The sequence below is a fragment of the Rathayibacter sp. AY1D1 genome, assembly GCF_002932635.1.
GTDB lineage: Bacteria > Actinomycetota > Actinomycetes > Actinomycetales > Microbacteriaceae > Rathayibacter.
Window position 1 is genome coordinate 111,605 of the sequence record NZ_PSVY01000004.1, and the last position, 54,380, is coordinate 165,984.

Here is a 54,380-nt window from a genome sequence, read left to right on the forward strand (position 1 = left end):
CGCGCCTCGGCCACGAGGTCGTCGCCTCGACCGGCCGGCTCGACGAGCACGGCGCTCTGCTCCAGCGCTTGGGCGCCTCCGACGTCATCGACCGCGCCGAGCTGCAGGAGGGCGGGAAGCCGCTGCAGTCCGAGCGCTGGGCGGGAGCGGTGGACTCCGCCGGCTCGCACACGCTCGCGAACGCCCTCGCGCAGACGCGGTGGGGCGGCACCGTGGCGGCGTGCGGTCTCGCGCAGGGCCCGGACCTGCCGGTGAGCGTGATGCCGTTCATCCTGCGCGGAGTGACGCTGGCCGGCATCAACTCGGTGGAGGCGCCGCGCAAGCTCCGCGAGGAGGCCTGGCGCCGCCTCGCCCACGACCTCGACCTGGAGCTGCTCGACGAGCTGACGACGACGGTGCCGCTCGGCGGGGCGGTCGACGCGGCCGAGGACGTGCTCGCCGGCCGCTCGCACGGTCGGACGCTGGTGGACGTCCGCGCCTGAGGGCACGGCGTCGGCGGAGGGCGTCCGCCCGCCTCGAGCGTGGAGGAGTGGGCGCCTCGGCCGGCGCTGCGTGGCTGCTGCTCGTGCGGCGGTGCGCTACTCCGCGGCCTCGGTGGCGCCGCTCGGCTCGGCCGACGCGTGACCGACGGAGGAGTCGGGGCGCGCGGCGCGGGGTTTCGCCGGCGTGCGGGGCTTCGGCGCGGGCTTCGCGGCCGGAGCCGGCTTCGCGGGGGCGGGCTCGGCGGACTCGGATCCGGCGGGCTTCGGCTCGGCGGGCTTCGATCCCGCGGACTTCGGCCCGGCGGGCTTCGGCTCCGCGGGCTTCGGCTCGGCGGGCTTCACCGGAGCTGCGGAGTCGATCGGCTCGGAGCCGATGACGTCCACGGGCGCGGACCCCCCGGACCCGGCCGGCGTGCTCGCGGCGGTCCGAGCACTCGTCTTCGGAGCGGCCTTCGGCGTCGCCTTCGGGCTCTTCGGAGCGGCCCCCGCTGCTGACTCCGTCGGCGCCACGACGCCGTCCGCCTCCGGAGCCGCGGCCGCCGCGCTCCCGCTGCTCGCCGCCTCCCGGACCTCGACCACCGTCGCCGGACCCGCCGCCTCCGCGGCCACGGCCGCGGCCTCCGCCGCCTTCGCCTTCTTCTTCGCGCGCTTCTCCGCGGCGGCCGCCTGGGCCCGCTCCGCCTGCTCGGCGACCTCGGGGACGATCACGAGGTCGTCGGTCTCGATCACGGGGATCGCCGCGGTCGTCGTCCCCAGCTGGAGGGCCGCGATCAGCTCGGGAGCGTGCTTGGTGCTCACGATCAGGCGGGAGTAGTCCTCGTCGACCAGGTCGATCACGACGGCCGAGGCGGTGCGCTTGATCAGCAGGAAGTCCTTGCCGCCGTGGAACTTCCACGTGCCGGCCGCGAGCGTGAGCGGCACCGCGGTGCCCGGCGCGCGGATGCCCCGGACCCAGATCCAGGGGTCCTCGGTGACCGTCGCCGAGCGGATGCTCGACCGGTCGACGACGACGTCGCTGCGGTGGAACGCGAGCAGTCGCTCGGCCGCGGTGAGGCGGAGTTCGAGGCGGTCGGGGAGCACGGTCACGACGGGCATGCCTCTAGTCTGCCCCGCCGCCCGCCGCCGGGTCAGCGCCGGATCGCACAACGATGCCCCGCCGCCCGCGTGGGTGGCAGCATGGTCGGATGCCGATGGATCCGGACGAGGCGCGCCTCCTCGACGCGCTGCTGGCCGAGCGGCAGGCCGAGACGCGCGACGAGGCGGCCCGGCTCGAGGCCTCGCTGGCCGAGCTCCTGCGCGACCGTGCCGACGGCACCGCCGATGACGAGCACGACCCGGAGGGCACGCCGCTCTCGGCCGAGTGGTCGCGGATGGCCGGAGTCCGCGACGCTCTCGCCCGCACGGCGCGCGAGCTCGACGCCGCTCGCACCCGCCTCGGCACCGGCGGCTACGGGGACTGCGCCTCGTGCGGCCGCCCGATCGGGGCCGCCCGCCTCGCCGCCCGGCCCACGGCCGAGCTCTGCATCGACTGCGCCCGTCTGGCGGAGTCGCGCATCCGCTGACGCCCCGCGAGGCGAGCCTGCGGCGCGCCCTCCGCCTGAAGGCCCCCACAGATCCCGGCGTGCGGAAACCCGGTTTCTCCTGCGAGCATTCACATCCGGTCGCGTCCCTCGAACAGGTCTGACGGACCACCCCTCCCCCCCTGCTCGAAAGGCACTCCTGCGATGACCGAGACGTCGACCGCCCGATCGACCGGCGCCCCTCCCGCCCCCGACAAGCGCGCCTGGCGCTCGCTGATCGTCCTGCTCGCGGGCATGTTCATCGCCCTGCTCGACACGACCATCGTGAACGTGGCGCTGCCCACCATCCGCACCACGCTCGACGCCTCCGAGTCGACGCTCTCCTGGATCATCTCCGGCTACGCCCTCGCGTTCGGCCTCGCCCTCATCCCCGCCGGCCGCCTCGGCGACCGCTTCGGGCACAAGTGGGTCTTCGTCAGCGGCATCGCCCTCTTCACCGTCGCCAGCTTCGCGTGCGGACTGGCCGCGGACGACACCCAGCTCGTCATCGCCCGCATCGTGCAGGGCCTGGCGGGCGGCGTCTTCGTCCCGGCGGTCAACGCCTACATCCAGCTCCTCTTCCGCGGTCCCTCGCGCGGCAAGGCCTTCGCGGTGATGGGCGCGGTCCTCGGCGTCTCGTCGGCGCTCGGCCCGATCATCGGCGGCCTGATCATCCAGGCCTTCGGCGACGAGAACGGCTGGCGCCTGGTCTTCTGGGTGAACCTGCCCATCGGCGTCGCGACCCTGATCGCCGCCGCGGTCCTCCTCCCCGCCCGTCGCGACCTCGAGGCCGGCGACCGCGCCCCGAGCGGAGGCGTCGACTGGCTCGGCCTCGTGCTCGTCTCCGGCGGCCTGGTCGCCCTGCTCGTCCCGCTCATCCAGGGCGAGGACGAGGGCTGGCCGCTGTGGACCTTCCTCTCGATCGCCGGCGGAGTCCTGCTCCTCGCCGCGTTCGGCGCATGGGAGGTCCTCCACGTCCGCCGCGGCCGCGCTCCCCTGGTGCCGCCGTCGCTGTTCCGCCACCCGGCCTTCACCGGAGGCGTGATCCTCGCGCTGGTCTACTTCGCCGCCTTCACGAGCATCTTCTTCACCATCTCGCTGCTCTGGCAGTCGGGCCTCGGCCACACCGCGCTCGAGTCGGGCCTGGTCTCGATCCCCTTCGCGATCGGCAGCATCATCAGTTCCTCGCAGAGCAACCGGATGACCGCGCGCCTGGGCCGCAACGTCCTGGTGATGGGCAGCGGACTCCTCGCCGTCGGGCTCGGCTGGGTCTGGCTGGTGCTGCTGACCGCGACCCCGGACTCGATCAGCAACTGGCAGCTCCTGCCGCCGCTGCTGATCGCGGGCCTCGGCAACGGCTTCTTCATCGCCCCGAACGTGCAGTTCATCGTCTCGACCGTCGACCCGCAGGACGCGGGCGCGGCGAGCGGCGTGATCTCGGCGATCCAGCGCATCGGCTCGGCCGTGGGCATCGCGGTCATCGGCAGCGTGCTGTTCGGGAGCCTCGTCATCACGGGTCCGGACACGGTCGCCTCGGGCTTCCTCGACGCCGCGGCTCCCGCGATGCTCCTCAGCACCCTGATGGCGGTCGCCGCCTTCGCGCTGGTGTTCGTGCTGCCGAAGTCGGTCTCGCGCCGGGGCTGAGGGCCCCTGCCCGGTCGCCGCACGCCGGCGGCCGGGCGCGCGGGACGTCCGCCGCTTCAGCGCGGCGGGCCCCCGCCTGATCCGCGGGTGGCCCCGGAGCCTACGCCCGAGCGGCCGCCGCGGCCTTCGCCGCCGCCGGCAGCGCGTCCACGATGCGCCCGATCGCCGCGTCGTCGTGCGCGGCCGAGACGAACCAGGCCTCGTACACCGACGGCGGCAGCGAGACGCCCGCGTCGAGCATCGCGTGGAAGAACGCCGGGTAGCGGAACGACTCCTGCGCCTGGACCTCGGCGTAGTCCCGCACCGGCCGGCCCAGGTCCGTGAACATGAAGCTGAAGAGGCTCCCGGCCGTCTGCACCGTGTGCGCGACGCCCTCGGCCGTCAGCGCCGCCGACACCTCGCGCTGGAGCGTCAGCGCCGTGGCGTCCAGCGAGGCGTAGACCGCGTCGTCGGCCAGCTGCAGCGTCCGGATGCCCGCGGCCACCGCGACCGGGTTCCCGGAGAGGGTGCCCGCCTGGTACACCGGCCCGAGCGGCGCCAGGTGGTCCATGACGTCCGCACGGCCGCCGAGAGCCGCGACCGGCATCCCTCCGCCGATGACCTTGCCGAAGGTGTAGAGGTCGGCCCGGTACGGAGCCTCGGCGCCGCGGTTCTCGAGCCCCCACCAGCCGCCGGCGCTCACGCGGAAGCCGGTCAGCACCTCGTCCATGATCAGCAGCGATCCGTTCGCGTGCACGAGCTCGGCGAGGGCCGCGTTGAAGCCCGGGTCCGGAGCGACCACGCCCATGTTGGCGGCCGCGGCCTCGGTGATGACCGCCGCGATGTCGGCGCCACGCTCGGCCAGGACCGCGCGCACCGCCTCGAGGTCGTTGTACGGCAGCACGATCGTCTGGGCCGCGGTCGCGGCCGTGACGCCGGCGGAGGCGGGCAGCGAGAGGGTCGCGAGACCGGAGCCGGCATCGGCGAGCAGCCCGTCGGAGTGGCCGTGGTAGTGGCCGGAGAACTTGATCAGCAGGTCGCGGCCGGTGACGCCGCGGGCGAGGCGGATCGCCGTCATCGTCGCCTCGGTGCCGGTGGAGACCAGGCGGAGCTTCTCGATCGGCGAGACTCCCCCGGCCGTGATCCGCGCCTCGACCAGCTCGGCGAGGTCGGTCTCGGCGGGAGTGGACGCGCCGAACGAGAGACCGCGGGCGGCCGCCTCCTGCACCGCCGCGACGACCTCGGGGTGCGCGTGCCCGAGGACGGCGGGGCCCCAGGAGCAGACGAGGTCGACGTACTCGCGCCCGTCCGCGTCCGTGATGTACGGGCCGGCGGCCGAGACCATGAAGCGCGGGGTCCCGCCGACCGAGCGGAACGCTCTGACGGGCGAGTTGACGCCTCCGGGGATCGCGTGCCGGGCACGCTCGTACAGGGTGTCGTTCGCCGAGGTGGTCACCCCTCCAGGGTACGCGCGCCGCCCGGCGCCCTCGCGCCGGAGGAGCGCTTTCGGACGAGATGCCGAGGCTCGCTCCCGGGAGGAGGAGGCGGTTACTTCAGCAGGTCGCGAGCGATCTCGACGGCCCAGTAGGTGAGAACCGCGTCGGCCCCCGCGCGGAGGATCCCCGTGACCGACTCCAGGATCGCCGGCTCGCGCGAGATCCAGCCGTTCGCGGCGGCGGCCTCGATCATCGCGTACTCCCCCGACACCTGGTACGCCCAGACCGGCACGTCCGAGACGGAGGCGACGTCCGAGAGCACGTCGAGATAGCTCATGGCGGGCTTCACCATCACCACGTCGGCACCCTCGGCGAGGTCGAGGGTCGCCTCGCGCAGGCCCTCGCGGCGGTTCGCCGGGTCCTGCTGGTAGGTGCGGCGATCGCCCTCGAGCGTGGACTGCACGGCCTCGCGGAACGGACCGTAGAAGCTGGAGGCGTACTTCGCCGAGTACGCGAGGATCGCGGTGTCCAGGTGCCCGGCGCCGTCGAGAGCGGCGCGGATCGCTCCGACCTGGCCGTCCATCATCCCCGAGAGCCCGAGCAGGTGGGAGCCGGCCTCGGCCTGGGCGAGCGCCATCTCCTCGTAGCGGAGGAGCGTGGCGTCGTTGTCGACGCGCCCGCGGTCGTCGAGGACACCGCAGTGGCCGTGGTCGGTGAACTCGTCCAGGCACAGGTCGGTCTGCACGACCAGCGCGTCGCCGACCTCCTCCACGACGACCCGCGTCGCGGCGTTGAGCACGCCGTCGGGGTCGGTCGCACCGGAGCCGACCGCGTCGCGCGTGGTCGGCACGCCGAACAGCATCACACCGCCGATCCCCGCCTCGGCCGCCTCCGTCACCGCTCCGCGGACGCTGTCCAGCGAGTGGTGCATCACCCCCGGCATCGACCCGATCGGCCGGGCCTCGGTGGTCCCCTCGGCCACGAAGAGGGGCAGGATCAGCTGCGCCGGGTGGATGCGCGTCTCCTGGACGAGACGGCGGAGTGCGGGGGTCGTGCGGAGGCGGCGCGGGCGGATGGCAGTCATGTCCTCCAGCGTAATCCCGCCCCGCCGAGCACCCCCCGGGAGCGCGGACGCCCCACCCCGTGGAGGTGCTCCGGACGCAGGACGTCAGCCGAGAGGCGGGTCCCCGGCCTGTGGGGCGAGGCCCGCCCCTCCCGGCCGACGTCGCGCCGGAGAGGCGGCTCAGCGGGGAGCGCGCTCCGTGGCGACGGCGGCGACCGCGTCGATGAGGGAGGAGGCCGAGCGCTCGTCGGCGACGACGTCGACGCGCAGGCCGAAGGCGCGGGCGTCCTTCGCGGTCTGCGGCCCGATCGCGGCGACGAGGATCGACTCGGGCACCGGGCCGAGCTGCTTCTGGACCTGCTCCGCCACGCTGCCCGAGGTGACGAGGATCGCGTGCACGGCTCCGCCGGCGACATCCGCCACGACGCGCTCCTCCACCGGGACGCCGACCGTGCGGTAGGCGACCACGGAGCGCACGTCGTGCCCGATGCGGGTGAGGCCCTCGGTGAGCAGCGGCTTGGCGATCTCGGACCGCAGCGTCAGCACGCGCAGGGGGTGTCGACCGCCGGTCGCCTCCTCCCACTCGGCCAGGAGGCCGCGGGCGGAGTTGTCCTCGGAGGGGACGAGGTCGACGGAGTACCCGGCGGCGACGAGCGCGGCCGCCGTGGTCTCGCCGACCGCCGCCACCTTGGTGCTCGCGGGCACGGTGGTGCGCAGGAGGGAGAGGACGTCGACCGTGGTGGCGCTCGTGACGGTCATCCAGTCGAAGGCGCCGGCCTCGAGGTCGGCGAGGGCCTGCTCGAGCGCCGGGAAGTCGTCGGTCGGCGCGAAGTTGATCATCGGAGCGACGACGGGCGAGGCTCCCTTGGCACGGAGAGCGGCGGCGACACCGTCCCCCCACGGGCCTCCGCGGGGGACGAGGATGCGCCACCCCTGCAACGGCTTCTCCCACTGGGAGTAGGCGGCGGGGACGATCACGAAGGGGCTCCCAGGGGTGCGAGTTCGGCGGCACCCGCACCGAGAAGCGCGTCAGCGAGCAGAGAGCCGCAACGGAACGCGGCTTCGACGACGGGCAGTTCGCGACCACCATACTGCGGATCCGCCCGGTGTCGACCACCGCCGACCGAACCGTTATCGACCGGCTCCGCGACCTCCCGTGCGAGGGACGCCGTGCCGTCGACGGCGAAGACCACGCCGTGCAGGACCACGCGGTCCTCCTCGACGACCGCGGAGGCTCCGATCGGAGCGGCGCACCCGGCCTCGAGGGAGGCGAGGAGCGACCGCTCGGCCGTGATCGCCGCGCGGGTCGGCACGTGCTCGACCGCCGCGAGAGCGGCACGCAGCTCCTCCGACGGCTCCTCGTCGCGCACCTCGATGGCCAGCGCTCCCTGACCGGGGGCGTGCGGGGAGACGTCGAAGCCGAGCACCTCGGTGATCGCGTCGACCCGGCCGAGGCGGCGCAGGCCGGACAGGGCGAGCACGATCGCATCCAGCGGCGAGTCGCTGCCGGGCAGCACCCTCCGGAGCCGGGTGTCGATGTTGCCGCGGATGTCCACGATCTCGAGGTCCGGACGGGCGGCCAGCAGCGCCGCGCGCCGGCGGGGCGAGCCCGTGCCCACGCGGGCTCCGACCGGCAGGGTCGCCAGGGTGAGCCCGTCGCGGGCGCAGAGCGCGTCGCGCGGGTCCTCCCGCTCGGGGACCGCTCCGAGCAGCAGGCCCTCCACCGGAGCGGTGGGCAGGTCCTTCAGCGAGTGCACGATCGCATCGCAGCGCCCGGCGAGCAGCGCGTCGCGCAGGGCGCTGACGAACACGCCGGTGCCGCCGAGGGAGGCGAGCGAGCCGCGCATGCGGTCGCCGTCCGACTCGATGCGCACCAGCTCCACGGGGACCCCCGCGGCGGCCGACATCAGATCGGCCGTCATCCGGGTCTGCGCCACCGCGAGCGCGCTCGCGCGGGTGCCGACTCTGATGCTCACGACAGACGACTCCTCATCACGGTGCGACTCCCGCCAGGGCGGGCTTGAACCCCGCTCGCACGTTCTCGCAGCAGCCGGGGCGGCAGACGTCGTACCAGGGGCCGAGCGCCGTCATCGAGGGCCGGTCCTCGGTCGGCACGCCGTTGACGCGCTCGAGGACCAGGTCGATCAGGCCGGAGACGTAGACCGGGTCCGTGCCGGGGGTCGCGACGCGGAGCGCGACGAGTCCGTGCTCCTCCGAGGTCTCGAGGGCCTCGTTGTCGAGGTCCCACATGACCTCCATGTGGTCGGACACGAAGCCGAGCGGGACGATCAGCAGCGCGCGGCGGCCGCGGGCCGGCAGCTCCGCGATGGCGTCGTTGATGTCCGGCTCGAGCCAGGGCTGGGTGGGCGGGCCGGAGCGCGACTGGTAGACCAGCTGCCAGGGCACGTCCTCGTCCGTGGCGGCGGCCATGACGACCTCGGCGACGGCGAGGTGCTGCGCCTCGTAGGCACCGCCCGGTCCGAACTCGTGCACGTCGACGACGGTGCCGTCGTCGTGGCGCTCGTGGGGTCCGCTGCGCTCGGCGTCGGCCATGGGGATCGAGTGCGTCGAGAACAGCACCTCCACCTCGGACGTGACATCGAGGTCGGGCATCCGCTCGCGCAGCTCGTCGAGCCCGTCGTGGACGGCCTTGATGAACGGCATCACGAAGCCGGGGTGGTCGAAGAACTGGCGCACCTTGTCGATCCGCAGCTCGCCCTCGAGGCCGGTCGCGTCGAGCGCCGCCGCGTAGTCCTCGCGGTACTGCCTGCAGGACGAGAAGGAGGAGTACGCGCTGGTGGCGATGGCGAGCAGGTTGGTGAACCCGCGCTCCTTCGCCTCGGCGACGGCCTCGCTCATGTAGGGCGCCCAGTTGCGGTTGCCCCAGAGCACGGGGAGGTCGATGCCGCGGTTCGCGAGCTCGGCCTCGAGCGCCTTCTTCAGCGCACGGTTCTGCGCGTTGATCGGGCTGACGCCGCCGAAGTGGCGGTAGTGGTGGGCGACCTCCTCGAGACGCTCCTCCGGGATGCCGCGGCCGCGGGTGACGTTGCGGAGGAACGGGATGACGTCGTCCTGACCCTCGGGCCCGCCGAAGCCGGCGAGGAGGATCGCGTCGTACGCCACGGGGACCTCGACGTGCTCGGGGCCGGACGCCGCCGCGGGGGTGGCCCCGCGGACGAGGATCGGCTCGCTGGTCGTGTCGCTCATCGGAGCACCTCGGCGATCTGGTCGGCGTCGATGCGCCGTCCTGTGTAGAAGGGGACTTCCTCGCGCACGTGGCGGCGGGCCTCGGTGGCGCGCAGGTCGCGCATGAGGTCGACGAGGTTGACGAGCTCCTCGTCCTCGAGGGCGAGGATCCACTCGTAGTCGCCGAGTGAGAACGAGGCGACCGTGTTGGTCAGGACGGAGCGGAACCGCGAGCCCTGGCGCCCGTGCTGGGCGAGCATCGCGCGGCGCTCCTCCTCGGGGAGGATGTACCACTCGTAGGAGCGGACGAAGGGGTAGACCGTGAGCCAGCGGGCCGGCGCCTTCCCGCGCATGTAGGCGGGGAGGTGGTTCGAGCTGAACTCGGCGTCGCGGTGCACGCCCATCGCGTTCCACGTCGGCAGGAGGCCGACCAGCAGCTCCGTGCGCCGCAGCTCGCGGTAGGCCCGCTGCAGCTCCTCGGGCGCCGGGCCCGTGAGCCACAGCATGATGTCGGCGTCGGCGCGCAGGGCCGAGACGTCGTAGGTGCCGCGGACGGTCACGCCCTCGCCCTCGAGCTGGGCGACGAGGTGCTCGTACTGCTTCACCGCGGGATCCACGGCGTCGCTGGAGAGGGTGAACGGACGTGCGGGATCCCTGCGGAGAACCGCCCAGAGCGTGTATCCCAGGGCCTGATCGGAGTGATCCTGATCGGCGGGGGGCTGCGGCGCCGGAGCGGCGGCGCTCGTGTCGGGGGCGGACTGAACGGGACCCGCCGTGCCGGCGGTCTGATCGGTCATTGATCCATCATCCCTCCGCTCGTGCCGATGCACAAAAGCGGCGGGGGCTCTGGCGCCGGAGGGCCCGGGACGCTAGCACCCCGGGCCCTCCGGCGCTCAGTCCTCGATGATCTGCTTCGCGACGCCCCAGACGACGAGGCCCACGGCGGCGGCGGCGCCGACCGCTCCGGCGATCAGCGCGGAGGGGTTCTGGCGGCGCACCACCTGGAGCTTGCGCTCGATCGTCCGCTGGGCCGTGCGCACCTTGCGCGGCACGTTGACCTTGTACTCGATCGCGTCGAGCGTCGCGGCCAGCTCGGAGCGAGCGCGCTCGATGTCGGCCTTCAGCTGGCCGGGCTTCAGCTCCGCCGGGTCGACGAAGCGGGGCGTGGTGCTGCTGACGGATCGCTCAGTTGTCATAGCTGCCCACTCCCTTGAACGCCTGGACGTCCTTCTTGATGCTGTCGATCGAGTCCTGCGGCACCGGCGGCACGGCCTTCTTGATGGTGCGCACGCCGACGAGGGCGAGGATCACGGCCACCAGGAGGAAGAAGACCGTCACGATCAGCGCCGACAGCCAGGCCGGAAGCCAGGAGGCGATGCCGATGATCGCGAAGGCGACCAGCGTCGCCCACGCGGTCAGGAGGAGGAAGGCCGCGACCGCGAACAGGCCGACGGCCAGACCCGCGCTCTTCGCCTTGCCCGCCAGCTCGTTCTTCAGCGAGGCGACCTCGGCCTTGACGAGCTCGATCACGAGGCCGGGCAGGTCGCTGACCAGCTCTCCCAGTGATCGGGCGTTCTTGGGATTGCGTTCGTTCACCACGGGAGCTCCTCGAGGGTGGGACGTGCCGGCCGGCGCGCGCCTGGCACGGCCGGGGGGATGAGCACTAGGCCCTGCTGGTGGAGGTGGACGTCGTCGACCCGCCGGAGCCGGCCGACGCCGCGGCCTCATCGACCTTCGAGGCCGCCTTGCGGGCGGCGGCCGACGCCTCCGCGTCGCTCGCTCCCTGGGCCTTCCTGCCGCCGGACACGGCCTTGACGACCACCGAGCGCACGACCTCGTACGCCTTGTCCGAGACGCTGCTCAGCTGGGTCTTCGCAGCACCGCCGACGGCGCCCGCGACGTCCTGCACCGGCTGGGTCCGCCAGAAGCGGCCTGCCGCCGAGGCGATCTGCTCGTACCGCTTGCGGCCGGCGCGTGCTCCCAGCACGTACCCGGCTGCGGCTCCTGCCACGAAAAGAATCTTGCCCTTCACGCCTACTCCTCGTCCTGGGTCGCTCTCGCGATCGTCCACGCGGTCGGTGACCACTCGTGCCGGGGCACGCCGCGCGCTCGCGCGGATGCCTGGGCCTAAGAGTAGCCGTCGGCGTCGCGGGCGTCGCTCGGCAGCCCGACTCCTTGACGCACCAGTCGGCGCCGGATAAGGGCGGCCGTCTCGGCGGCGTGCGGGAGCACCGAGGCGAGGCCCGTGCCCGCGATCCAGGTGCCGGTCACGGCGACTCCCTCGATTGGGAGGAGCGCCTCGCGGAACGCCTCCAGGTGCGCACGGCGGCCCAGCGCCGCGGCGGGCCGGACGTTGGCCCAGCTCACCCGGGCGGAGTCGACGAGCGACGCCGGATCGAGGGCGAGTCCGAGCAGCGTCGAGGCGTCGAGCAGGGCGATCGCGGCCGCCTCGGCATCGGTGCGCCCCTCGAGCGGCGGGCGCTCGCCCGGGCGCCCGTAGGAGAGGCGCAGCACGTGGCGCCCGGGAGGGAGGGAGGCGGCCAGCCAGTCCCACTTCGCGGTCGCGTGCGTGATCGCCTTGGCCGTGACGTCGGTGGCGGTGGGCGCCACGAGCACACCGGAGCCGCGGGGGGCTGCGTCCAGGCGGGCGTCGTCGAGGACGAGGGTCACCAGCTCGACGGAGTCGTGGGGCGCCTCCTCGGCGCGCTCCGCGACGGCGGGGGCGAGGCCGGCGAGCAGCGCCCGGGCGTCGCGCTCCGGCGTCGAGACGATCACCGCTCGGGCGCTCAGAGTGCCGTCGGCGAGGGTCAGGACGAAGTCCCCGTCGGAGCCCTCGAGCCGCTGCACGGAGGCTCCGGTGCGGATCTCGCCGGAGAGGTAGTCGATCCGCTGGACCAGCGCGGCGACCAGGCGGTGCATCCCGCCCTCGAGCCCGCGGACCGCGACTCCGGCCGGGAGGTTCGCGCGGAGGGCGGCCACTGCCCGGGCGAGGGAGCCCGCGCGGGTGAGCGCGCCGTTCAGTCCGGGTGCGGCGAGGTCGACGTCGATGTCGTCCGGCCGGCTCGAGTACACGCCCGAGACGACCGGCGCGACCAGGTCCTCGAGCACGCGCTCGCCCATCCGGGTGCGCACCAGCTCGGCGAGGGAGTGGGCGCGGCCGATGCGCAGCACGGGCATCAGGGTGTCGAGCCAGGCGCGCCAGGCACCGCGGCGGCCGATCGCCCGCACGACGTCGGGGGCGAGCGGCGTGCCGGGGATGCCGAGGATGCCGGCCCGGGGCGACGGCACGGAGCGGCCGTTCGAGAGGTGCAGCCACGAGCCGTGCGTCCGCGGCTCGACGATCGACTCGGCGAGCGGGACGCCGTCGAGGGTCAGCGCGGCGAGCGCCCGCTCGACGTGGCCGCCGCGGGTGGCGAAGCTCTCGGCGCCCGCATCGAGCGCGGCTCCGGCCAGCGCGAGCGGGGAGACCGAGCCCCCGACCCGCTCCCCCGCCTCGAGCACCACGACGCGCAGGCCGATGCGCAGGCACTCCGCGGCGGCGGCGAGCCCCGCCACTCCGCCGCCGACGATCGCGACGTCGTACGACGCCGCGTCGCGGGGGCGCTCCTCGCTCACGGCCGCCAGGCGTGCACGAACGCGACGAGGCGCGTGAGCACGTCGGGGTCGGTCTCGGGCGGCACGCCGTGGCCGAGGTTGAGCACATGCGCGGGGGCGCTCAGGCCTCGGCGGAGCACGTCGTCGACGTGGGCCTCGAGGACCTCCCACGGCGCGGTCAGCAGGGCCGGGTCGACGTTGCCCTGCACCGGCACGAAGCCGCCGAGGCGGTGGTTGGCCTCGTCGAGCGGGATCCGGTAGTCGACGCCCACCACGTCGGCGCCGATGCCGTGCATCGCTCCGAGCAGCTCGCCGGTGCCGACGCCGAAGTGCACGATCGGGACGTTGCGGCGCGTCTCCCCGTGGTCGAACGCGAGGTCGCGCACGTGGACGAGGGCGCGCGCGGAGGCGGGAGCGACGTGGGTCGTGTAGTCCGAGAGCGAGAGCGCCCCGGCCCAGGAGTCGAAGAGCTGCGCGGCGCTGGCCCCGGCGAGCACCTGCGCGCGGAGGAAGCGGCCGGTGACCTCGGCGGTCCACTCCATCAGCTGGGCCCAGGCGGCGGGGTCGGCGTGCATCATCGTCCGCGCGCGCAGGTGGTCCTTGGACGGGCCGCCCTCCACCAGGTAGGCGGCCAGGGTGAAGGGAGCGCCGGCGAAGCCGATGAGCGGGGTGTCGCCGAGGCCCGCGACGGTGCGGCGCACGCCCTCGCGGATGGGCTCGAGCGTCTCGTCGAGCACGGACGGGTCGATCGAGGCGAGCTCGGCGACGTCGGCGGCCGTGCGCACCGGCTTCTCGAGCACCGGACCGCGCCCGGGGACGATGTCGACGCCGACGCCCGCGAGCCGCAGCGGGATCACGATGTCGCTGAAGAAGATGGCCGCGTCCACTCCGTGGCGCCGCACCGGCTGCAGGGTGATCTCGCTCGCCAGCGCCGGGTCGAGGCAGGCGTCGAGCATCTTCGTGTCGGTGCGCAGGGCCCGGTACTCCGGGAGGCTGCGGCCGGCCTGGCGCATGAACCAGACGGGCGTCCTCTCGCCCCGCTCGGAGCGGTAGGCGCGCAGGAGCAGCGAGTCGGCCGTGCGGCCGGCGGAGAGGGGGTGCAGCGGATCGAGCAGGCCGTCGGTGGGGGAGGTCACCGCGGCATTATTCCAGGCGCATCCGTGCATTCCTCCCCAGTCCGGGACCCCGCCCCGCAGAGCGCGGGTAGACTGACGTGGTGCTTCTGTGTCTGACGGCGTCGCACAAGAACGCCAGCTTCGATCTCCTCGAGAAGCTCTCCGTCGACTCCTCCGCCGTGACCGCGGCCCTCTCCGAGGGGATCGACTTCGTCTCCGGGGCCGTCGTCGTCGCGACCTGCAACCGCTTCGAGGCCTACCTCGACATCGAGGAGCCGCTGACCGCCGCGCAGGCCGTCGCCGTCGAGGCCGCCACCGCCGCTGTCAGCGCCGCGACCGGCGTCGAGCAGGACGAGCTGCGCGGGAGCGTCGACGTCGTCTCGGGCGACCGGGTGGCCGAGCACCTCTTCGCCGTCTCCAGCGGGCTCGAGTCCGTCGTGGTCGGCGAGGGCGAGATCGCGGGCCAGGTCCGCCGGTCCCTCGAGGAGGCGCGCCGCCTCGGCACCACCTCCTCCGAGCTCGAGCGGCTGTTCCAGCGCGCCTCGCAGACCTCGCGCGGCATCAAGAACCGCACCGGCCTCGGCAGCGCCGGCCGCTCGATCGTGCGCCTCGCGCTCGACCTGGCCGCGAGCCGCGTCACCGACTGGCGGGCCGCCCGCGTCCTCCTCGTCGGTACCGGCAGCTACGCGCGGGCGACCGTCGCGGCCCTGCGCGACCGCGGAGTGGTCGACATCGCCGTGCACTCCCCCTCCGGCCGCGCCGAGGGCTTCGCCGCCCGCCGCTCGCTCCGGCCCATCGCCGCCTCCGATCTCGCGCTCGAGGCGGTCTCGGCCGACATCGTCATCACCTGCACCACGACCCAGGAGCCGGTGCTCGACGCCGCCCTGCTCGCCGCCGGGCGCCTCCAGGGCTTCTCCCGCGAGCGCCAGCTCGTGATCGACCTGGGCCTGCCGCGCAACGTCGCCTCCGACGTCACCTCGGTCGCCGGCGTCGAGCTCCTCGACCTCGAGACGATCAGCCTGCACGCACCTCTCGACGTGCTCGACGCGTCGCAGCAGGCGCGCGCGCTCGTCGACAAGGCGGCCCGGAAGTTCTCGGACGTCGCCGACGAGAAGAGCCTCACTCCGGCCGTCGTCGCCCTGCGCGCCCACGTGTTCGACGCGCTCGACGCCGAGATCGAGCGGGCCCGCTCGCGCGGCGACGAGGACGGCCGCACCGAGCAGGCGCTCCGCCACCTCGCCGGCGTCCTGCTGCACACTCCGAGCGTCCGCGCCCGCGACTACGCGCGCGCCGGAGCCCAGGGGGCCTACCTCACCGGGCTCGAGGCGCTCTTCGGCATCGAGGTCCCGGCCGAGCCCGCCGCCGCCGCCCGCCCCGACGCGGACGCCGCCACCGCGTGAGCCTCCGGCTCCCCTTCGACGCGGAGCCGCTGCGCTCCGCGCCGCTGCTCACCGAGCGCCTGCTCCTGCGTCCCCTCGGACCGGAGGACGCCGAGGACCACGCGCGCTACCAGGGCGACGCCGACGCCGTCCGGTTCCTCCGCTGGCCGGTGCGCACCCCCGAGGAGTCGCGGGCGCACCTGCAGCGCCGCCTCCCCTCGACACGGCTCGCCGCTGACGGCGACGTGGCCGTGCTGGCGATCGTCCCCCGGGAGGGCGTCCTCGCCGGGCGGATGATCGGCGACCTCACGCTCATCGCGACGTCCGTCGAGCAGGAGGCGGTCGAGATCGGCTGGGTGCTGCATCCGGAGGCGCAGGGGCGCGGCTACGCGACCGAGGCCGCCCGGGCGCTGCTCGACCTCGCGTTCGACACCCTCGGCGCCCACCGCGTGATCGCGCAGCTCGACGCTCGGAACACCGCCTCCGCCCGCCTCTGCGAGCGCCTCGGGATGCGCCTCGAGGCGCACCACCGGGAGGACGAGTTCTGCAAGGGCGAGTGGACCTCGACCCTCGTCTTCGCCCTGCTCGCCCGCGAGCGCTGACCGCAGGGCCGGCTGGTCCGCGCCCTCCGGGACGCCGCCGGCCCGTCCGGTCGGCGGCGTCCCGGGAGGAGCGTCAGGCCCCGCGGAGCCCGGTGAAGAGGTACGACTCGAGCTGCTCGAGCGGGATGCGCTCCTGCTTCATCGTGTCGCGATCGCGGACGGTCACTGCGTCGTCCTCGAGCGAGTCGAAGTCGACGGTCACGCAGTACGGGGTGCCGATCTCGTCCTGGCGGCGGTAGCGGCGGCCGATCGCTCCGGAGTCGTCGAAGTCGACGTTCCAGAGCTGGCGCAGCTGGTCGGCGACGCGGCGCGCGAGCGGCGAGAGGGCCTCGTTGCGCGAAAGCGGCAGCACAGCCACCTTCACCGGCGCCAGGCGCGGGTCGAGGTGCAGCACGGTCCGCGTCTCGACCTTGCCCTTGGCGTTCGGCGGCAGCTCCTGCTCCTCGTAGGCGTCGACGAGGAACGCCATGAGCGCGCGGGTGAGACCGAACGACGGCTCGATCACGAACGGCACGTAGCGCTCGTTCTTGTTCTGGTCGAAGAACGAGAGGTCCTTGCCCGAGTGCTCGATGTGCGTCTTGAGGTCGTAGTCGGTGCGGTTCGCGACTCCCATCAGCTCGCCCCACTCGCCCGAGGCGAAGCTGAAGCGGTACTCGATGTCGACGGTGCGCTTGGAGTAGTGGGAGAGCTTGTCCTTCGGGTGCTCGTACTGCCGGATGTTCTCGGGGTTCATCCCGAGCCCGACGAACCAGTCCCAGGCGAGCTGCATCCAGGTCTCCTGCCACTCCTCGTCCGTGCCGGGCTCGACGAAGAACTCGAGCTCCATCTGCTCGAACTCGCGGGTGCGGAAGATGAAGTTGCCGGGGGTGATCTCGTTGCGAAACGCCTTGCCGATCTGGCCGATGCCGAAGGGCGGCTTGCGACGGGCGCTCTGCAGCACGTTCGCGAAGTTGGTGAAGATGCCCTGGGCGGTCTCGGGACGCAGGTAGTGCAGACCCGACTCGTCGTCGACGACGCCGAGGTAGGTCTTCATCAGGCCCGAGAACTGCTTGATCTCGGTCCACTGGCCGACCTTGTCGGGGTGCTCCGGGTCGGGGATGTCGGCGAGGCCGTTCACGGGCGGGTGGCCGTTGACCTCCTCGTACTTCTCGAAGAGGTGGTCGGCGCGGTAGCGCTTGTGGGTGATCAGCGACTCGGTCAGCGGGTCCGAGAAGACGCCGACGTGTCCCGAGGCGTGCCAGATCGCCGTGGGCAGGATGACCGCGGAGTCCAGGCCGACGACGTCGCCCCGGCCCTGCACGAAGGTCTTCCACCACTGGCGCTTGATGTTCTCCTTGAACTCCACGCCGAGCGGCCCGTAGTCCCACGCGGAGCGGGTGCCCCCGTAGATCTCACCCGAGGGGAAGACGAATCCCCTGTGCTGCGCGAGGGTGATGACTTTGTCGAGGGTGGTGGGTTCTGCCACGGGTTGCTCCTCAGCTGTTCGGGCGCACGGGGCCCCGGCGCGCGCCGGCTGCGCGCGTCCTTCTGGTGTGCCCCCATGGTAGCCGCGGGGGCGCCGCGACGGTCCGCCCGCGGCGGGCATGATGAGCGGATGAGCACCCTCCCGCCGATCGTCGTGTCCGCCGTCGCCGTCCTCCGCGACCGGCGCGTCCTGATGGTCACGGCGCGGGGCCGCGACGTCCTCTACCTCCCCGGCGGCAAGGTCGACGAGGGCGAGAGCGGGATCGAGGCGGCGGCCCGCGAGGCCCGCGAGGAGCTCGGCGCCGTCGCGCTCGGCCTCGAGCCCCTGTTCACCGTCCGCACCCAGGCGCACGGCGAGCCGGAGGGGCGGGAGGTCCACATGAGCGTCTTCGCCGCCGAGCTCGACCGGGAGGCGCGCCCGAGCGGCGAGATCGACTCGCTGCACTGGGTCGACGGCTCCGATGCGGGCCGCTGCCCGCCCGCCGGGGTCGAGACCCTCCGGCTGCTGCGCGGTCTCGATCTCGTCGACTGACCCTCCGGCGCCGGGCCGACCGCGGGGCGGCTAGCCTCGTGGCGTGGAGACGAGACGGCGTGCACGGGACCGGTCGAGCGCGGAGGAGCCGGACCGGCTCGAGCCGGTGCGACTGGAGGCGGCCGTGCCGATCCTGCGGATCTTCTCGGTCGCCAAGGCGGGCGAGTTCTACGTCGACTACCTCGGCTTCGAGGTGGACTGGGAGCACCGCGCCGCGCTCGACGCCCCCCTCTACCTGCAGGTGTCGCGCTCGGGGCTCCGCCTGCACCTCAGCGAGCACCACCGCGACGGCAGTCCCGGCGCCGCGGTGCACGTCGCCCTCCGCGGTGTCCGCGAGCTGCACGCCGAGCTCGACGCGAAGGCGTACCCCTACCTCAACCCGCGGATCACCCGCACGCCGTTCGGCTTCGCGCTCGACGTGATCGATCCGTTCGGCAACCAGCTGCGCTTCGCGGAGCCGGCCCCGGTGCCGCGCCTGCCCTGATCGGTGCGCGTGCGGGTGCTTGTACAACCTGAGCGCCGACTGATCAACCGTTCACCGGCCGTCCATGCACTTCGGAGTCCCATCCTTTAGCGTGGATCCGATGGCTTCACGGGGGACGATCGAGCGGCCGGACACGGCCCGGGCAACGGGACGGCAGCGCCGACCGCGGCTCCGCTTCATGGAGGCCGCACCGCTGGCGACGGGCCTGCTGGGCTCGATCGCGATCCTCCTCGGCTCGCTCGGCGTGGGCTACCTGCCCGCCGGCTCGCCCATCCGCGACTGGCCTCTCGTCGCCTCGATCCGCGCCACGGGCTGGCTCACCGAGTCCAGCGGCGCCCTCGTCGTGGGCGGCGGGATGCTGCTGCTGATCGCGTGGCTCCGCCTGCGCACGGTCGCTCTCGCGGCGGGCCCCGGCTCCGTCCGCACCATCGTGGTGGCGGCCCTCGCCTGGACCGCTCCGCTCCTCGTGACGGTGCCGCTGTTCAGCCACGACATGTTCTCCTACGTGGCGCAGGGTCGCCTGATGACCCAGGGCATCGACCCCTACACCCACGGCGTCGCGACGCTCCCGGGCTGGTTCGACCTCGGCGTCGACCCGCTCTGGGCCGACACGCCCACGCCCTACGGGCCCCTCTACCTCCTGATCGAGCGCACCGCCGTGCAGTTCGCGGGCTACGGCGCACCGGAGCTCTCGATCGCGATGCTCCGCGCCGTGTCGGTCGCGGGCGTGGCCGTCATGGCCGTCTACGCGCTCCGCCTGGCGCGCCTGCGCGGCCTCTCGGTCCCGCTCACCGCCTGGACGATCGTCGCCAACCCGCTGACCCTCGTGCTCTTCGTCGTCGCCGGCCACAACGATTCCGTGATGCTGGCGCTCATCCTCGCGTCGCTCTACTACGCCCAGACCGACCGGCGCATCGCCGCCGTCGTGCTGATGGCCGGAGCGATCGCGATCAAGCCGATCGCCGTGATCGCGCTCCCCGTGCTCGCGCTCCTGTGGCTGCGCCACGACGCGACGTGGCGTGAGCGCACCCGCGGCTGGCTCTGGACGGGCGCCGGAGCGCTCGGCCTCGTGGTCGCCGTCGGGCTGCTCGCGGGCGTCGGGGTCGGCTGGGTCGCGGCGATGGTCGTGCCCGGCTTGATCCTGCACTGGTACGCGCCGATGTCGTTCGTCACGGTCTCGGTCTCCCGCGCCGTCGAGTTCACCGGTCACGACCCCGCCGCGGCGATCGCCGTGGTCAAGATCCTCGCGCTCGGGCTCGCCGGCCTGATTGCTGCGCGCCTCATGCTGTCGCGGCGCTCCATCGATCCGCTCGCCCGCCTGTCCGGCGCGCTGCTCGCGTTCGTGACGGCGTCGACCGCCATCCACCCCTGGTACGCCCTCTGGATCCTGCCGATCGCCGCGCTCGCGCGCCCGTGGAGCCGCTCCCACGTGCACCTGGCGGTCTACGCGTCGATCTTCCTCATGTGCGTCACGCTCGCCGAGCCGATCGACGGCGGAGGCGGCACGATGGACCAGATCCCGGCGCGGGTCGCGACGATCGCCGCGATCGCCGTGGTCGGGATGTACGTCCTCCTCGGCTACACGGACGAGGAGCGGGTCGAGGGTCTGCCCCTGGTGCGCGCGCTGCCGTTCGGCTCCGTGATCCTCGCCCGCCTCAGCGGCGGCCGCCTGGTCGACGCCCGGATGGCCGCCACTCGCCTGCGCGACTAGCCGGGGCCGCGGCTCAGGAGTCGGACTCGTCGCTCCGACGGCGCGTGCGGCGGTCGAGCGCGGCCTGCGCCGTCTCGGCGGCCGAGTCCGGGGAGCCGACCGGCCCGGTGGGTCCGGCGAGGGTGCTCGAGAGCGACGACAGCCAGCCGGAGTCGTCGCGGCCGGCGTTCAGCGCGTCCGAGAAGAGGGGGAGGTCTTTGCGGGCGGCGTGGATCGCGTAGGACTCGCGGGAGAACCCGTTGTCGGGGACGACGGGCGTCCTGCGGGACGCGCGCGTGGCGTCCGGGGCCTGCTCCTGTCGCGAGGCGTCCGACGCCTGCTCCTGGGGGGCCTGCTCCTGGGCGGCCTGCTCCCGGCGGGCGTCGCGCTCGTCGCGCGGGGTGCTGCTGTCGTGGTCCACGGCGGTCCTCCTGCTCTCCGCCCCGAGCGGAGGGACGGGCGCCGCGATGACGGGGCGGCGCCCGGTCAGGCTACCCCTCGTTCAGGGCGTGGCGTCGTCGGTGGCCCCTGATCGTGGCGCGGGGCGCCAGACGACCAGCTCGGTCCGGCGCTGCGCGCGCGTGCCGTGGCGCAGAGTGACCACGTCCCCCTCGAGTCCGGCGGCGAACACGCGGCGGCCCGGCCGGTTCAGGAGCTCATCGGCGAGGGCCGCCTCCAGCTCGCGCACCCGCTGCGAGAGCGACTGCACCTGGTTCTCGAGCTGCAGGATGCGCGCGATGCCCTCGAGCGAGACGCCCTCGGAGGAGAGCCGGGCGACCTCGCGCAGCTGCACCACGTCGCGCATCGAGTAGCGGCGCGACTTGCCCGCGGTGCGGGTCGGGCTCACGAGCCCGAGCCGGTCGTACTGCCGGAGCGTCTGCGGGTGCATCCCCGCCAGCTCGGCGGCGACGGCGATTGCGAAGACGGGCGTGTTCTCGTCCATGTCTCCTCCTCCGACCGGTCGCGCCGATCCGGTGCTAGTAGCGGGCCTTCTCCAGGATGTCCTCGCGCGGGTCCTCGTCCGGCTCGGCGGCGGCGTAGGCCTCGAGGGCCTCACGGGCGGCGGCGGACAGGTGGCTCGGGACGGCGACCTGCAGGACGGCGAGCAGGTCGCCCGTGCCCTTGGGGGTCGTGACGCCGCGGCCCTTGACGCGCAGGACGCGGCCGCTCGGGGTGCCTGCGGCGACCCGGAGCTTGACGGGCTCGCCGCCGAGGGTCGGCACCTCGATCGTCGCGCCGAAGACGGCCTCGACGAAGGTCACGGGGACCGTCACGCGCAGGTTCAGCCCGTCGCGCTCGAACACCGGATGCTTGCGGACCGAGACGGTGAGCACCAGGTCGCCGGGATCGCCGCCGTCCGGGCTGGGGCGGCCCTTGCCGCGGACGCGGATCTTCTGGTCGTCGGCCACGCCGGCCGGGATGCGCACCGAGAGGGTGCGCCCGTCGCCGGTCTGCAGCTGGACGGTGTCGCCCCGGGTCGCGGTGCGGAAGTCGATGGTGGTGCTGGCGGTGACGTCGGCGCCCTTCTGCGGGCCGCCGAAGCCGCGGTAGCCGCCACTGGGCTGGCCGAAGCGGCTGCCTCCGCCGCCGAACATGCCGCCGAGGATGTCCTCGAAGCCGGGCGGCGGGCCCTGCTGGGTGCTGTAGGAGGTGCGCCCGCCCTGGCCGAACATGCCGCCGAAGACGTCGTCGAACCCTCCGGGCTGGCCTCCCGCGGTGAAGCGCGCTCCGCCGCCCATGGCGCGGATCTGGTCGTACTCCTTGCGCTGCTCGGCGTCCGAGAGCACGGTGTACGCCTCGCTGATCTCCTTGAAGCGCGCCTCGGCCTTCGCGTCCCCCGGGTTGGAGTCGGGGTGGAACTGGCGGGCGAGCTTGCGGTAGGTCTTCTTCAGGTCCGCGGCGGAGACGTCCTTGGACACGCCGAGGACCTTGTAGAAGTCCTTGTCGAACCAATCCTGGCTGGCCATGTGCCTCTTCCTGTGTCGAATGCGGCGAGGGACCCCGCCCCGGTCCGGCAGCGTGCTGCCGAGCGGGGCGGGGTCCTCCGCGGTGGTGGTGCCGGTGGCGGGGTCAGTCGGCGGGGACTGCCACGACCACCTTGGCGGCCCGCAACAGCGAGCCTCCGAGGTAGTAGCCCGCCTCGACGACGTCCGCGACCGTGGAGGTCTCGGCGCCGGGGGTGGGCTGCTGGAAGATCGCCTCGTGGATGTTCGGGTCGAACAGGTCGCCCACGGCGCCGGTCTTCACCAGGCCGAGCTTCTCCACTCCGCCGCGCAGCTTCTGCGCGATGGCCGTGAAGGGCCCGCCCTCGGCGAGGTCGCCGTGCTTCTCGGCGCGGTCGAGGTCGTCGAGCACGGGGAGGATGACCTTCACCGCGTCGCCGATCGCCCGCTCCTTGTCGACCTGGCGGTTCGCCTCGGTGCGCTTGCGGTAGTTCGCGTACTCGGCGGTCACCCGCTGGAGGTCGGCGAGGTGCTCGGCTGCGAGCGTCTCGGCGCTGGACTGTCCCGAGAGGAACGAGAGGTCGGCGTCCGAGAGGCTGGTCTCGACGTCGGGCCCCTCGGCCTCGATGAGGCCCTCCTGGTCCTGGGCGTCCTGCGCCGCCTCCGCTCCCGCCTCGCCGCCGGTGACCGGCTGCTCCTCGGGGAGGTCCTGGGGCTCGTTCTCGGCTGCCATGGCTACTTCGTGTCCTTCGGCTCGTCCTCGTCGATGACCTCGGCGTCGACGATGTCCTCGTCGTCCTTCTTGTCACCGTCGGCCGGAGCGTCCGCGGGGGCGCTCTGCGCGGCCTGGTCCTGGGAGTAGATCGCCTGGCCGATCTTTGTCTGCGAGGCGTTGAGGGCGTCGAACGCGGTCTTGACGGCCGCGTCGTCGTCGCCGGCGAGCGCGGTCTTCAGCGCGTCGACGTCTCCCTGCACCTCGGACTTGACGTCCTCGGGCAGCTTGTCCTCGTTGTCCTTGATCAGCTTGTCGATCGAGTACGCCAGGGTCTCGGCGTTGTTGCGGATCTCGGCGGCCTCGCGGCGGGCCTTGTCCTCGGCGGCGTGCTCCTCGGCCTCGCGGACCATGCGGTCGATGTCGTCCTTGGGCAGCGACGAGCCGCCCGTGATCGTCATCGACTGCTCCTTGCCGGTGCCCTTGTCCTTCGCGGACACGTGGACGATGCCGTTGGCGTCGATGTCGAAGGTGACCTCGACCTGCGGGATGCCGCGCGGGGCCGGCGCGATGCCGGTCAGCTCGAACGTGCCCAGGTTCTTGTTGTCGCGGGTGAACTCGCGCTCGCCCTGGAAGACCTGGATCGCGACGGACGGCTGGTTGTCGTCGGCCGTGGTGAAGGTCTCGGACCTCTTGGTCGGGATCGCGGTGTTGCGCTCGATGAGCTTGGTCATGATCCCGCCCTTGGTCTCGATGCCCAGCGAGAGCGGGGTCACGTCGATCAGGAGGACGTCCTTGCGCTCGCCCTTGAGGACGCCGGCCTGCAGCGCGGCGCCGACGGCGACGACCTCGTCCGGGTTGACGCCCTTGTTGGGCTCCTTGCCGCCGGTGAGCTTCTTGACGAGCTCGGCCACGGCCGGCATGCGGGTCGAGCCGCCGACGAGGACCACGTGAGCGATGTCCTCGACCTTGACGCCCGCCTCGGCGATGACGTCGGTGAAGGGCTTGCGGGTGCGCTCGATCAGGTCGCTGGTGAGCTCCTCGAACTTGGCGCGGGTGAGCGTCTCGTCGAGGTTCGCCGGGCCGTTCTCGGTGAGCGAGAGGTAGGGCAGCTGGATGCTGGTCGAGGTGCTCGAGGAGAGCTCCTTCTTCGCCTGCTCCGCGGCCTCCTTGAGGCGCTGGCGAGCGATCTTGTCCTTCGAGACGTCGACGCCGGTCGAGTCCTTGAAGCGCTTGACCAGGTGGTCGACGACGCGCTGGTCCCAGTCGTCGCCGCCGAGGCGGTTGTCGCCCGAGGTCGCGCGGACCTGGATGGTCGAGAAGTCGTCGTCCTTGCCCACCTCGAGGAGGGAGACGTCGAATGTTCCGCCGCCGAGGTCGAAGACGAGGATGAGCTCGTCCTCCTTGCCCTTGTCGAGGCCGTAGGCCAGCGCGGCCGCGGTGGGCTCGTTGATGATGCGCAGGACGTTGAGGCCGGCGATCTCGCCGGCGTCCTTGGTCGCCTGGCGCTCGGCGTCGTTGAAGTAGGCCGGGACGGTGATGACCGCGTCGGTCACCTTGTCGCCCAGGTACTGCTCCGCGTCGCGCTTGAGCTTGCCCAGGATGCGGGCCGAGATCTCCTGCGGGGTGTACTTCTTGTCCTCGACGCCGAAGGTCCAGTCGGTGCCCATGTGGCGCTTGACCGACGCGATGGTGCGGTCGACGTTGGTGACGGCCTGGCGCTTCGCGGTCTCGCCGACGAGCACCTCCCCGTCCTTGGTGAACGCCACGACGGACGGCGTGGTGCGGAAGCCCTCGGCGTTGGCGATGACGGTGGGCTCGCCTCCCTCGAGGACGGCCACGACAGAGTTGGTGGTTCCCAGGTCGATGCCTACGGCACGGGACATATGCGTTGTTCTCCTTCGCGATCGGCGTCGCGCGGGCGGCTGCCGGTCAGTTGACGGGTGGTGCGGAATCCTCTGCGGGAGTTGAGCCCCGCACGCTCAAGTTTACGCATCCGTCGTCTCGCGTCAAGTCCGGAGGCGAGAAGTTGAGTCGCATCGGCTCAACTCTCAGACTCGCGGGTCCCGCCGCTTCCGGCCGTTCACCTCCTCCCCCTACGGTGGGCCCATGACGACGCGCACCGGCCGCTGGCCCGTCCTCGCCTGGGGCCTGTGGGACTGGGGCGGATCGGCCTTCAACGCGGTGGTGACCACCTTCGTCTTCACCGTCTACCTGACCACCGACGGGCTCTTCGGCACCTCGAGCGGAGTCTCGGCCGCGCTCGGCTGGTCCCTCGCCGCCGCCGGCGTGGTCGTCGCCGTGATCGCGCCGATCACCGGCCGCCGGGCCGACCTCGGCGGGCGCCGCCGGCTCTGGCTGGGGATCCACTCCGCCGTCGTCGTCCTCTGCATCCTGCTGATGTTCCTCGTGCGCCCCGACCCGGCCCTCCTCTGGCTGGGACTCGGACTGCTCGCGGTCGGCACGGTCTTCTTCGAGTTCGCGAGCGTCAACTACAACGCGATGCTCCTCCAGGTCTCGACCCGGGCGACCATCGGCCGCGTCTCCGGCTTCGGCTGGGGCATGGGCTACGTGGGCGGGATCGTCCTGCTGCTGATCGTGTACTTCGGCTTCATCTCGCCCGAGGTCGGGCTCTTCGGAGTGACGGGTGACGACGGCCTCGACGTGCGCGTCTCGATCCTGGTCGCCGGCGTGTGGCTCGCCGTCTTCGCCCTGCCTGTGCTGGTCGCGGTGCCGGAGACGCCGGCGCGCGCGAGCCGGGCGGAGCGCGTCGGGGTGATCACCTCCTACCGCGCGCTCTTCGCGCAGGTCGCCGGCCTCTGGCGCGAGAGCCGCAGCACCGTGGCCTTCCTCATCGCCAGCGCGGTGTTCCGCGACGGGCTCACCGGGGTCTTCACCTTCGGCGGCGTGCTGGCGCAGGGCACCTTCGGCTTCGACGCCGGCGAGGTGATCCTGTTCGCCATCGCGGCGAACGTCGTGGCCGGAGTGGCGACCATCTCGGTCGGCGCGCTCGACGACCGCATCGGCCCCAAGGCCGTGATCGTCGCCTCGCTCATCGGCCTGGTCGTCTGCGGCACCGCCGTCTTCGTCCTGCACGACGGGGGGAGCACGGTGTTCTGGATCTTCGGCCTGCTGCTGTGCCTGTTCGTCGGCCCGGCGCAGTCGGCGAGCCGCAGCTACCTGGCCCGCCTCATTCCGGAGGGACGGGAGGGCGAGATCTTCGGCCTCTACGCGACCACCGGGCGGGCGGCCTCGTTCCTCGCGCCCGCCGCCTTCGCAGCCGCCGTCTCGATCGCCGCGGCCGTCTCGGGCAGCGGCGAGGCGAACGTGCAGTACTGGGGCATCCTCGGGCTCGTCCTCGTCCTCGCCGTCGGGCTGGTGCTGCTCCTGCCGGTGCGCCGCCCGCCGGCCACCGCCCCCGTCGTGCCGGAGCCGCGGCTCGCTCCGCCCGCCCGCCGGGACTGACGAGGCCCGGACCGCGGAGTCGCTGGCGACGCCCCTCCCCGCGCGCCGCCGGCCGCGGATCAGACCGTGGCGATCCAGAACACGATCAGCAGGAGCGTGACGAGGAAGCCGGTCAGGAAGTTCAGCGCGAGGAAGCGCTTCCAGCCCGCATTCGCCCGCTCCGCCTCGGCGTCCTCGAGCGACCGGTACGGCCAGATGCTCACCGCGTACGGCACCGCGAGGATCGCCGCGAGGGTCCCCGGCCAGGGCAGCAGGAGCAGGAGCAGGCCGCTCGCGACGTAGGCGGCGATGGCGAAGCGCGTGGTCGCCTTCGCTCCGATCACGGTCGCGATCGAGCCGATGCCGCCCGCGCGGTCGGCCAGGATGTCCTGCACCGCGCCGAAGGCGTGGCTCGCGATCCCCCAGAGGAAGAACGCCACGAGCAGCGCCACCAGAGGTCCGGTGACCACGGTGCCCGCGAGGGCGATCCCGTAGACGGCCGGGCTGACGAAGTGGGTCGCCGAGGTCAGCGAGTCGACGAACGGGCGCTCCTTGAAGCGGAGCCCCGGCGCACTGTAGGCGATCACGGCGAAGACGCTGATCGCGAGGACCAGCCACGAGACCGGTGACCCGAGCAGCACGAGCGCCACCAGGAACGGCACGTTCGTGGCCACCGCCGCGATCAGCGTCGCTCGGTGCTCGCTCCGGTCGAGCACGGCGCCCTCGACGCCGCCCTTGCGGGGGTTCCGCAGGTCGGACTCGTAGTCGAAGACGTCGTTGATCCCGTACATCGCGAGGTTGTAGGGGATGAGGAAGTAGATCGTGCCGAGCACGAAGGCGAGGTCGATCTCGCGGGTGGTCAGCAGGTACGCCGCCGCGAACGGGTAGGCGGTGTTGACCCAGCTCAGCGGGCGGCTCGAGACGAACAGCGCGCGCAGCCGGTTCACGGCTCGCTCCGACGACGCGAGGGCAGGAGCACCCAGAGCGCTGGGAGGGCGAGGGCCGCGGCGATCGCGTAGGCGAAGTCCTCGATCGGAGCGACGCCGATCCGGATGCCCGAGATCAGGTCGTCGTCGTAGGCGACCAGCAGGCCCACTCCGATCATGATGTTGTCGAAGACGGCGGTCATCACCAGCAGCACGGCGAGCGTGCCGAGGACGGCGGGCAGGCGCAGGACGCGTCGGCGCAGCGCGAGCAGCAGCAGCACCAGCACCACCGCGAGGAACACGGCGTTGAGGAGGAGGTAGGTCACGCGCGCGCCTCCGCCCGCCGGGCGACCCGCTGCGAGAGGAAGCCGTGCACGTCCATCGTCAGGTAGCAGAGCAGGGTGAGGAAGAGGACCTCCTCGACCGGGAGCTCCGGCGCGATCTGCAGGCCGGTCATGTAGGAGGTCTCTCCGCGGAAGAAGACGCCCAGGCCGATCCCCACGAGGTCCCAGACCAGGAAGAACGCGACTCCCACGGGCAGCACGATCGCCGCGCGTCGCGCGTCCGCCCAGAAGAACAGCCGGAAGCGGCGGTCGAGCACGATCATCCCGGTGATCGAGACGAGGAGCGCGAGCAGGTAGAGGATCCCCACGCCTACTCCCCCACGGCGACGGGCGCGACCGGAGCGGACGGCGCCTCCCGCACGGGCAGCGGCTCGGTCGACACGTCGCCGCGCACGCGCTTGAGCATGACCTCGGCGCTGATGATGCACATCGGCAGGCCGATGCCGGGGATCGTGGAGCTGCCGGCGAAGAGCAGTCCGTCGACGTGCCTGCTGACGTTCCCGGCGCGGAAGAAGGCGCTCTGCGAGAGGACGTGGGCCGGTCCGAGCATCGAGCCGCGCCAGGCGCCGAGGTCGCTCTCGAAGTCGGCCGGGCCGATGGTGCGGCGGACGACGATCCGCTCGGCCAGGTCGGCCGCGCCGGTCCAGGACGCGATCTGCGCGATGGCCTGGTCGGCGATGGCCTCGACGCGCGCGTCGCCCGCGCCGTCGACTCCGCCGTGGCCGATCGAGGTGTCGGCCGGGATCGGCACGAGCACGAACAGGTTCTCGTGCCCCTCCGGAGCCGTGCTCGCGTCGGTCGCGCTCGGGCGGCAGACGTAGATCGACGCGGGATCGGGGACGGTCGGGTGCTCGCCGAAGATCTTGTCGAAGTTGTCGCGCCAGTCCTTCGTGAAGAGCAGGGTGTGGTGCTCGAGCTCGGGCAGCTCCCCGCGCACGCCCAGGAGGACGAGGACGGCGCTCGGGCCGGGCTCGCGCTTCTCCCAGTAGGCGGGCGGGTAGGTCCGCAGCTCCTCGGGGAGGAGCGACTGCTCGGTGGTGAAGAGGTCGGAGGCGTTGACGACCAGGTCGGCGGGGATCCGCTCCGTGCCGTCGGGGCCCGTGAACTCGACTCCGACGACCTCGGCGCCGCGGCGTCGGCCGCGGGGCGAGCGGGCGGTGAGGATCCGCGTCGCGGGCGAGGACGTGCGGACGGTGACGCCGGCCTCCTCGGCGACGTCGGCGACCGCCTCGATCAGCTTCGTGAATCCGCCCATCGGATAGAGCACGCCGTCGGCGAGGTCGAGGTGGCTCATCAGGTGGTACATGCTCGGCGCGGCGAACGGCGAGGAGCCGAGGAAGACGGCCGGGTAGCCGAGGATCTGGCGCAGCCGGTTGTCGGTGACCGCCGTCGCCGCGAACATGTCGAGCGGCGTGAGCAGCAGGCGGCCGAGCCTCCCGGTCCGGCTGAGCACGTCGCGGCGCAGCAGCGGGAGGAAGGACGAAAAGCTCGTGTAGAGGAAGCGGCGCTTGGCCATTTCGTAGGTGTCGCGCGCGGAGTCGAGGTACGCGCGCATCCGCTCGCCCGCTCCGGGCTCGATGCTCTCGAAGAGCGCGAGGTTCGACTCGAGGTCGGCGAGCACGTCGATCGGCTCGTCGACGCCCTCGCTGTAGACCCGGTAGCCGGGGTCGAGCGTGACGAGGTCGAGGCGCTCCTCGGCGCTGGTGCCCATGAGGCGGAAGAAGTGGTCGAACACCTCGGGCATCAGGTACCAGGAGGGACCGGTGTCGAAGCGGAAGCCCTCGTGCTCCCACGAGCCGGCGCGGCCGCCGACGGCCTCGCGCGCCTCCAGGAGGGTCACGTCGTAGCCGTCGCGCGCGAGCAGCGCGGCGGAGGCGAGTCCGCCGATCCCCCCGCCGATGACGACGGCGCGGTGCGGGCCGGTCCTCGAGCGGGTCGCGCGGACGGGGCCGGGGCCCAGGCGCGGGCCGAGCGTCGACACGGCCGCCTTGGCCGCGAGCGCCGCCTTGGCGGCCGTGGGCACGCTGACGCGGGCGCGGAGGAGCTCCTCGGCGGGCGTCGCGCGGATCCGGTCGGCCAGGGCGGCGAAGAGGGAGTGGGCCAGCAGGACCGCGCGCCGGCTCGAGCGCGGGAGCTCGGGCACGATGGCTGCGGCCTCGGCGAGGTCGTCGTCGAGGTCGGCGAGCAGCGAGGCCTTGTCGCGCTCGGAGAACGCCCGCGGGTCGACTCCGGGGAAGTAGCTGCGGCCGAGGCCGTCGACGTCGGCGGCGAGATCGCGGAGGAAGTTGACCTTCTGGAACGCGGCGCCCAGGCGGCGCGCTCCGGCCACGAGCCGTGCGCGGGCGGTCTCGGAGACGAGCCCCGCGTCCGGCGCCGCGAGGAACACGTGCAGGCACATCAGCCCGACGACCTCGGCGGAGCCGTAGACGTAGGCCTCGAAGGACTCGGGGGTGTGCTCGGTCTCACGGAGGTCGGCGCGCATCGACGCGAAGAACGGCCGGGTGAGCTCGGTGCCGAATCCGGTCGCCCGCGCGGTCCGAGCGAAGGCGTGGATCACGAGGTTGGAGCTGTAGCCGGAGGCGAGCGCGCGCTCGGTCTCGGCCTCGAAGGCGTCGAGAGACTCCTCCACCGCGGCCCGATCGAGACGGGCCTCCTCGGCGACGCCGTCGACGATCTCGTCGGCGACGCGCACGAGGGCGTAGACGTCCTCCACCCGCTCGCGGACACCCGGGGCTAGCAGACGCGTGGCCAGCCCGAAGGAGGTGGAGTAGCGGCGGATCACCTGCGCGGACGACTCGTGCGCGACGCGGTCGTACAGTTCGCTCTGGCGGCTCATCGTGCCACCGTACGGGGGCTCGGCCGGGCGGAGCGCATCGTCGCGCGCATCCGCGCGTGGCGGACAGCGCTCATCGGGTGCGCCCGACCACGCTGGCCACCAGCGGGCGGACCTCGTTGCGGAACGCCTCCGACACCGCGGGCGTCTCCAGAGCCGCCCAGGCGCGATCGGCGAACTGGTTCGCGAGCCCCTCGGCGTAGCTGCGGGCGCCGCACTCCTCGAGGATGCCGCGCACCTTCTCCGCGGTCTCGGGCGCGAGGTGCTCGTCGCCGATCAGCGCCTCGATGTCGGGCCAGCAGTCCGTGCCGGCCGCGTGGGCGATGAGGACGGTGCGCTTGCCCTCGCGGAGGTCGCCCAGCGTGGTCTTGCCGGTCTGCCCCTCCGAGCCGAAGACCCCGAGCAGGTCGTCGACGATCTGATAGGCGATGCCGATCCAGCGGCCGAACTCGCCGAGGGCGTCCACCGCGGCGTCCGAGGCCCCGGCGAGGATCGCTCCGGCCTGCAGCGGCGCCTCGAACGAGTAGACGGCCGTCTTGAGGCGCTCCATCTCGAGCACCTCGTCGACCGAGGGCATGCCCGGCATGAGGGAGAAGTCCACATCGGCCAGCTCACCCGCGGCGGAGGCGAAGACGGCCTCGTCGAGCAGGGTGAGCAGGCGGGCCCGCACGCCGTCGGAGGCGCCGACGCCCTCGACGAGGCGGTGGGCGCCGGTGAGGGCGAGGTCCCCGGCGATCACGGCCACCGAGGTGCCCCGGTGCTCGGCGATCGGGATGGAGAGGCCCGCGGTCGTCGCCTCGTCGCGGTAGCTGCCCGAGACGTTCGGGCCGCCGCGGCGCACGAAGTCGCGGTCGATCACGTCGTCATGCACGATCAGCGCGGTGTGCAGCAGCTCGAACGCCGCGCCGAGGTGGGCGGCGGCCTCCGGATCCTGGCCGCCGTGGGCCTCGTACGCGGAGATCACCATCAGCGGGCGGAAGCGCTTACCGCCGCGGGTGTTGGCCTCCAGCGTCTGCCAGAGGGTCAGGTAGCGGGGTCCGAGACGCACCGCCCGGGACCTCGCCAACGAGAAGAACCTGTCCAGGACGGCATCGACGTGCTCCTGCCTCAACCGGGACAGAACCACGGGGTCGCGCGTATCCACGTGGGAAGGCTAACAAAGGGGAGAACCAGGACGATAAGCCGGCTGATGTGTTGCGGCGTGCTTGACTTGCGGGTATGACTTCGCCAGCCGCCACTGTGCAGACGGACCGGATCGAGCAGGTGGTCCTCCTCGACGAGGCCGGGAACGCCGTGGGGGTCGCCGACAAGGCGACCGTGCACGACACGGCCACTCCCCTGCACCTCGCGTTCTCCTGCCACGTCTTCTCCCCGGACGGCGCGCTTCTGGTGACCCGCCGCGCACTCGAGAAGCGCACCTGGCCGGGCGTCTGGACCAACTCCTTCTGCGGGCACCCCGCCCCGGGCGAGCGGATCGAGGACGCCGTCGTCCGCCGGGCCGAGCGCGAGCTCGGCGCCCGGCTGGCCACGCTGGAGGTCGCCCTGCCGGACTTCCGCTACCGCGCGGTCGACGCGTCCGGCGTCGTCGAGAACGAGATCTGCCCCGTCTACACGGCGACGCTGTCGAGCCGCGACGCCCTCGATCCGCGCCTCGACGAGGTCATGGACTACGAGTGGGTCGACGCCGAGGCGACGCTCGCCGCCGTCCGCTCGACCCCCTGGGCGTTCTCCCCCTGGCTCGTGCTGCAGCTCCCCCGCCTGCTGGGCTGACCCCCGCGCCCTGATCCCTTCGCCGGCGTCAGTCGGTGTAGACGTCCGTGCGGTGGAAGCCGAGCGCCGAGCGCGACGCGGTCGGACCGCGCTGGCCCTGGTACCGCGAGCTGTACTCCGCCGAGCCGTAGGGCTTCTCGGCGGGCGAGCTGAGGCGGAAGAAGCACATCTGGCCGATCTTCATCCCCGGCCAGAGCGTGATGGGGAGCGTCGCGACGTTGCTGAGCTCGAGGGTGACGTGGCCGGTGAAGCCCGGATCGATGAACCCGGCGGTCGAGTGGGTCAGCAGCCCGAGCCGTCCGAGAGAGCTCTTGCCCTCGAGGCGCGCCGCGATGTCGTCCGGCAGCGACACCTCCTCGTAGGTCGAGCCGAGCACGAACTCTCCCGGGTGGAGGATGAACGGCTCGCCCTGCGGCGTCTCGACCAGGCGGGTCAGCTCGGGCTGGTCCTCGGCCGGATCGATGTACGGGTAGCGGTGGTTGTCGAACAGCCGGAAGAAGCGGTCGAGGCGCACATCGACGGACGACGGCTGCAGCATCGACGGATCGTGCGGGGCGAGCCCCACGCGGCCGGAGGCGAGTTCGAGCGAGATGTCGCGGTCGGAGAGGAGCACGCTGCGATCCTAGGGCGTGGCGCGACCCGGGGCATGGGCCGGCTCCGGGCCTTGCTACGATGTCCTGGTGCGCCCGAGCGGCGCAGCGCGAGTGTAGTTCAATGGTAGAACTTCTGCTTCCCAAGCAGATGGCGCGGGTTCGATTCCCGTCACTCGCTCTCCTCCCCCCCCTCGTCTGCGGCCGGTCCTCCGGCCCGATGCGAGCGGCTCCTCCTCCGGCGCTGCAGCGACGTCCGTCAGCGCAGCGGCGTCCGGCAGCCCCGCGGTGTCCGTCAGCCCAGCAGCGGCAGCCGCCCGACGATCCTGTCGATCCGGTTCCTCGGCCCCACCAGGCTGACCGCGAGGTACTGCAGCTCGTCGGAGCCGCTCGCCGCCACCGCCTCCCGGTACTCGTCGTACACCCGGGTGGCCTGCGCCGACGCGGGCATGTCGGCGACGAACGTCCCGTCGTGCGCCTCGGCCTTCGCGCGGATCGCGAGCAGGGTCGCCGCGTCGGCGGCGAGGACCGTGCAGCCGGCCCACGGCAGACCGGGATTCAGCGATCCGGACGCGTCGGCGGGGCTCGGTCCGAGCAGCCCCGCGACGTGCGCGGCCGTCGCGGCGCCCACGCAGATCGCGGCGTTCACGGCGCGGCCGGCGGGGAGGGACTCGTCGACGACGACCACCCACTTGAGGCGGGCCGAGCGGGTGGGCGCGGCGGTGTCGATCTCGTCGGGGTGGAAGCCGACGGCGTCGGGGGCGGGGATGGTCATGATGCTCCTCGGTTCGTGCGCAGTGACGTCACGAACAGTAGGCAGGAGGGCTCCCCTTCGGCAGGATCTCCGTATGAACGACCAGCAGAACGGCCCAGGAGCGGCACTCGACGAACTCGACGTCCGGATCCTGCAGGTCCTGCAGTCGGATGCACGGATCACGAACCGTGACCTCGCAGCCGCCGTGCACGTCTCGCCGACCACCGCCCTCGACCGCACGAGGAGCCTCCGGCGCCGCGGCGTGATCACCGGCGCGACGCTCACTCTCGACTTCGCGGCCCTCGGGCGCGGCGTGCAGGCGCTGATCGCGGTCCGCATCCGTCCGCCGTCGCGCGAGATCATCGAGGCCTTCCGCGACTGGGTCGCCGGCCTCGACGAGTCGGCGTGTTCGTCACCTCCGGCTCGGAGGACTTCATCATCCACGTCGCCGTCCGCGACAACCAGGACCTCTACGCCTTCGTCATCGACGAGCTGACGCAGCGCCGCGAGGTCGCCGACGTGCGCACCTCGGTCGTCTACGAGCACTTGCGCGAGCAGGTCGTCCTGCCGCTGAAGCCGCACGGCCGCGCGGAGCGGTGAGGCGCCCGCGCGGCGTTTCGACGCGACACGCCGGGCGGATCCGCGGCAGCGCGCGGGATCGCGGGACGCAGAGGGCAGGGTGGAGGGGTGACAGAGCTCGTCCAGATCCCGTCGCCGGGCGTCGCCCTCGAGTACGGGCACCCCGGCCGGCCCGTGGTGGTCGTGCTGCACGACGTCTTCGGGCGCCTGCCGTGGCTGGAGCCGTTCGCCGAGGCCGTGGCGAAGCACGGCTACCACGTGCTCGTGCCCGACCTCTACGACGGCTGGGCCACGCTCGCCCCGGAGGACGCGCGCGACCTCGCCGCGATGGCCGCGCAGGACCGCACCCTCGCCGCCGTCGCCGAGGCGGTCGGCACCGGAGTCGCGGCCGGGGCGCCGCGCAGCGCCGTCATCGGCTTCGGCTTCGGCGGCCGCCTCGGGCTGCTCGCCGCGGGCACCGGGCTCGTGGACGCGGTGGTCGCGTACTACGCCACCCTCGGTGGGGAGGAGCACGTGCTGGTCCCGTGCCCCACCCTCCTGCACTACGCGCAGAGCGACGAGTGGCCCGCGGGCGACGACCCGGAGTCGTTCGTCGGGCGGCTGAAGGAGTCGGGGACGCCGGTCACGGCGCACACCTACCCGGACACGCAGCGTCACTTCGCGAACGGCAACCTGCGCGACGCGGTCAGCCCCGCCTCCGCGGCGCTCGCCTACGCGCGGACGCTCTCGTTCCTCAATCCCCAGCTCATCGACACCTGAGCTCAGCCCTGCACGTCGTGCAGGTGGTGCTGGACGTCGTGCAGGTAGTAACGGGCGATCGTGTCGACCGTGAACGCCGCGCCGTCGCTGCGGCGGCCTCGGCGCTGCCACTGGGCACCGGCGACGGAGTCGAACACCTCGGCGATGCGCTCAGCCGCCTCGACCAGCTCGCGGCCGACCGTCGCGGGGTCCTGCTGGTCGTAGCGCTCCTCCACGGCGGTGACGTCCTGGTCCCAGTTGGGGTAGAGCGGGTCGTCGCCGGCGAGCATCAGCTGCACACGGGTGCGGTAGATGCGGTGCACGTCGCGCACGTGCGCGGCGTACTCGAGCGGCGACCAGGTCTCGTCGTCGGGCCGGCCCGCCGCGTCGTCGCGGTCGAGCACGTAGGGCCAGGCGGCGGCGTTCTCGCGGATGAGCTCGGCGACCTCGTCGGCGTCGACGAGCGAGGCGTCGAAACCGCATTCGAGGCACGGGCGCTCGAGGACCCAGGTCCAGTCCTTGGTGTCGGGAGTGATCGGCATGGCACCAGAGTAGGGCGCCGCCGGATCAGCAGCGCGTCGGGGTCCCCTGCACGGCGCCGCGCTCGCCGTCGGCCGTCCACGGGAGCTGGGGCAGGCCCTCGGCTCCCGCCGCGGCTCCCTGCTCGACCGCGATGGCGGCCAGGGTGCGGGCGACCGTCGCGGCGAAGTCCCCGCCGGGCGTCGAGCTGTTGATCGAGACGGCCACGGTCAGGCCCGAGACCGGGTCGGAGTACGCCGCGGTGACGAAGCCGGGCGCGAGGCCCGAGAAGCCGCGGAGGGGTCCCGCCTCGTGCCCGCCGAGCCCGGCGCGGAGGTAGTCGGCGCGGCCCTGGCCCTGGACGACCGGGTCCCGCCACATGGCGTCGTCCGCGGGATCGGCCGCGAGACCCGTCGCCAGCCGCCGGAGGTCCTCCAGATCGGTCAGTGCTCCGCCGGCGGCGCCGAGGGCGGACGGGGACGCGGCGGTGACGTCGAGGCGCACGTCGCAGCGCTTCTCCCCGGTCGCCGGGTCGAGCGCGACCGCATAGCCGCGGGGGGACGGAGCGGGCAGGTCGACCTCGGAGGCGCCGGGCAGCTCCGTGCTCCGCAGCCCGTACCGCGGCACCACGTACTGGTCGTAGAGCTCCCCGATGCTCCGACCGGTCACCTGCGCGGCGACGATGCCGGCGAGCAGCGGACCGGTGGCGGAGTCGGACCACGCCGCTCCGGGCTCGGCCGAGGCACCGCGCACCTGGGCCGCGGCGAGCAGCTCGAGCGTCGGCCACTGCCGCGGGGGGTTCTGGAGCACGGTCGGCCAGAGCGCCGAGCGGAAGTCGGCCAGGCCGGAGGTGTGCGCGCAGAGCTCGCGCAGGGTGAGCCCGTCGATGCCGGGCAGGGAGCGCAGCGTCTCGCCGACGTCGGCGTCGAGGTCGACCCGGCCGGAGTCGGCGAGGGCGAGGACCACGTCGCAGGTCATCGCCTCGGTGCCGCCGGTGCCGAGCCGCAGGTGCGCGTCGGTGGTGAGGGCGGTGGTGCGCTCGTCCGACTCCCAGCCGACCGCGCCCTCCCAGCTGCCGCCCCACGGCGACCAGACCCCGGCGACCGCTCCGGTCGCGCCGGCGACGCCGACCGTCTCGTCGAGGAACCCCGACAGGGCGGAGGCGAGCTCCTCCGACGCCGCCTGCGCGGGCGCCTCCGCCACGCGCGAGGCGGCGGCGGGCGTGCAGCCGGCCAGTGCGAGCACGAGGACCGGGACGACGAGCAGCCCCGTCCGCGTCCGTCTGCGAGATCCCATGCCGTGCGACTCCCCCGTCGTCTGCGAACGGCACCACTGTACGGGGGCTCCGTCGGGCCGGAGAGGGCCACTGAGCGCGCGATCGCGATTCGTGTCCTGACCGTGACCGGCGGAGTCCACCCCGTTCCCAAACCGGCAGGCGCCGGGTTACGAAGAGAGGGAGTACAGCGCAGAGGCGCTGCTCGAAGGAGGTAAGAGACCATGCGCAGATCCCCCAATCGACTGCTGGCGACTCTCTTCGGAGCCGTCTACGTCGTCGTCGGGCTCCTCGGCTTCGTCGTGACCGGAGGCGTGCAGTTCCTCTCGACCGAAGGCGGGCTCCTGCTCGGCATCTTCGAGGTGAACCCGCTGCACAACATCGCCCACCTGCTCATCGGAGGCGCGCTGCTGATCGCGGGCCTGTCGACCGTCGCCGCGGCGAAGACCGTCAACGTGACCGTCGGAGCGGTGTACCTGCTGCTCGGCATCGTCGGCTTCTTCCTGGTCGACACGGCCCTGAACGTGCTGGCGCTGAACACCGCCGACCACTTCCTGCACCTGGCCAGCGCGCTGGTGCTCCTGGGAGTCGGACTCGGCACCGAGAAGACGGCGAGGACGCGCACCGCCGCGACCGCCTGACCCGGGCGGCACCTGCCGCCCCCCTCTACTCCGTCCGCCGTGGGCCCGCCGTTTTCCGCGGCGGACGGACTGAACGGCCCCGGACGACACGATGCGGTGTGTCGATCCGGGGCCTCCTCTTCTTCCCCGATCCAGCGAAGGAGCCGCCATGACCACCGTGGCCCGCTGCAACGCCGCTTTCGCCGGACTCGGCGCCGGGCTCGTCCACCTCTCGCTCGCCGCCGGCGGCGAGGGCGCGCAGGCCCCGGTGATCGGGGTGCTCGGTGCCGTCGAGATCCTCTGGGCGGTCCTCGTCCTGGCGCGCGGCCGGATCGTCGTGCCGCGCTCCGCGCTGGTCGTCGCGGTCGCCTCCCTGGCGGCGTTCGCCCTCGCTCTGGCCCTCGGCGCACTCGCCGAGCCCCTCCCCGCGCTGGCCGCCGCGGTCCTCCAGCTGATCGCGGTCGCCGTGGTGGCCGTCTCGCTCCGCTCTCCGCGCGTCGAGGAGAAGGCCGTCTCGCCGTCGCGAGCTCTCGTCGGACTCCTGGCCGGCGCGCTCACCGTCTCCGCCCTCGCCACCCCCGCCATGGCCGCCTCCTCGGGCGGCTCGGGCGACATGGGCGGGATGATGCACTCCGTCGTCGACGGCGGACACGGGCACTGACGCCTCTGGTCCCAGCGGCTCCGCTCGGCTAAGGTAAGGCAGTCCTCAGTCGCCGAGGGAGGCCACCGTGTCGAACGTCATCCCGTTCTCCGAGGCCCTGCGCCTGCGCATCGGGCAGTCCGGCGCGGACGACGAGGGCGCCGCCTTCATGACCTCGCTGATGACCGGCTCCGGCAGCCGCGACGACTACATCGCGCTCATCTCGCAGCACTACTTCGTCTACGAGGCCCTCGAGGCCGTGGCGGAGGACATGGCCGGCGATCCGGTCGCGGAGCCCTTCCTCTCGGCCAAGCTCACCCGGCTCCCCGCGATCGCGGAGGACCTGCGCTTCCTCGTCGGCGAGGACTGGCGGGAGCGCATCCGCCCGCTGCCCTCGACCAGCGCCTACGTCGACCGGATCCGCATCGTGGCCGCGGGTTGGAGCGGCGGCTTCGTCGCCCACCACTACACGCGCTACCTCGGCGACCTCTCCGGCTGCGCGATCGTCCGCGGGCTGCTGCAGCGGCGGTTCGGCTTCGAGACCAACGGCGTCGGCTTCTTCCTCTTCGGCGAGATCGCCGCACCGTCGGCCTTCCGCGCCACCTACCGCGAGCAGCTCGACGCCGCGGGCTGGGACGAGGAGGAGCGCGAGCGGGTCATCGCGGAGGTCGCGGAGGCGTACCGGCTGACGACGGAGCTGTTCCGCGATCTCGCCCGGACCTGCGCGGCGGCCTGAGGGCCTGCTCCGACCTCCTCCGCGGGGCGTCAGTCCGCGGACGCCTCCGCGACGGCGGCCGGCTCGGCTCGCCGTTCGGACATGAAGCGCAGCACGTCCTTGTCGACGATGATGTCGCTCGGCCGGAGCGGCCGCGTCAGGTAGAGCCCCTCGAGGCTCGTGATGCGGCTGAGCGCAACGTAGGTCTGCCCGGGGGCGAAGGCGCGCTGCCCGAGGTCGACCACGGCGGAGTCGTAGGTCTTGCCCTGCGACTTGTGGATCGTGACCGCCCACGCCAGGCGGAGCGGGAACTGCGCGAACTCGGCGACGATCTCGCGGGTGAGCTTCTTCGTCGCGGCGGAGTAGGAGTAGCGGTAGCGCTCCCAGGTCGCGGGCTCGACCTCGTGGACCTCGCCGTCCACCTCGACCCACACCGTCCCCGCGACCTTCGTCACCCGGCCGATGGTGCCGTTCACCCAGCGCTGCTCGGAGTCGTTGCGCAGGAACATCACGTGCGCGCCGATCTTGAGCTCGAGGTTCTGGTCCGCCGGGTAGGCGCGCCCGCCGAAGTCGCCGCTGATCTCGGCCGACGCGGTCTTCAGCGGGCCCTTCAGCCGCGCGAGCGCCGCCTGGTTGATGCGGTTGACCGTGTCATTGCGGGTCGCGAGCGTGATCGCGTCGTCGGCCGGAGGCGTCCGCGCGCCCGCCGCGTTCAGCACGTCGGCGATCTCCTTCGTCACCATGCCGAAGCGGACCGCGTTGAGCATCCACTTGAAGCGCTCGTCGCTCTGCCGGTGGATCCGGCCGAGCTCGACGATCCGCAGCGGCGCCTCCTGCCAGACGAGGGCGTCGAAGAACCACAGCGAGCGGTAGCGGTCGGCGAAGTAGGCGCGCTCCTCCGGATCGCCGGGAACGGGTGCGAGCTGGAACGGGTCGCCGAAGAGGACGACCTGCACGCCCCCGAACGGCTCGGAGCGCCGCTGCCGCGCCTGCCGGAGGCTGCGGTCGATCCCGTCGAGCAGGTCGGCGTTGACCATGGAGATCTCGTCGATGACGAGCGTGTCGATGGTGTTGAGGAGCTTGCGCAGCTCGGGCGGCTGGTCGAGGTCGGAGTCGGCGATGACGCCGATCGGCAGTCGGAAGAGCGAGTGGATGGTCTGGCCGCCGACGTTCAGCGCCGCGACGCCGGTGGGGGCGCAGATGACGATCTGCTTGTCGGTGTTCCAGCTCAGGTGGTTGAGCAGGGTGGACTTGCCCGTGCCCGCCCGACCCGTGACGAACAGGTGCTCGCGCGTGTTCTCGATGAGGTCGAAGACCCGCTGCTGCTCGTCGGAGAGGGTCGGCTGAGTCACCGCTCCACTGTACCCGCGGGCCGCCGGGACCCCGGGGCCCGGGAGCGGATCAGCCGCGCTTCTGGAGGGCGGCCAGGCGGTCGTTGTAGGCCGTGAGCTCGGCCTCTCCGGTGCGGTCGGCCTGGCGGTCGCGGCGCTTGGTCTCGCGGGCGTCGGAGCGGCTCCACATCATCGCGACGACGATCGCGAGCGCGAGGGTGGGGATCTCGCCGATGCTCCACGCGATGCCGCCGGCCGCCTGCTGATCGGCGAGCGCGGAGGTGCCCCAGCCCATCGCTCCGTACCAGTCGGCGAGGAGCAGCCCCTCCCCCGTCATCAGTGCGAGGCCGAAGAAGGCGTGGAACGCCATGGTGCCCAGCAGCAGCAGGAGGCGCATCGCGTAGGGCACGCGGTGCACGCTCGGGTCCACTCCGATCAGGACGCTGACGAAGAGGTACCCGGTGATCAGGAAGTGGACGATCATCCACTCGTGGCCGATGTGGTCCGTGGTGGCCCAGCGGAACAGCGGGGAGTAGTAGAAGCCCCAGAGCGACCCGACGAACAGCAGGGCGGCGACGATCGGGTGCGAGATCGCGGTGGCGAAGCGCGAGTGAACGGCGAGCAGCACCCACTCGCGCGCGCCGCGGGAGCCGTCGGTGCGGCGGGCGGCGGCGCGGGCGATGAGCGTGACCGGTGCCGCCGGGACGAGCAGCAGCGGCACCGCCATGGTGAGGACCATGTGCGAGAGCATGTGGGCGCTGAACAGGTACTTCTCGTACGCGTTCACCCCGCCGTTCGTGATGTAGGCCAGGAGGAGCATGCCCGCGATCCAGAGGATCGTGCGGTGCAGGGGCCAGCGGTCACCCCGGCGGTGCAGGCGCACCACTCCGGCGACGTAGAACGCGATGGCGAAGGAGCAGACCAGGAGCCAGACCAGGTCGATGTTCCAGAGCGTGAGGAAGTTCATCGCGCTCGCGGGCGGCGGCAGGGGCTCGCCCGTCAGCAGCTGAGCCGGTGTCGGATCCGTGAGCTGGCTGGCGGCGATCTGGTCGACCGGGGTCGCGGTGCGCGCGAGCGCCGCAGCGACTCCGGAGGCGATCCCCATGAAGGCGATCTCGGCGCCGACGAGCCACCAGAAGCTGCGGCCGCCGACACCGCCGGCCTTCCGCATCCGCTCGATGAGGTAGCGGCGCTGCAGCACGCCGAACAGGCCCAGCGCGACCAGCGCCGCGACCTTGACCAGCACGAGGATCCCGTAGCCGGTGAGCAGGTTGTCGAGGGTGGCGAGCCGGAGCTCGGCGCTGACGTAGCCGGACGCCGCGACCACGACGAAGCTCACGAGCGCGAGGCTGGAGTAGCGCTCGATCACGGGCAGCAGGCGGGAGCCGCCGAGCAGGGGCCGCAGGACGATGACGGTGATGAGGCCGCCCAGCCAGATCGCCGCGAAGACGAGGTGCAGGCCCAGCGCCGTGACGGCGGCGTCGTGCCCGCTCGCTCCCGCCGCGTGCCCCTGCTGCGCCATCGGCAGCAGCGTGAGCAGGGCCAGGCCCGTGACGAAGACGAGCGCGGTCTGGTTGCGGACGGCGAAGCAGAGGACGGTGACGACGGCCGCGAGCAGCGTCGTGATGAGCCAGGCCTGGCCGACCTCGATGCTGCCGATGAAGTAGCTGAGCTTGGTGCCGAAGTCGCGGTCGAGGCTCAGGGGCGTCTGCGTGACGTTGAGGAAGGTGAGGAACCCGGTCACCGCGCTGGACGCGGCGAAGAAGGCGGCGCTGGCGGCGGCGACGTCGAGGGCGATCGAGAACTCGGTGCGCGGCTCGGGCGCGGCCTCGGCGGGCGCGGGGCTCGCGGGGGCGACCGCGGTGCGCGTCGATCCGGCGCGGGAGGAGGACTGGCCGCCGCGCGAGGAGGACTGACCGGCGCGCGAGGAGGCGTGAGCGGTCGAGGCGCGGGACGAGGATCGGGCGTCGCGGGCGGCAACGGCGCGGGGGCTCAGCGCGAACAGCGTCAGCACGAGCGAGCCGATCATCCCCGCGGCGCCGAGATTGACGGCCAGCTTGGCGATCGGGAGGCCGTAGCGGACCACGGGGCCGGGATCGTTCAGCAGCGGAGCCGCGGCTCCCCCGCCGAAGGCCAGGGCCGCGAGGAGGGCGACGAGCGCTGCGGCGACGAGCACGAGCGCAGGGCCGACGATCCGGACGGTTCGATTCACCGGTCCAGCCTACGTTCCGCGGCTGATCGGCAGCCGCGTCCGCGGACGACGACGGCCCCGGCGCAGTGCCGGGGCCGTGTCGGAGGGCGCGACTACTTCGCGGCGGCCTTGAGCTTGGTGCCCGCGGAGACCTTGACCGAGTGGCCGGCGGCGATCTGGATGGTCTCGCCGGTCTGCGGGTTGCGGCCGGTGCGCGCGGCGCGGGAGGTGCGCTCGACGGCGATCCAGCCGGGGATGGTGACCTTCACGTCGTTCGACACGGAGTCGGCGAGGGTGGTGAAGAGCGAGTCGAGGACGCCGTTGACGGCGGCCTGGCTCTGGCCGGAGTCGGCGGCGATCTTCGCGACGAGCTCGGTGCGGTTGAGCGACTTGTCAGCCATGGAGTGTCCTCCCAGGACGTTCTCGCTGTCGGAACAGCTGGTTTCGATGGATCGTCCTCGGCCGGGGACGGACGTCCTCAACCGGTCGGACCGTCGGTAACCTACCAGCCCCGCCCCGGATCTCCGGCGATTCCGGCCTCGAGACGCCCGGAACGACGCCGATCGCGCCGGTCTGTCCCTCCACAGGAGGCGCTCGGCGCCTCTCGTCCACCGATCCGCCGATCGCCTCTCCGCAGAGTCCGCCGCCTGACGAGGATCGGCTCATGACGACGACGGCACTCCTCCCTCCATCCGCTCCGGCCGACGCGGCCCTCCCCCGGCCGCCCCGGCGGCACCCTCCCGCTCGCCGGCCGTACGAGCCCGGCCTCGCCGCGCTCGCGCTGGGCCTGCTCGCGCTCGCGTCCTCCGTGCATCCGCTCTGGGCCCTCCCCGCCGTCGCCGTGGCGGTCGCCGCGGTGATCGCGTCCGTGCGGGCGCTGCGGTGGGCGGGCGAGCGGAGGAGCGCGGTGGCCGGGCTCGCCTGCGCGGCTCTCGCACTGCTCGTCTGCTCCGTCACGGCACCCGCCTCCGTGCGGGCGGGCCTGGCCGTGCTGGCTTGGATCACCGCCCTGCGGCCCGGCCCGTGAGCGGGCGCGGCTCCGGTCCAGCCCGCCTCGCTACAGTGACGGCGGCCCGCGCCCGAGCGGGCCGGGAGGACGGCCACGATGGCTCAGACGGACGGTTGGATCTCGACGGCGATCTGGTGGCACGTCTACCCGCTCGGCTTCACGGGCGCCGAGGCGAGCGCCTCGGAGGGTCCGGGTCCGGACGACGAGCCGCAGCACCGCCTCCGCGCCCTGCTCCCCTGGCTCGACGACCTGCTGGCGCTGGGCTGCAACGGGCTGCTGCTCGGGCCGGTCTTCGCCTCCTCCACCCACGGCTACGACACGGTCGACCACTTCCGGATCGATCCCCGCCTCGGCGACGAGGCAGACCTCGACGCGCTGATCGCCGCGTGCCGCGAGCGCGGGATCCGGGTGCTGCTCGACGGGGTCTTCAACCACGTGGGACGGGAGCACCCCTGGTGGCGTGCCGCCGTCGCGGCCGGCGAGGGCTCCCCCGAGGCGGCGCGCTTCTCCCGCAGCGAGCGGTCGCAGGAGGTCGACGGCCTCCGCGTCGACGTGTTCGAGGGGCACGACGCCCTGGTCGAGCTCGACAACGGGAACCCCGAGGTCGCGGAGCACGTGTCCTCCGTGCTCGCGCACTGGCTCGAGCGGGGCATCGACGGCTGGCGGCTCGACGCGGCGTACGCGGTCGCGCCGGCGGCCTGGCACGCGGCGATCGACCCGGTGCGGCAGCGCTTCCCCGACGCGTGGTTCGTCGGCGAGGTCATCCACGGCGACTACACCGGCTACGTGCGGGAGTCGGGGCTCGACTCGGTCACGCAGTACGAGCTCTGGAAGGCCGTCCGCAACTCCCTCGAGGAGGCGAACCTCTTCGAGCTGGCCTGGTCCCTGAAGCGCCACGACGACTTCGTCCGCGAGTTCCTGCCCCTCACCTTCGTCGGCAACCACGACGTCACCCGGATCGCCAGCGCCGTCAGCGACGAGCGCCACCACGGCCACGCCGCGGCGATCCTCGGCTTCGTCGCCGGCGTGCCGAGCATCTACTCCGGCGACGAGCGGGGCCTGCGCGGCGTCAAGGAGGAGCGGATCGGCGGCGACGACGCGATCCGCCCGGAGTTCCCGGCCGAGCCCGCCGAGTGGCCGGGCGGGGAGGCCTACCGGGCCCACCAGGAGGTCGTCGCGTTCCGCCGACGGAACCCGTGGCTGGTCGGCGCGAGCACCCGCACGGTCGACCTCTCCAACACCGCCGTGATGCTCGTGGCGGAGGGCCCGGAGGGACGCACCGCGCGGCTCGCGCTGAACATCGGCGACGAGACGGCGACCGTCGGCGGCGTCCAGGTCGCTCCCCACTCCTGGTCGCTGCACGACTGACCCGGCGCGCGGGCGGCCCGGCAGTGCGCGACGGAGCGTCGACCTCCGGGGGCCCGTCCTCTACGCTCGGGCGCATGCCGAGACCTGCACGAGGACCCTTCGACGGGCGAGCCGACTCGATCGACGACGCCGAGATGCCGGCGTCCGGACTCGAGCAGGCGTTCGCCGCCCCCGTCGACCCGGAGAGCGACCCCGGACCGGGCGAGAGGAGCGGCCTGTCGAGCCGCATCGCCCAGGAGCTGCTCGAGGACGGCTTCGGCCTCGACGCGAGCGACGAGGAGCCCCCGTCCCGCGCCGTGGAGATCGACGATCCCGCCCGCGCCGTGGGTGACGATCCCGCCCACCCCGTGCACGGCTCGATGTCCGGCGAGTTCGAGCGCCGCTGAGCCCGGCCGCCGTCGGTCGGTCGTCGACAGCCCGGCGGCACCGTTCCGCCCGCCGGCCGTCGTCACCCCGCCGGTACCGCGCCGCCGGCCGCCGGAGCCGGGTCCGGGCCGGCCGCCTGCAGCTCGGCGAGGAATCCGGGCCGGAGCACGCGTGCCTCGATCGACGCGGCTCCCGAGGTCCAGCCGTCGCCGAGCGGACGCTCGGGCGTGAGCAGCACGTGGCCCGGCGTCCCCGCTCGGCCGAGGGCGGCGGCGACGCGGCCCTCCGGATCATAGAGGGCGTGGTCGACGAGCGGCCCGTAGACGGCGTGCACCGCGAAGTCCTCGCGGCTGCCGAGGAGGACGGGCAGCAGCTCCTCGCCCGGGCGCAGGCCGTGGGGCCACCAGCGGAAGCGCTCGACGAGCGCGTGGCAGGCGGCGCACGAGGGCGAGAAGAAGACGAGGTGCGTCGCCGGGCGGGACAACTCCTCGAGCGTCAGGAGCTCGCCGGCCACTGTGACGAACGCGAGGTCGGCGGCCGAGAGGTCGCCCTCGGGCGCGCGCCCCGGCGCGGACTCCCTGTCGGCTGCGGACAGGCGGGCGGCCGCCCGGACGCGAGCGGCCGTCGACGCCGCAAGGCGGTCGCGCACCAGCACGAGCGAGACCGCGGCGAGAGCGGCGGCGAGCCCGGACGCCGCCGCCGAGGCACCGCCGCCGCCGAGCAGCGCGGCCGGAGCGAGCCCGCCGAGGGCCCCGGCGACCGCGAGCGCGAGCAGCACCGCGTTCCTCGCGACGGTGTGTCCGGTCATCCGTGCCGAGCCCAGCCCGCCGAAGCACTCGCAGTCGACGTCCTCCGTCGCGCGGACCGCACGGACGGCGACGACGAGGAACACGGCGTCGAGGAGCGCCACCGGCACGAGGGCGGCACGGTGCGCCGGAGCGGGCGCCAGCACCACCGCGGCGCCCAGCGCGATCTCGACGACGGGGAAGGCGGCCGCGAACCAGCCGCGGCGCCGGAGGAGGAGGGGGACCCCGAGCGCCTCGAGGCTCGCCCGGAACCGCTCCGTGCGGCCGAGCTTCAGGGCGCCGCTGACGACGAGCACCGCGCCCGCGCACCACGCGGCGATCGCGAGAACCGCCTCCAGCATCCGTCGCCCTCCTCGCTCGGCATCGACCCGCACAACGCTACCGGCGCGGACCGGCCTCCCGCGGCCGAGACGGGGAACGGGGCGGAGACGGCGCGATCCGGCGCGTTCCGCCCTCCGGACGAGCCGCTGCCGGCACATCCGGCGCCCGGATCCCTCCAGGCGGGGCGCCCCCGGGCTCCCTCCCGGTCCCGGACGGCCGCTCCGCCGTACACTGCGAGAGGATCGGAGGGGTCATGCGGGGACGGCGAGCGCGCGACGAGCGGCACGGCACGGCGGCGAGTCCGCCTGCGGCCGCCGCTCCCCCGGCTGCGGTCACGGCTCCGGCCCCCTCGGACTCGCCGGACGACGCCTCGGGCGACGTCTCGACCGGGATGCGGATCGCCGCCGCCTGGTCGTGGCGCTTCCTCGCCGTCGCCGGGCTCCTCTACCTCCTCGTGCGCCTCGTCTCGCTGCTGCCCGTGATCGTCGTGCCGGTGCTGATCGCGCTGCTGCTCACCGCGCTCCTCACCCCGCTGCGGAACCGGCTCGAGCGCCTGCGGCTCCCCCGCCCGCTCGCGGTCCTGGTCTCGATCGTCCTGATGCTCCTCCTGCTGACCGGCCTCGTCGGGCTGGTGATTGTGCAGTCGCGCTCCGGCTTCAGCGGAGTGGGGCAGCGCGCTCTCGACGCGGTCGACGGCGTCGAGGCGTGGCTGCGGAGCCCGCCGCTGTCGTTCTCGGACGTCCAGCTCTCGGACTGGGCGCAGCGCGCGGTCGACTGGGCCGACGCGCAGGCGTCGACGATCGCGTCCGGGGCCCTCGCCGTCGGCTCCCAGCTGGCCGAGGTCTTCGCCGGAACCCTCCTCACCCTGTTCTCGCTGATCTTCCTGCTCCTCGACGGCCGCCGGATCTGGCACTGGTTCCTCCGCCTCCTCCCCCGCCGCGCGCGCCCCGCGATGGAGCGCGGCGGCGCCGCCGGCTGGCGGACCCTCAGCCAGTTCGTGATCGCGCAGCTCGGCGTCGCCGGGATCAACGCCGTCGGCATCGGCATCGGCGCGCTCGCGCTGCAGCTGCCGCTCGTCGTGCCGATCGCGATCGTGGTGTTCCTCGGCTCGTTCGTCCCGATCCTCGGCGCGATCGTGACCGGTGCGCTCGCCGCACTGGTCGCTCTGCTGTTCAGCGGGCCCGTCGCCGCGCTGGTGATGGTCGGCGTCGTGATCCTGGTGCACCTGCTCGAGGGGCACGTGCTGCAGCCGCTCATCCTCGGGACCGCCGTGAAGGTGCATCCGCTCGCCGTGGTGCTCGGAGTCGCGACCGGGCTCGAGGTGGCCGGGCTCGCCGGGGCGCTGTTCGCGGTGCCGACCATCGCGACGCTGAACGCGGCGGTCACCGCCATGCGGGCGCGCGCGCCCGGCGCGGAGTGAGCGCGTTCGATCCGGCCGCCCGACCCGGATCGACGGTGCTGCCCGCCCTCGCCTGCCCGGTCTGCGGCGGCGCGCTCGCCCCCGACGCGCTCCCCCGCCCCTCCTCGCTCCGCTGCCCCCTCGGGCACAGCGCCGACCTCGCGCGTCAGGGCTACGCCTCGCTGCTGCGCGGGAGGCACGCGACCTCGGGCGACACCGCGGCGATGGTGCAGGCCCGTGCCGACCTCCTCGGCTCCGGCCACTACCGGGTGATCCAGGACGCGGTCGCCGCGGCCGTCCCCGCCGACGCGCGGCTCGTGGTCGACCTCGGCTGCGGCACCGGGGCGTACCTCGCGGCCGTGCTCGAGGCGCATCCGGCGGCGGACGGGCTGGGCCTGGACCTCTCGGCCCCGGCCGCCCGCCGCGCCGCCCGCGCGCACCCCCGGGCGGCGATCGCGACCGCCGACCTCTGGCAGCCCCTCCCGCTGGCCGACGCCTCCGCCGACGCGCTGCTCACCGTCTTCGCGCCGCGGAACGCCCCGGAGATGCGGCGGGTGCTCCGTCCGAGCGGCGTCGCCGTCGTCGTCACTCCGCGCGAGAGGCACCTGCACGAGATCCGCGAGCGGTTCGGGATGCTCGGCATCGACGCCGGCAAGGCGGAGCGGCTCGACGAGCAGCTGGCGGGGTTCGCGCTCGAGGAGCGCATCGAGCTCGACACGACGGTGCTGATGAGCGTCGACGAGCTGCGCGCCGAGGTGCTGATGGGGCCGAGTGCCCACCACGTGGATCCCGAGGCGCTGGACGCTCGGCTCGCGGCGGTGGAGGGGACGACCGCGGTGACGGTCGCGGTCACCGTGTCGCGCTTCGTGCGCGCGGAGTAGCGGCGGGCGTGCCGCCGACCCCGCGTCAGTACGTCTCGCGCAGGCGCTCCTGGTCGACCACCGCTTCGCGGTCCGCGAGGCGACGCAGGCCCGCGAGGGGCTGGGCCATCCGGTGGTTGCCGCGGAGGACCGGCTCGGCCCGGTCGAGGAAGGCCCAGTACCCGGCGGTCACCGGGCAGGCGTTCTCGCCCAGGCGCACCTTCGGGTCGAAGCGGCAGCCGCCGCAGTAGTCGGACATCCGGTTGATGTAGGCGCCGCCCGAGGCGTACGGCTTCGTCGCGACGACGCCGCCGTCGGCGTGCTGGGACATCCCGATCACGTTCGCGGGCATCACCCACTCCGTGCCGTCGACGAAGACGTCCACGAACCAGTCGTTGAGCTCCGCCGGATCCCACCCCCGCTGCAGTCCCCAGTTGCCGAGCACCATCAGGCGCTGGATGTGGTGCGCCCAGCCGTGCCGGTGCACGTCGTCGAGCGTCTCGTGCAGGCAGTTCGCCTCGATGCCGCTCGGGTCGAGCGCGAGCAGCCCGGCGGGCAGCGGCGTGGAGGCGCCGAGCGCGCGGCTGCGGTTCCGGTACTCCGGCCCGAGGTGCCAGAACAGGTTCCAGACGTAGTCGCGCCAGCCGAGGATCTGGCGGATGAACCCCTCCGTCGCCGCGATCGGCGCGCCCCCGGCGGCGTACTCCGCCTCGGCCGCCTCGACGACCGTCCGCGGATCGAGCACGCCGAGGTTCATCGGGGCGCTGAGCAGCGAGTGCGCCATCGTCCAGTCGCCCGAGAGCATCGCGTCCTCGTAGGTCCCGAAGTCGCCCAGCCGCGACGACACGAAGTCGGCGAGCGCCGCCTCTGCCTCGGCGGGCGTCGCGGCGAAGCGGCGCGGACCGTCGGCGCCGACCAGGCGGACCGCCCCCTCGGCCTCCCAGCGCGCGAGGTCGGCGCGCACCTCCTCGTCGATGTCGTCCTCCTCCGGCCACCACGGGTCCGGCAGGCCGAGCCGGGAGGCGCCCTTGGGCGGAGGCTGGCGGTTGTCGTGGTCGTAGTTCCAGCGGCCGCCCTCGGGCTGGTCGCCGCGCATCAGCACGCCGGTGCGCTCGCGGCTCCACCGGTAGAAGTCCTCCAGCAGCAGGCGCTTGCCCGAGCGGGAGAGCGCCCACTCGCGGAAGTCCTCCTCGGCCGTGATGAAGCCGCGGCTGGGCAGGACGCTCATGCCGAGCCTGCGGGCGAGGCGGCGGCCGCCGCGGGTCGGCGGGTCGATCACCTCGAGGTCGTCGCGCCCGGCGAGGGCCTCGCCGAAGGTCTCGGAGCGGACGTACTCGGCGCGGTCCCCGAGCTCGCGGGCGCGGTGGCGGAGCGCCGACAGCAGCAGCTGCGCCTTGGCGCGGTGCATCGGGCGGCGCCCGAACGCCGATCGGGCCTCGACCAGCAGCATCGGACCGCCGTCGTCGAAGGCAGGGCCGAGCTGGCCGATGACGCTCCAGCGGGTGCGAGGGGGTCTGCTCATCCTCGGAGGCTAGGCGGACGGATCCGGCGCCGGTAGGAGTTGCGCGGCACGGATGTGCAGCCGCCACGTCTTGCACCCCCGCCCCCGATGCAGAAGTCTCGGAGCGAGCGCGGCCGATCCGACCGCGCACCGACGCGACGAAGCGAGGAGGCCGCCATGGCCCACCACGACCACGACAACGAGCACCACGAGGGTCACGAGCACCACGAGGGTCACGACGAGCACACCGCCGGCCACGGCCGTCACGTCGCCGAGGGCACGAGCACCGAGGACACCGAGGGCGGCGAGTACACCTCGACGGAGGGCGTCTCGCACACCGCCGGCGAGGCCGAGGGCAGCTACGTCGACACCTCGGTCAACGAGCAGAGCACCGCCGACAAGGGCAGCTACGTCGACACCAGCGCCGCGGGCACCTCCGCCGAGGGCGAGGGCGAGTACACCGACCGCGACGAGTGACCCTCGCCCGGGCGCCGCGCGTCCCGCCAGGACACCGCGCTCCCGCCGGTGTCCCGGCGGGGAGCCGGCGCCTCGGCGGGACGCGGTGGTCCGCCGGCGCTTCAGGCGGGCTTCAGCGGGGCCGCGGCTAGCCTGGGCTCGCGCGGACCCCCGCGCGCCGAGCCCGGGGAGGCCGCCATCCGCATCCTGGTCGTCGACGACGAGATCAACCTGCTCCGCGCCCTCGAGACGGGCCTGGAGGCCGAGGGCTTCGCCGTGGACACCGCCACCACCGGCACCGACGCCCTCTGGTACGCGCAGGAGGCCGACTACGCCGCCATCGTCCTCGACCTGATGCTCCCGGACGTCAGCGGCTTCCGCGTCTGCGAGCGGCTGCGCGCCGCCGAGGACTGGACCCCGATCCTGATGCTCACCGCGAAGGACGGCGACCTCGACCAGGTCGAGGCCCTCGACACCGGCGCCGACGACTACCTCACCAAGCCGTTCTCGTTCCCGGTGCTCGTCGCGCGGCTGCGCGCCCTCATCCGCCGTGGAGCCGCCGAGCGGCCCACGGTGCGCGTCGTCGGCGATCTCGTGCTGGATCCGGCGTCCCGGACCGTCGAGCGGGGCGGAGTCGCCGTGCCGCTGACCGCGCGCGAGTTCAGCGTCCTCGAGTACTTCGTCTCACGGGCGGGCGAGGTCGTCTCCAAACGCGACGTCCTCGGAGCCGTCTGGGACTTCGACTACGACGGCGACCCGAACATCGTCGAGGTCTACGTCCGCACCCTGCGCAACAAGATCGACCGGCCCTTCGGCCGCGACACCCTCCGCACCCGGCGCGGGGCGGGCTACACGCTGGTGGCCGGGTGAGCCGCCGGAGCCTGCGGACCCGCATCACCGCGGCCGCGACCGCCGTGGTGGCCGCCGCCGCGCTCCTCGGGAGCGTGCTCTTCGTCCTGGTCCTCTCCTCCGTGCTCGCCTCGAGCGCCGCCTCCGCCGCCGACGCCGAGGCGGAGCGGGTCGCTGCGCTGGTCGAACAGGGCGGCCCGGAGGCCGTCCGCGGCTCGGAGGGACTGGTCCAGCTCGTCGTCGACGGGCGAGTCGCCGCCGCGGCCGAGGACGCGGAGGACCTCCCTCCGCTCGCGCTGGCCGAGAGCGACGACCCGGTCACGGTCGACGTGGACGACGAGGGGCCGGTGGTGGTCGCCGCCCGCGAGCTCGACGACGACTCCCTCGTCGTGGTCGGCGTGCCCGACGAGGGCCGCGAGGAGGCGGTGTCCACGACGATCGGGCTGCTCGCGGTCGCCGTCCCGCTGCTGATCGCGCTGGTGGCGGTGGTGTGCGCCGTCGTCGTCGGCCGGGCGCTGCGCCCCGTGGAGCGGATGCGCGAGGAGGCCGAGGCGGTCACCTCCTCCGCCCTGGACCGCCGGATCGCCGCTCCCGGCTCCGGCGACGAGGTCGACCGGCTGGCGCACACCCTCAACCGGATGCTCGATCGGCTGCAGAGCGGGCAGGAGCGGCAGCGGCGCTTCGTCTCGGACGCCTCGCACGAGCTGCGCTCCCCCGTCGCGGCGCTGCGCCAGACCGCGGAGGTGGCGCTCGCGCACCCGGACCGGCTCGACTCCGCCCGGCTGGCGAGGACGGTCGCGGAGGAGTCGGTGCGGCTCGGCGGGCTGATCGAGGGCCTGCTGCTGCTCGCCCGGGCGGACGAGGCGCGCCTGGCCGTGGCGTCGGCCCCGGTGGACCTCGACGACCTCGCCCTCGGCGAGGTGCGGCGCCTGCGCGACTCCGGGGCCCGGGTCGACGCGAGCGGGATCTTGGCCGTGCAGGCGGTGGCCGACGAGGCCCTGCTCTCGCGGGCGCTGCGCAACCTGGTCGACAACGCGGTGCGGCACCGCTCCTCGCAGCTGGCGCTCTCGACCCGGATCGACGGAGCGGAGGCGGTGCTCGCGGTGGACGACGACGGGCCGGGGATCCCGGCGGCGGAGCGCGAGCGGGTGCTCGAGCGCTTCGTCCGCCTCGACGAGGGCCGGGCGCGCGACGCCGGAGGGTCGGGCCTCGGCCTGGCGATCGTCGCCGGGATCGCCCGGGCGCACGGCGGACGGGTCGTCGTCGGCGACTCGGCGCTGGGCGGCGCCCGGGTCGAGGTGCGGGTGCCGCTCGTCCGCTGAGCGGGCGCTTCAGGCCTGCTTCAGCGCCCGACCGCGAGAGTGCTGGAGGCGTCGACGAGCGGCGCCGGGACGGAGCCATCGTGCAGAAGAAGACGAAGATCATCGCCGGGATCGCCGGAGCGGTCGTGCTGATCGGAGCCGGGACGGGCATCGCCTACGCCGCGACCGACGGCTTCGAGGGGTCCGACTCCCTCACCGGCAGCGACCTGGACCGCGCGAGCGAGGCCGCGCTCGCCGAGATCGGCGGCGGGACCGTCACCTCGGCCGAGCGCGACGACGACGGCGCCACCGGCTACGAGCTGGACCTGACCGACCGCGACGGCCTCGAGTACGAGGTGCGCCTCGACGACTCCTTCGCCGTCGTGTCCGTCGACCCCGACGACCGCGCCCTCCAGACCGGCTCGGGCGACGACGGCGTGCCTGCCGGCGACCCGACCGCGGCCGCCGTTGACCCGGACGACCTCACCGGCGACGACCTCGCCCGCGCGAGCGAGGCGGCGCTGGGCGCCGTCGGCTCCGGGACCGTCACCGAGGCCGAGCGCAGCGACGACGCCGACCACGCCTTCGAGGTGGAGGTCACCCGCGAGGACGGCACGGACGTGGACGTCGAGCTCGACGCGGCGTTCGCCGTGCTCTCGACGCAGGAATAGCGCTCTAGCGGCCGCCGGGGCCCTTCGCGGCCCCGGGCGCGGCACCGCTGCCCGCGGGGGCGCCGACTCCGGTCGCCGCACCGCGAGCGCCCGGGCCGTTGCCGCCCGCGTTGCCGTTGCCGTTGCCGTTGCCGTTGCCGTTGCCGTTGCCGTTGCCGTTGCCGTTGCCGGGAGCGTTCCCGCTGTTGCCGGGTGCGTCGCCGCTGTTCCCCGGAGCGTCGCCGCTGTTCCCCGGAGCGTCGCCGCTGTTGCCCGGAGCGTCCTCGCCGGGAGCGGCCGGGGTCTCCTCCGCGGGCTCCTCCGGCTCGGTCGGCGTCTCCTCCGGCTCCGACTCCTCGGGCGAGGGGGCGGGGTCGTCCTCGGTCTCGACGGGGGCCGGCGTGTCCTCCGGCTCCTCCTCGACCGGGGTCGTCTCCTCGGGAGCCGGTTCAGTCGTCTCGGCCGGTGCCGGCTCCGGGGCTCCCGCGATCAGGGCCTCGAGGTCGCCGCGGACGACGTCGACCTGCGCCTGCACCGTCGCTGCGCGGTCGGAGCTGACGGATCCCTCGGCGAGCGCGGCGTCGAGCGCCGACTGCAGCGAGGCGAGCTCGGTGAGAGCGCCCTGGTAGTCGTCGGCCGAGGCCTTCTCGGCGACGGCCACCACCGCGTCGTCGAGGGTCTGGGCGGTGCCCTCGTCGATGCCCTGCGGCGCGGAGGAGCATCCGCTCAGCAGCAGGACCGAGGCGAGCACGGCGCCGGCGGCGCGCAGTCGGAGGCCCCTCACGAGCGGATGCTCTCGCGCAGCTGACGGAGGTGGTCGCCCAGCTCGCCGTCCACCTGCGGCAGAGGCGACTGGGGACCGTCGATCAGGATGATCGCGAGCCCGACGGCGACCGCGACCAGCGCGAGCACCAGCACGATCAGCCACGGGCTCGGGCCGCGGCGCTGCGGAGGGGCGGCCGCGGTGCGGAGCGGAGCCGTGCGCGGCGACGGAGCGGTCTGCGGCGCCGGAGCGGTCCGCGGTGCCGGTGCGATCCGCTCGGTCGCGGTGAAGCGCTGCGTCGGAGCGATCGCCTCCGTGGCCGGGTACGCGTCGGCCGCGAGCCGGCGGGTCGGGTCGAGCGCCTCCGTCCGCGTGATCGGCTCGGTCTCGGCGAGCGGCTCCGTCGACATCACCCGGGTGGCGGGGACGTCGGGGACGATGATGGCCGCCGGCGGGGAGTCGCGCCGCGGATCGATCAGGCGGCGTGCCGACTCCGCCACCTGCAGCGCGGCGGGACGCTCGCCGGGCTCGCGCCGCGTCATCGAGGTCAGGAGCGAGGTCCAGCCGCTGCCGAGCGACTCCGAGACCTCGGGGTCGCGG

General features: G+C 73.5%; 59 protein-coding genes and 1 tRNA gene (2 of these 60 running past the window's edge). 26 read left to right on the forward strand and 34 right to left on the reverse strand.

The window, feature by feature from the left end:
- A protein-coding gene (locus C5C56_RS04510; protein WP_104319167.1) for an MDR family oxidoreductase crosses the window boundary here: on the forward strand, window positions 1-482 show its final stretch. Its footprint begins 529 nt before the window's first position; 482 of the gene's 1,011 nt are visible here — the last part of the coding sequence; its start codon lies beyond the left edge, outside the window; it ends in the stop codon at window positions 480-482.
- A 96-nt stretch (window positions 483-578) separates the two neighbouring features.
- Here the strand turns inward: C5C56_RS04510 and C5C56_RS18225 are convergent, their stop codons facing one another.
- Window positions 579-1,577 (reverse strand): hypothetical protein, encoded by a 999-nt coding sequence (locus C5C56_RS18225; protein ID WP_258065577.1) that lies wholly within the window; start codon window positions 1,575-1,577, stop codon window positions 579-581.
- A gap of 89 nt (window positions 1,578-1,666) precedes the next feature.
- On the opposite strand from C5C56_RS18225, the gene C5C56_RS04520 reads away from it, so the two are divergent.
- Window positions 1,667-2,044 carry a TraR/DksA family transcriptional regulator gene (locus C5C56_RS04520; RefSeq protein ID WP_258059381.1) on the forward strand — a complete coding sequence of 126 codons (378 nt, stop codon included), beginning with the start codon at window positions 1,667-1,669 and terminating at the stop codon, window positions 2,042-2,044.
- 162 nt (window positions 2,045-2,206) lie between these two features.
- Window positions 2,207-3,685, forward strand: a complete 1,479-nt coding sequence (locus tag C5C56_RS04525) for an MFS transporter (protein ID WP_104257675.1) — start codon at window positions 2,207-2,209, stop codon at window positions 3,683-3,685.
- 100 nt (window positions 3,686-3,785) lie between these two features.
- Here the strand turns inward: C5C56_RS04525 and hemL are convergent, their stop codons facing one another.
- From hemL to hemE, 11 genes are all read right to left on the reverse strand, one after another.
- Entirely contained in the window at window positions 3,786-5,120 is a 1,335-nt protein-coding gene (gene hemL / locus C5C56_RS04530) for a glutamate-1-semialdehyde 2,1-aminomutase (protein ID WP_104246920.1), read from the reverse strand.
- 92 nt (window positions 5,121-5,212) lie between these two features.
- Window positions 5,213-6,184, reverse strand: coding sequence for a porphobilinogen synthase (gene hemB, locus C5C56_RS04535; RefSeq protein WP_104316996.1), 972 nt, complete (start codon window positions 6,182-6,184; stop codon window positions 5,213-5,215).
- Window positions 6,185-6,343: 159 nt separating this feature from the next.
- Window positions 6,344-7,138, reverse strand: coding sequence for a uroporphyrinogen-III synthase (locus C5C56_RS04540; protein WP_104222950.1), 795 nt, complete (start codon window positions 7,136-7,138; stop codon window positions 6,344-6,346).
- Window positions 7,138-8,139 (reverse strand): hydroxymethylbilane synthase, encoded by a 1,002-nt coding sequence (hemC, locus tag C5C56_RS04545; protein ID WP_104249903.1) that lies wholly within the window; start codon window positions 8,137-8,139, stop codon window positions 7,138-7,140. The genes C5C56_RS04540 and hemC overlap by 1 nt, the downstream gene beginning before the upstream one ends.
- Window positions 8,140-8,155: 16 nt before the next feature.
- Window positions 8,156-9,370, reverse strand: coding sequence for a ferrochelatase (locus C5C56_RS04550; RefSeq protein WP_104269435.1), 1,215 nt, complete (start codon window positions 9,368-9,370; stop codon window positions 8,156-8,158).
- Window positions 9,367-10,146 carry a hydrogen peroxide-dependent heme synthase gene (gene hemQ / locus C5C56_RS04555; protein WP_104233087.1) on the reverse strand — a complete coding sequence of 260 codons (780 nt, stop codon included), beginning with the start codon at window positions 10,144-10,146 and terminating at the stop codon, window positions 9,367-9,369. Before hemQ ends, C5C56_RS04550 begins: the two co-directional genes overlap by 4 nt.
- A gap of 96 nt (window positions 10,147-10,242) precedes the next feature.
- Window positions 10,243-10,545: a DUF3618 domain-containing protein gene (locus C5C56_RS04560; protein ID WP_104222879.1), complete on the reverse strand. Its 303-nt coding sequence runs from the start codon at window positions 10,543-10,545 to the stop codon at window positions 10,243-10,245.
- Entirely contained in the window at window positions 10,535-10,945 is a 411-nt protein-coding gene (locus C5C56_RS04565) for a phage holin family protein (protein ID WP_244229489.1), read from the reverse strand. Before C5C56_RS04565 ends, C5C56_RS04560 begins: the two co-directional genes overlap by 11 nt.
- A 67-nt stretch (window positions 10,946-11,012) precedes the next feature.
- On the reverse strand, window positions 11,013-11,360 hold the full coding sequence (locus C5C56_RS04570; protein ID WP_146076886.1) for a YtxH domain-containing protein: 348 nt from the start codon (window positions 11,358-11,360) through the stop codon (window positions 11,013-11,015).
- 116 nt (window positions 11,361-11,476) lie between these two features.
- Complete coding sequence (locus C5C56_RS04575) at window positions 11,477-12,964, reverse strand: NAD(P)/FAD-dependent oxidoreductase (RefSeq protein ID WP_258065578.1); 1,488 nt, start codon at window positions 12,962-12,964, stop codon at window positions 11,477-11,479.
- Window positions 12,961-14,109: a uroporphyrinogen decarboxylase gene (gene hemE, locus C5C56_RS04580; protein WP_104255341.1), complete on the reverse strand. Its 1,149-nt coding sequence runs from the start codon at window positions 14,107-14,109 to the stop codon at window positions 12,961-12,963. The genes C5C56_RS04575 and hemE overlap by 4 nt, the downstream gene beginning before the upstream one ends.
- Window positions 14,110-14,159: 50 nt before the next feature.
- Between hemE and C5C56_RS04585 the strand changes: the two genes are divergently transcribed.
- Both C5C56_RS04585 and C5C56_RS04590 read left to right on the forward strand, forming a co-directional pair.
- Complete coding sequence (locus C5C56_RS04585) at window positions 14,160-15,458, forward strand: glutamyl-tRNA reductase (protein WP_104260433.1); 1,299 nt, start codon at window positions 14,160-14,162, stop codon at window positions 15,456-15,458.
- Window positions 15,455-16,039, forward strand: a complete 585-nt coding sequence (locus C5C56_RS04590) for a GNAT family N-acetyltransferase (protein ID WP_258059379.1) — start codon at window positions 15,455-15,457, stop codon at window positions 16,037-16,039. Before C5C56_RS04585 ends, C5C56_RS04590 begins: the two co-directional genes overlap by 4 nt.
- A 73-nt stretch (window positions 16,040-16,112) precedes the next feature.
- Here the strand turns inward: C5C56_RS04590 and C5C56_RS04595 are convergent, their stop codons facing one another.
- Window positions 16,113-17,504 carry a glycine--tRNA ligase gene (locus C5C56_RS04595; RefSeq protein WP_104226140.1) on the reverse strand — a complete coding sequence of 464 codons (1,392 nt, stop codon included), beginning with the start codon at window positions 17,502-17,504 and terminating at the stop codon, window positions 16,113-16,115.
- Window positions 17,505-17,633: 129 nt separating this feature from the next.
- Between C5C56_RS04595 and C5C56_RS04600 the strand changes: the two genes are divergently transcribed.
- From C5C56_RS04600 to mptB, 3 genes are all read left to right on the forward strand, one after another.
- Window positions 17,634-18,035 carry an NUDIX domain-containing protein gene (locus C5C56_RS04600; protein ID WP_104222884.1) on the forward strand — a complete coding sequence of 134 codons (402 nt, stop codon included), beginning with the start codon at window positions 17,634-17,636 and terminating at the stop codon, window positions 18,033-18,035.
- 43 nt (window positions 18,036-18,078) lie between these two features.
- Window positions 18,079-18,519: a glyoxalase superfamily protein gene (locus C5C56_RS04605; RefSeq protein ID WP_208543318.1), complete on the forward strand. Its 441-nt coding sequence runs from the start codon at window positions 18,079-18,081 to the stop codon at window positions 18,517-18,519.
- A 100-nt stretch (window positions 18,520-18,619) separates the two neighbouring features.
- Window positions 18,620-20,230, forward strand: a complete 1,611-nt coding sequence (mptB, locus tag C5C56_RS04610; protein ID WP_146086445.1) for a polyprenol phosphomannose-dependent alpha 1,6 mannosyltransferase MptB — start codon at window positions 18,620-18,622, stop codon at window positions 20,228-20,230.
- A gap of 13 nt (window positions 20,231-20,243) precedes the next feature.
- Here mptB and C5C56_RS04615 read toward each other — a convergent pair whose 3' ends face one another.
- The 5 genes from C5C56_RS04615 to dnaK form a co-directional block, all read right to left on the reverse strand.
- Window positions 20,244-20,630, reverse strand: coding sequence for a hypothetical protein (locus tag C5C56_RS04615; protein WP_104315057.1), 387 nt, complete (start codon window positions 20,628-20,630; stop codon window positions 20,244-20,246).
- Between the two features lie 81 nt (window positions 20,631-20,711).
- Window positions 20,712-21,152: a heat shock protein transcriptional repressor HspR gene (locus C5C56_RS04620; protein WP_104319169.1), complete on the reverse strand. Its 441-nt coding sequence runs from the start codon at window positions 21,150-21,152 to the stop codon at window positions 20,712-20,714.
- 34 nt (window positions 21,153-21,186) lie between these two features.
- Window positions 21,187-22,176 carry a DnaJ C-terminal domain-containing protein gene (locus tag C5C56_RS04625; protein ID WP_104222888.1) on the reverse strand — a complete coding sequence of 330 codons (990 nt, stop codon included), beginning with the start codon at window positions 22,174-22,176 and terminating at the stop codon, window positions 21,187-21,189.
- Between the two features lie 103 nt (window positions 22,177-22,279).
- On the reverse strand, window positions 22,280-22,885 hold the full coding sequence (locus C5C56_RS04630; RefSeq protein ID WP_104237617.1) for a nucleotide exchange factor GrpE: 606 nt from the start codon (window positions 22,883-22,885) through the stop codon (window positions 22,280-22,282).
- A gap of 2 nt (window positions 22,886-22,887) precedes the next feature.
- A complete protein-coding gene (dnaK, locus tag C5C56_RS04635) occupies window positions 22,888-24,750 on the reverse strand; it encodes a molecular chaperone DnaK (protein ID WP_104222890.1) in 1,863 nt (620 codons plus the stop codon).
- Between the two features lie 223 nt (window positions 24,751-24,973).
- Here dnaK and C5C56_RS04640 point away from each other — a divergent pair, with 223 nt between their 5' ends.
- Entirely contained in the window at window positions 24,974-26,329 is a 1,356-nt protein-coding gene (locus C5C56_RS04640; RefSeq protein WP_104319170.1) for an MFS transporter, read from the forward strand.
- A gap of 59 nt (window positions 26,330-26,388) precedes the next feature.
- On the opposite strand, the gene C5C56_RS04645 is transcribed toward C5C56_RS04640, so the two are convergent.
- The 5 genes from C5C56_RS04645 to C5C56_RS04665 all read right to left on the reverse strand — a co-directional run bounded on the left by C5C56_RS04645 (window position 26,389) and on the right by C5C56_RS04665 (window position 31,459).
- Window positions 26,389-27,255 carry a prenyltransferase gene (locus C5C56_RS04645; protein WP_104222892.1) on the reverse strand — a complete coding sequence of 289 codons (867 nt, stop codon included), beginning with the start codon at window positions 27,253-27,255 and terminating at the stop codon, window positions 26,389-26,391.
- Window positions 27,252-27,560 carry a lycopene cyclase domain-containing protein gene (locus C5C56_RS04650; RefSeq protein ID WP_104222893.1) on the reverse strand — a complete coding sequence of 103 codons (309 nt, stop codon included), beginning with the start codon at window positions 27,558-27,560 and terminating at the stop codon, window positions 27,252-27,254. The genes C5C56_RS04645 and C5C56_RS04650 overlap by 4 nt, the downstream gene beginning before the upstream one ends.
- Window positions 27,557-27,886, reverse strand: a complete 330-nt coding sequence (locus C5C56_RS04655; RefSeq protein WP_104222894.1) for a lycopene cyclase domain-containing protein — start codon at window positions 27,884-27,886, stop codon at window positions 27,557-27,559. Before C5C56_RS04655 ends, C5C56_RS04650 begins: the two co-directional genes overlap by 4 nt.
- A gap of 2 nt (window positions 27,887-27,888) precedes the next feature.
- A complete protein-coding gene (gene crtI / locus C5C56_RS04660) occupies window positions 27,889-30,414 on the reverse strand; it encodes a phytoene desaturase family protein (RefSeq protein ID WP_104319171.1) in 2,526 nt (841 codons plus the stop codon).
- Between the two features lie 70 nt (window positions 30,415-30,484).
- Window positions 30,485-31,459, reverse strand: coding sequence for a polyprenyl synthetase family protein (locus C5C56_RS04665; protein WP_244229492.1), 975 nt, complete (start codon window positions 31,457-31,459; stop codon window positions 30,485-30,487).
- A gap of 170 nt (window positions 31,460-31,629) precedes the next feature.
- Between C5C56_RS04665 and idi the strand changes: the two genes are divergently transcribed.
- A complete protein-coding gene (gene idi / locus C5C56_RS04670; RefSeq protein ID WP_104222897.1) occupies window positions 31,630-32,181 on the forward strand; it encodes an isopentenyl-diphosphate Delta-isomerase in 552 nt (183 codons plus the stop codon).
- Between the two features lie 28 nt (window positions 32,182-32,209).
- Here idi and dcd read toward each other — a convergent pair whose 3' ends face one another.
- Window positions 32,210-32,794: a dCTP deaminase gene (dcd, locus tag C5C56_RS04675; RefSeq protein WP_104246931.1), complete on the reverse strand. Its 585-nt coding sequence runs from the start codon at window positions 32,792-32,794 to the stop codon at window positions 32,210-32,212.
- An 87-nt stretch (window positions 32,795-32,881) separates the two neighbouring features.
- On the opposite strand from dcd, the gene C5C56_RS04680 reads away from it, so the two are divergent.
- Window positions 32,882-32,952, forward strand: a tRNA-Gly gene (locus C5C56_RS04680).
- A 114-nt stretch (window positions 32,953-33,066) separates the two neighbouring features.
- Here the strand turns inward: C5C56_RS04680 and C5C56_RS04685 are convergent.
- On the reverse strand, window positions 33,067-33,546 hold the full coding sequence (locus C5C56_RS04685) for a DUF2000 domain-containing protein (RefSeq protein ID WP_104287838.1): 480 nt from the start codon (window positions 33,544-33,546) through the stop codon (window positions 33,067-33,069).
- Between the two features lie 73 nt (window positions 33,547-33,619).
- Between C5C56_RS04685 and C5C56_RS04690 the strand changes: the two genes are divergently transcribed.
- From C5C56_RS04690 to C5C56_RS04695, 3 genes are all read left to right on the forward strand, one after another.
- Window positions 33,620-34,021 (forward strand): Lrp/AsnC family transcriptional regulator, encoded by a 402-nt coding sequence (locus C5C56_RS04690; protein ID WP_258063220.1) that lies wholly within the window; start codon window positions 33,620-33,622, stop codon window positions 34,019-34,021.
- A complete protein-coding gene (locus tag C5C56_RS18235) occupies window positions 33,931-34,125 on the forward strand; it encodes an Lrp/AsnC ligand binding domain-containing protein (RefSeq protein WP_258063209.1) in 195 nt (64 codons plus the stop codon). Before C5C56_RS04690 ends, C5C56_RS18235 begins: the two co-directional genes overlap by 91 nt.
- A gap of 87 nt (window positions 34,126-34,212) precedes the next feature.
- Window positions 34,213-34,863 carry a dienelactone hydrolase family protein gene (locus tag C5C56_RS04695; RefSeq protein ID WP_104233076.1) on the forward strand — a complete coding sequence of 217 codons (651 nt, stop codon included), beginning with the start codon at window positions 34,213-34,215 and terminating at the stop codon, window positions 34,861-34,863.
- Window positions 34,864-34,865: 2 nt separating this feature from the next.
- Here the strand turns inward: C5C56_RS04695 and C5C56_RS04700 are convergent, their stop codons facing one another.
- On the reverse strand, window positions 34,866-35,384 hold the full coding sequence (locus C5C56_RS04700; RefSeq protein WP_104222903.1) for a DinB family protein: 519 nt from the start codon (window positions 35,382-35,384) through the stop codon (window positions 34,866-34,868).
- Window positions 35,385-35,409: 25 nt separating this feature from the next.
- Window positions 35,410-36,657 carry a serine hydrolase gene (locus C5C56_RS04705; protein ID WP_104233075.1) on the reverse strand — a complete coding sequence of 416 codons (1,248 nt, stop codon included), beginning with the start codon at window positions 36,655-36,657 and terminating at the stop codon, window positions 35,410-35,412.
- A gap of 201 nt (window positions 36,658-36,858) precedes the next feature.
- On the opposite strand from C5C56_RS04705, the gene C5C56_RS04710 reads away from it, so the two are divergent.
- The 3 genes from C5C56_RS04710 to C5C56_RS04720 all read left to right on the forward strand — a co-directional run bounded on the left by C5C56_RS04710 (window position 36,859) and on the right by C5C56_RS04720 (window position 38,630).
- Window positions 36,859-37,275, forward strand: coding sequence for a DUF4383 domain-containing protein (locus C5C56_RS04710; protein ID WP_104246935.1), 417 nt, complete (start codon window positions 36,859-36,861; stop codon window positions 37,273-37,275).
- A 148-nt stretch (window positions 37,276-37,423) separates the two neighbouring features.
- On the forward strand, window positions 37,424-37,915 hold the full coding sequence (locus tag C5C56_RS04715; RefSeq protein ID WP_104287836.1) for a hypothetical protein: 492 nt from the start codon (window positions 37,424-37,426) through the stop codon (window positions 37,913-37,915).
- Window positions 37,916-37,982: 67 nt separating this feature from the next.
- The gene (locus C5C56_RS04720) at window positions 37,983-38,630 is read left to right on the forward strand and encodes a heme oxygenase (biliverdin-producing) (protein ID WP_104269448.1); all 648 of its coding nucleotides are present in this window, start codon (window positions 37,983-37,985) and stop codon (window positions 38,628-38,630) included.
- 29 nt (window positions 38,631-38,659) lie between these two features.
- Here C5C56_RS04720 and C5C56_RS04725 read toward each other — a convergent pair whose 3' ends face one another.
- The 3 genes from C5C56_RS04725 to C5C56_RS04735 form a co-directional block, all read right to left on the reverse strand.
- A complete protein-coding gene (locus C5C56_RS04725) occupies window positions 38,660-39,961 on the reverse strand; it encodes an ATP-dependent RecD-like DNA helicase (RefSeq protein ID WP_104222908.1) in 1,302 nt (433 codons plus the stop codon).
- A gap of 49 nt (window positions 39,962-40,010) precedes the next feature.
- A complete protein-coding gene (locus C5C56_RS04730; RefSeq protein ID WP_258063207.1) occupies window positions 40,011-42,152 on the reverse strand; it encodes a bifunctional copper resistance protein CopD/cytochrome c oxidase assembly protein in 2,142 nt (713 codons plus the stop codon).
- A gap of 92 nt (window positions 42,153-42,244) precedes the next feature.
- On the reverse strand, window positions 42,245-42,532 hold the full coding sequence (locus C5C56_RS04735; protein ID WP_056037903.1) for an HU family DNA-binding protein: 288 nt from the start codon (window positions 42,530-42,532) through the stop codon (window positions 42,245-42,247).
- Between the two features lie 263 nt (window positions 42,533-42,795).
- Here C5C56_RS04735 and C5C56_RS04740 point away from each other — a divergent pair, with 263 nt between their 5' ends.
- The 3 genes from C5C56_RS04740 to C5C56_RS18240 all read left to right on the forward strand — a co-directional run bounded on the left by C5C56_RS04740 (window position 42,796) and on the right by C5C56_RS18240 (window position 44,894).
- A complete protein-coding gene (locus C5C56_RS04740) occupies window positions 42,796-43,158 on the forward strand; it encodes a hypothetical protein (protein ID WP_104262765.1) in 363 nt (120 codons plus the stop codon).
- A gap of 78 nt (window positions 43,159-43,236) precedes the next feature.
- Complete coding sequence (locus C5C56_RS04745) at window positions 43,237-44,508, forward strand: alpha-amylase family glycosyl hydrolase (RefSeq protein ID WP_104319172.1); 1,272 nt, start codon at window positions 43,237-43,239, stop codon at window positions 44,506-44,508.
- 74 nt (window positions 44,509-44,582) lie between these two features.
- Entirely contained in the window at window positions 44,583-44,894 is a 312-nt protein-coding gene (locus C5C56_RS18240) for a hypothetical protein (protein ID WP_146086446.1), read from the forward strand.
- 62 nt (window positions 44,895-44,956) lie between these two features.
- Here the strand turns inward: C5C56_RS18240 and C5C56_RS18245 are convergent, their stop codons facing one another.
- Window positions 44,957-46,021 carry a MauE/DoxX family redox-associated membrane protein gene (locus C5C56_RS18245; RefSeq protein ID WP_104260428.1) on the reverse strand — a complete coding sequence of 355 codons (1,065 nt, stop codon included), beginning with the start codon at window positions 46,019-46,021 and terminating at the stop codon, window positions 44,957-44,959.
- A gap of 233 nt (window positions 46,022-46,254) precedes the next feature.
- On the opposite strand from C5C56_RS18245, the gene C5C56_RS04760 reads away from it, so the two are divergent.
- A complete protein-coding gene (locus tag C5C56_RS04760) occupies window positions 46,255-47,421 on the forward strand; it encodes an AI-2E family transporter (protein WP_104226121.1) in 1,167 nt (388 codons plus the stop codon).
- A complete protein-coding gene (locus tag C5C56_RS04765) occupies window positions 47,418-48,281 on the forward strand; it encodes a methyltransferase domain-containing protein (protein ID WP_104319173.1) in 864 nt (287 codons plus the stop codon). The genes C5C56_RS04760 and C5C56_RS04765 overlap by 4 nt, the downstream gene beginning before the upstream one ends.
- 25 nt (window positions 48,282-48,306) lie before the next feature.
- Here C5C56_RS04765 and C5C56_RS04770 read toward each other — a convergent pair whose 3' ends face one another.
- Window positions 48,307-49,782, reverse strand: coding sequence for a cryptochrome/photolyase family protein (locus C5C56_RS04770; RefSeq protein WP_104258008.1), 1,476 nt, complete (start codon window positions 49,780-49,782; stop codon window positions 48,307-48,309).
- Window positions 49,783-49,938: 156 nt separating this feature from the next.
- Between C5C56_RS04770 and C5C56_RS18120 the strand changes: the two genes are divergently transcribed.
- The 4 genes from C5C56_RS18120 (at window position 49,939) to C5C56_RS17730 (ending at window position 53,038) form a co-directional block, all read left to right on the forward strand.
- The gene (locus C5C56_RS18120) at window positions 49,939-50,238 is read left to right on the forward strand and encodes a hypothetical protein (protein WP_219813870.1); all 300 of its coding nucleotides are present in this window, start codon (window positions 49,939-49,941) and stop codon (window positions 50,236-50,238) included.
- 177 nt (window positions 50,239-50,415) lie between these two features.
- A complete protein-coding gene (locus tag C5C56_RS04780) occupies window positions 50,416-51,087 on the forward strand; it encodes a response regulator transcription factor (protein WP_104249963.1) in 672 nt (223 codons plus the stop codon).
- Entirely contained in the window at window positions 51,084-52,388 is a 1,305-nt protein-coding gene (locus C5C56_RS04785) for an ATP-binding protein (protein ID WP_258065581.1), read from the forward strand. The genes C5C56_RS04780 and C5C56_RS04785 overlap by 4 nt, the downstream gene beginning before the upstream one ends.
- A gap of 80 nt (window positions 52,389-52,468) precedes the next feature.
- A complete protein-coding gene (locus C5C56_RS17730; RefSeq protein ID WP_104319174.1) occupies window positions 52,469-53,038 on the forward strand; it encodes a PepSY domain-containing protein in 570 nt (189 codons plus the stop codon).
- 4 nt (window positions 53,039-53,042) lie between these two features.
- Here the strand turns inward: C5C56_RS17730 and C5C56_RS17475 are convergent, their stop codons facing one another.
- Together C5C56_RS17475 and C5C56_RS04800 are read right to left on the reverse strand one after the other, a co-directional pair.
- Window positions 53,043-53,801 carry a hypothetical protein gene (locus C5C56_RS17475; protein ID WP_146086447.1) on the reverse strand — a complete coding sequence of 253 codons (759 nt, stop codon included), beginning with the start codon at window positions 53,799-53,801 and terminating at the stop codon, window positions 53,043-53,045.
- Window positions 53,798-54,380, reverse strand: the end of a protein-coding gene (locus C5C56_RS04800) for a serine/threonine-protein kinase (protein WP_104319175.1). Its footprint extends 719 nt past the window's final position; 583 of the gene's 1,302 nt are visible here — the last part of the coding sequence; its start codon lies beyond the right edge, outside the window; the stop codon is at window positions 53,798-53,800. Before C5C56_RS04800 ends, C5C56_RS17475 begins: the two co-directional genes overlap by 4 nt.

Bases quoted from the DNA above. Each gene is read 5' to 3' on its own strand.
- C5C56_RS18225 (WP_258065577.1), bottom strand. From the start codon at position 1,577: ATGCCCGTCGTGACCGTGCTCCCCGACCGCCTCGAACTCCGCCTCACC.
- C5C56_RS04520 (WP_258059381.1), top strand. From the start codon at position 1,667: ATGCCGATGGATCCGGACGAGGCGCGCCTCCTCGACGCGCTGCTGGCC.
- C5C56_RS04525 (WP_104257675.1), top strand. From the start codon at position 2,207: ATGACCGAGACGTCGACCGCCCGATCGACCGGCGCCCCTCCCGCCCCC.
- hemB (WP_104316996.1), bottom strand. From the start codon at position 6,184: ATGACTGCCATCCGCCCGCGCCGCCTCCGCACGACCCCCGCACTCCGC.
- C5C56_RS04550 (WP_104269435.1), bottom strand. From the start codon at position 9,370: ATGAGCGACACGACCAGCGAGCCGATCCTCGTCCGCGGGGCCACCCCC.
- hemQ (WP_104233087.1), bottom strand. From the start codon at position 10,146: ATGACCGATCAGACCGCCGGCACGGCGGGTCCCGTTCAGTCCGCCCCC.
- C5C56_RS04560 (WP_104222879.1), bottom strand. From the start codon at position 10,545: ATGACAACTGAGCGATCCGTCAGCAGCACCACGCCCCGCTTCGTCGAC.
- hemE (WP_104255341.1), bottom strand. From the start codon at position 14,109: ATGCACGGATGCGCCTGGAATAATGCCGCGGTGACCTCCCCCACCGAC.
- C5C56_RS04600 (WP_104222884.1), top strand. From the start codon at position 17,634: ATGAGCACCCTCCCGCCGATCGTCGTGTCCGCCGTCGCCGTCCTCCGC.
- mptB (WP_146086445.1), top strand. From the start codon at position 18,620: ATGGCTTCACGGGGGACGATCGAGCGGCCGGACACGGCCCGGGCAACG.
- C5C56_RS04620 (WP_104319169.1), bottom strand. From the start codon at position 21,152: ATGGACGAGAACACGCCCGTCTTCGCAATCGCCGTCGCCGCCGAGCTG.
- C5C56_RS04625 (WP_104222888.1), bottom strand. From the start codon at position 22,176: ATGGCCAGCCAGGATTGGTTCGACAAGGACTTCTACAAGGTCCTCGGC.
- C5C56_RS04630 (WP_104237617.1), bottom strand. From the start codon at position 22,885: ATGGCAGCCGAGAACGAGCCCCAGGACCTCCCCGAGGAGCAGCCGGTC.
- dnaK (WP_104222890.1), bottom strand. From the start codon at position 24,750: ATGTCCCGTGCCGTAGGCATCGACCTGGGAACCACCAACTCTGTCGTG.
- C5C56_RS04640 (WP_104319170.1), top strand. From the start codon at position 24,974: ATGACGACGCGCACCGGCCGCTGGCCCGTCCTCGCCTGGGGCCTGTGG.
- crtI (WP_104319171.1), bottom strand. From the start codon at position 30,414: ATGAGCCGCCAGAGCGAACTGTACGACCGCGTCGCGCACGAGTCGTCC.
- idi (WP_104222897.1), top strand. From the start codon at position 31,630: ATGACTTCGCCAGCCGCCACTGTGCAGACGGACCGGATCGAGCAGGTG.
- C5C56_RS04685 (WP_104287838.1), bottom strand. From the start codon at position 33,546: ATGACCATCCCCGCCCCCGACGCCGTCGGCTTCCACCCCGACGAGATC.
- C5C56_RS04690 (WP_258063220.1), top strand. From the start codon at position 33,620: ATGAACGACCAGCAGAACGGCCCAGGAGCGGCACTCGACGAACTCGAC.
- C5C56_RS04700 (WP_104222903.1), bottom strand. From the start codon at position 35,384: ATGCCGATCACTCCCGACACCAAGGACTGGACCTGGGTCCTCGAGCGC.
- C5C56_RS04705 (WP_104233075.1), bottom strand. From the start codon at position 36,657: ATGGGATCTCGCAGACGGACGCGGACGGGGCTGCTCGTCGTCCCGGTC.
- C5C56_RS04710 (WP_104246935.1), top strand. From the start codon at position 36,859: ATGCGCAGATCCCCCAATCGACTGCTGGCGACTCTCTTCGGAGCCGTC.
- C5C56_RS04715 (WP_104287836.1), top strand. From the start codon at position 37,424: ATGACCACCGTGGCCCGCTGCAACGCCGCTTTCGCCGGACTCGGCGCC.
- C5C56_RS04735 (WP_056037903.1), bottom strand. From the start codon at position 42,532: ATGGCTGACAAGTCGCTCAACCGCACCGAGCTCGTCGCGAAGATCGCC.
- C5C56_RS04740 (WP_104262765.1), top strand. From the start codon at position 42,796: ATGACGACGACGGCACTCCTCCCTCCATCCGCTCCGGCCGACGCGGCC.
- C5C56_RS04745 (WP_104319172.1), top strand. From the start codon at position 43,237: ATGGCTCAGACGGACGGTTGGATCTCGACGGCGATCTGGTGGCACGTC.
- C5C56_RS18240 (WP_146086446.1), top strand. From the start codon at position 44,583: ATGCCGAGACCTGCACGAGGACCCTTCGACGGGCGAGCCGACTCGATC.
- C5C56_RS18245 (WP_104260428.1), bottom strand. From the start codon at position 46,021: ATGCTGGAGGCGGTTCTCGCGATCGCCGCGTGGTGCGCGGGCGCGGTG.
- C5C56_RS04760 (WP_104226121.1), top strand. From the start codon at position 46,255: ATGCGGGGACGGCGAGCGCGCGACGAGCGGCACGGCACGGCGGCGAGT.
- C5C56_RS04770 (WP_104258008.1), bottom strand. From the start codon at position 49,782: ATGAGCAGACCCCCTCGCACCCGCTGGAGCGTCATCGGCCAGCTCGGC.
- C5C56_RS18120 (WP_219813870.1), top strand. From the start codon at position 49,939: ATGGCCCACCACGACCACGACAACGAGCACCACGAGGGTCACGAGCAC.